Source organism: Neobacillus notoginsengisoli (assembly GCF_003515685.1).
Lineage (GTDB): Bacteria > Bacillota > Bacilli > Bacillales > Cytobacillaceae > Bacillus_D > Bacillus_D notoginsengisoli.
In genome coordinates this window covers 1-56,665 of sequence record NZ_QWEG01000017.1, presented here as the reverse complement: position 1 = coordinate 56,665, position 56,665 = coordinate 1, and the positions used below count along the sequence as shown (strand labels likewise).

The window sequence follows — 56,665 nt, the reverse complement described above, 5'->3', positions numbered from 1 at the left end:
AATCAGCACGACCGACAAAGGGGCCTATGTTGTCAAAATGGAACTAAGGGAAAGAGGAGTAGCCGATTCGCTTATTGAAGAAGCGCTTAAGCAGTATACTCCAGAAGAACAATTTGAAAAAGCGAAGGACCTTGCGGAAAAATATGCCCGAAAGTATGCATCAGAGTCTGAGCGGGTTCTTAAGCAAAAGCTCGATGCGATGCTGCGCAGGAAAGGCTACCAGACTGACGCGATCCAATTTGCCTTGAATGAAGCCGATTTTGGCCGGGAAGAAGATGATGAGCTTGAAGCGATTAAGGTGCAAGGCGAAAAAGCCCATCGAAAGCATGCAAAGCTGAGCGGATATGCATACGAAAGAAAAATGAAAGAAACGCTTTTCCGGAAAGGGTTTCCGATTGAGCTAATTGACCGCTATTTGGCTTCAATGGAAGAGGAATAGCTAACTTAAAGCAAAAATCATGACAATTTGTCATGATTTTTGGCTTTCTATGATGATTTCCTTTTCACCAAGTCTATTCACAATGATTTCGGCTATTTCCCGAGCGCTGCGGAGTCTTGACGGATCGCTGACAAGGCTGCTGTTTTCCCAGAATGGGGTATTCATTCCGCCCATATAGGCTGCCGTAAACGTGATCCCGTTTCCCTCGTATTCCTTTTGAAGGCTTTCCGTAAACCCGCGTACCGCAAATTTCGTGGCGGCGTACACAGACTCATTGACCTTGCCCCGGAGGCCGGCAGTCGAGATAATATTGACAACTTGGCCAGCCTGCCTTTTTTGCAAAAAGGGCAGAATGGCTTTCGTCATATAAATCGTCCCGAGTGTATTGATTTGGAACATTTCTTCAATTTCGGGATTATTCATTTCCATGAGTGGACCGAAATAACCGACCCCTGCATTATTTATAAGTCCAGCAACAGTCTTTCCTGCCAAAGCTTGGCCGAGTTTTTCAGGAAGTGCGGCAGAATCAGAAACATCGAGGACGAGCGTATCTGCTGAACCCCCGGCTGCTTCAATTTCTTTTTTAACAGCTGCTAATTTATCAAGAGTCCTGCCGGTTAACAGAATATCCCATCCCTTTTTTGCTAAGAGAAGAGCCATTTCCTGACCAAGACCCGAGCCTGCGCCTGTTATGACAAAAGTCTCCACAATTTTCCCTCCTACTATTTGTGCAGTATCCTTTATTAAGTCCTTTATATTTACTATACTAAAAATAGAAATAATAACAATAAGGTGGTTGCTTGATGGAGCGGGAAAAACGGTATAGCGCCATGTCGGAATATGAATTAAAACAGGAAATCGCTTCTTTAAAGGAAAAAGCGAGGAAAGCAGAGCAAATGGGCATGGTGAATGAATATGCTGTGCTTGAACGGAAAGCTGCAATGGCAAAAGCGTACTTGCTCGATCCGAATGCATTCAAGCCGGGAGAAATTTATGAAATTGACGGCGATCCGGGCGTCTTTTTCAAAATCGATTACTTAAATGGAGTTTTTGCCTGGGGATACCGACTCGGAAGTGCCGGGAAGGAAGAGGCATTGCCGATTTCCATGCTGAGTATCAGATAAGACCTGGCACCCTCAAGTTGTGGGCGCCAGGTGGGGATGATTTAAAACGATCTGATTTCGTCCGGATTTCTCTGTGAAGAAGCTTTCATGCGTTCCTGTGGATGGGTATTGATTGTTCCATCGGCCCTTTTAGATGCATATTCAGCTTTTGCCCGGGGTTCTCCTTCTATCTTATCGGTATGTTCGTATGGAAAGCCTTTTGCTTTATTCCTCATTTGCGATGCCTCCGTCCGTACGGGTTACTCGCAGCCAGTTTTGGCCTGCGTATCAATATTATTTGTCCAGCTTTACTCAATATGCAGAACAATTTTGCCAGGGGGTGAAAAGGATGAATGACTATCATGAGCGTTTGACGAAAATCTTGCTTGACAAAAATGATTATTTGTCTTATGGACAAGCCAGGACATGGGTAGAATTGCTTTGGGACGATTTTGAAACGACTTATGCAAAGGCCGGCAGGGAGTATCAGGGAAACGAAATGACGGAGAAAGTCATCCGTCAGTGGATTGAGAGTTATGGAAGCAGTCTCCATGAATTTGCCAATCAAAATCCGAAATATATGCACTACCTAAAGCAAGATAAGAACAAACTGCATTAATTTTATTCTAAAACAAAAAACGGCAGCCCGGTTGCGCGCGGGTTGCCGTTGGTTTTTGCCAAAAAGTTTTATCCCGGAAGAATGGTGAGTTTTTTCCTTAACTTCTCCTCGCTGAAAATCCAGCCGGTATAGGAATTCATAATATTTAAATCATTATCAAGATGGGCGACTGCGACAAATGGGTAATGCCCGTTGCTTCTATACCTAAGGTCAATGAACCTGACTTCGCTGTAATCCTCAAATTCCTTTACCTCCCATCGGTAAACAGGAGAGAAGGATAGGAATGCTGCAATATTCGTATCCTTTTTTGCGGCATGGATTATTGGAGTATCTGGAACAGGGACCCTGTTGAATTTATCCAGTATCCTGACTGTTGTGCCTTGGGCCCTGCCAACGAAAAATTCCTTTTCGTTCATGACCGCAACTTTCCAGCGGTTGAACCTCATCGTCGGCGCGACAACAATCTGTGTTGCGTCTGGAATCATGACCTTCACGGCCTTGATGACATCCCGTTTTGCCGAAAACCTGAGTAAATAGTAAATCACGAGTATCCCGTATACAACGAGGAATGTATAACCAGGATGAGCACCCATGATCCAAACAACGATTCCGGCAACATGGATGCCGAATATGAATGGATCGAACGTATTGATTACCCCGAGAGCCACCCATTTACAGGAGAACGGCCTAAGTGCCTGGGTTCCATAAGCATTGAAAATATCAACGAACACATGCAGGAATACGGCGATTTGGGTCCAGAGCCAAAGATGAAGCAGGCTCGCATCAGGATTAAAGAAAAAGATAATCCCGGTAATCAGCAACGGCCATAGGAATACTGCAGGAACAGAATGGGTAATCCCGCGGTGATTCCTTATATAGACTGCGTTGTTCCTTAGTTTCAATACTGTATCGATATCAGGTATTTGTGAACCGACGATTGTGGCGATCATTACACTGCTTGCTGTGGCCGTGTGCGGGGCAACAGCCGGATCAAGAGTGGCCAAGCCACCTAGGGCAATCCCCATCACGACATGTGTGCCAGTATCCAAGGTGCTGTTTCCTCCTTTTGGAATTGCAAGTTTCCCTTATCAAAGTATATTGCCAGTTCCTACTGGTCTTGGTTGAATATTATTATATTCCCACTTTACCACCTTTTTTAACATATAGGGGGCCTAAACTCAATTATGAACCAACCGGAAATTACAGGAAATATAAATATAGAGCAATTTCGTGAAGATTTAATCGCCTGGTTCCGCGCCGAACAGAGAGATTTGCCTTGGCGTGCCGACCAGGATCCCTATAAGATTTGGGTATCGGAAATCATGCTCCAGCAAACAAGGGTGGATACGGTTATTCCGTATTACCACCGCTTTTTGGAGTTGTTTCCAACAATCGATGCCCTCGCGGAGGCGGACGAAGACAAAGTCCTGAAAGCCTGGGAGGGTCTTGGCTATTACTCGCGTGCGAGGAATTTGCAGTCGGCCGTCCGGGAAGTGCGGGATAAATATAACGGCGTCGTTCCTGATTCACCAAAGGAAATTTCTAAATTAAAAGGGGTTGGTCCTTATACAGCCGGAGCTATTTTAAGTATTGCCTATGGCATCCCAGAGCCTGCTGTTGATGGGAATGTCATGAGAGTTTTATCGCGTATTTTACTCATACGCGAAGACATTGCCAAACCAGCTTCCCGGAAAATTTTTGAGGAAGCGGTCAGGCGGCTCATTTCCCATGAATCTCCTTCCGATTTCAATCAGGCGCTGATGGAACTCGGGGCGCTCATTTGCACACCAACTTCGCCTTCCTGCCTGCTGTGTCCAGTTCGAGAACATTGTATAGCCTTCCATGAAGGGGTGCAGGCACAACTTCCGGTCAAATCCAAAAAGAAAAAGCCAAAACAAGTCTTACTGGCAGCTGCTATAGTGGAAGACCAAGACGGAAGGATTTTAATACGCAGACGGCCCGCCGAAGGGCTTTTGGCCAACTTCTGGGAATTCCCTTCAATTGAAATTCAACGGCCTTATGCTAATGATCGTGAAGCATTAGAACGATTTTATCGAGAAGAGCTTGGGGTAAAAGTCGCAATCGATGAATCACTTGGACAGATCCAGCATATCTTTTCCCATCTGGACTGGAACGTTACCGTTTATGTTGCACAGCTTGCGAAACCCCTTGAGGATAAGGAAAATCTCCGTCTTGTTTCTTTGCCGGAGCTTGCCGGTTTTGCGCTTCCAGTTCCGCATCAGAAAATGTTGTCGCTCTATTCGGTTAAGATATAAAGGAAAGCCTATCGTCAAACGACGATAGGCTTTTTAAAATGGTCAGTCATAGTTGACTTTTGTGCCGTGTGTATAATCCGCTTCACCGCGGTTTAGGCCGCCGCGTTTTTCAATTTCTTCAACGATTTCCCGGTGGATAGCCTGGCCTTCCACATTTAAATACGGCATTACCTGCTGAAGTGAATGGTGAAAGAAAGCCAATTCGCTTTTTTCCCACTCACTCTTCGGCATCATCGTCAATTCGGTCATATCCCTGCCGACGTACATGGCAATTCTCCTTTCAGGAAATGCTTTGATTTTGCAAAAGCTTACGTTATCATGAGGTGCGCTAAGCTTTTCTCTTAGTTTTTGGATTCAATTGTCTTCTATACCCGGAAACGCTAAAATAAAAACAAACATAGCAGGAAAGGAATTTACGCCATGACACAGAAAGTAGCACTCATTACTGGAAGCAGCAGGGGAATAGGCAAGGCTGCCGCACTCCGCCTTGCAAAAGAAGGATATGACATCGCCATCAATTATGCGCGGAGCAAAAGTGCCGCGCTTGAAACAGCGGCTGAAATAGAAGCCCTGGGTCGTAAAGCAATCATTATTAGAGCAAACGTTGGAGACGTGGAAAAAATCCGCGCGATGTTTGCAAAGGTTGAAGAGGAATTCGGCCGCCTCGATGTTTTCATTAACAACGCAGCATCGGGGGTATTGAGGCCTGTAATGGAACTCGAGGAATCACACTGGGATTGGACAATGAACATCAACAGCAAAGCGCTTCTTTTTTGCGCCCAGGAAGCAGCCAGGCTGATGGAGAGGAATGGCGGCGGGAAGATTGTCAGCATCAGTTCAATTGGCTCGATCCGTTATTTGGAAAACTATACAACGGTCGGTGTATCAAAGGCCGCGCTTGAGGCGCTGACACGCTATCTGGCAGTCGAACTTGCTCCGAAGGGCATTGCTGTCAATGCCGTATCAGGGGGAGCCGTAGATACAGAGGCGCTAAAGCATTTCCCGAACAGGGAAGAGCTTTTAGCAGAAGCGAGACGGAAAACGCCTGCCGGCAGAATGGTAGAAATAGACGATCTAGTCAATTGCATCCTATTCCTTGTTTCCAATCAGTCCGGCATGATCTGCGGCCAAACGATTATTGTTGACGGGGGGATTTCCTTGCTCGTTTAAAACACGATAGAATTAAGTTTGCAAATGGGACGTCTGGTTCCATATCTCGTCTTCATGGGAATTTACATTCAATACGGGAATAGGAAACGCCTCTAAGCCCCAAATGGCTTGGGTAGCGGCCAAACGGTCATAGAGAAGCGGTCTCTAAGTCCAAAAAGCTCGCGATACGGCCAAACGGTCACAGAGAAGCTGCCTCTAGGCCCAAATTGGCTCGGCGACTGCCAAACGGTCACATAGAATAGATCCATTAACCATAAAAAGCAGGAAAAATATAAAAAGCCTTTTTAAATAAATTTCGGGATAGTCCCTCACCTTCATGGACAAATTAATAACCGTGGAGGTGATTACAATGGCAAAATTCAACCAACAAGCTGGCAGAACATCTTCTGGAACAAACATCCAGGAAGTAAGGCAGCAAAACGCACAAGCTGGCCAAGGCCAGTACGGCACTGAATTCGCGAGCGAAACGAACGCTCAAGAAGTAAGGCGCCAAAACCAGCAAGCTGCCCATGGCCAACAAGGTCAACAAGGCCAACAAGGCCAATACGGCACTGAATTCGGGAGCGAAACAAATGCTCAAGAAGTAAGACGCCAAAATCAACAAGCTGAAAGCCGTAAAAACCAAAACAGCTAAATGCATGCATAAGGCGCCCTTCTTAATGGAGGGTGCCTTTTTGCATGCAATAAACGAACTGGGAAATTCTTTCGACAAAACTTCTATAAAAGCCACATAACTAGTCAAAGGAAAAAGCGGTAAATTCAAGAATACATAGGGGAGCAGGTGAGAGCTCCTACAGCTTAAAAGGAGCACTCGCTAAAATTTTCAGAAGCAGGGCGGTGGCGCAATGAAAACTTTTAACGAGATGATCGCGGAACAGATGAAAACAATGGAAAAGCTACTTTTTTTACAATCGGAACTGGAACGCTGCCTCGAAATTCAGAAGCAGTTGCATAGCCTGCAACATGAAACAGGACAAGATATCATACAGGAAGAAATTATGGAAATGAAAAATGAACTGAGAGAAATCCAGCGTATTTTTGAAGAACAGACAGAAGAAGTCATTCGTTCCTACAAGGGTGGAAACGGGGATTATGAACCGCTTCTTCGTTAAATGCAACTGCAGGGATTGGGGGCCATTTTGTTAGTTAAAAGTGGCTCTTTTGTTTTAAAAATTATTGCTAACCGTTATAATAGGAGAAAACAGGAATAGCCTTTTGTTGCCTTTTGTCGTTTTTTTAGTTTATGATAGGTTGCAAAGCGTTCGGCAGATGAAAGTAGGGGAGATTCATGGGTTTACCCATCGAAGGAGAACCAATGCAGATACACAGCTACAAACACAATGGTCATATCCATCGTATATGGGACGAAACCACCATTTTGAAAGCCTCCCAACACCTAGTGATCGGCGGAAATGACAGAACGGTTGTCACTGAATCCGATGGGAGGACATGGGTGACGAGGGAGCCCGCTATTTGCTATTTCCATTCAGAATGCTGGTTCAACGTAATTGGAATGCTCCGTGAGGACGGTGTCCATTACTACTGCAATTTGAGTTCCCCGTTTATTTTTGATGGTTCGATTCTGAAATATATCGATTATGACCTTGATATAAAGGTATTTCCGGATATGACCTTTAATTTGCTCGATGAAGATGAATACGAGCGCCACCGCCGTGAAATGAACTATCCAGATGTCATTGACCAAATTCTTAAGCGGAATGTAGAGAAGCTGATGAGGTGGATCCGTCAGCGAAAAGGGCCATTTTCACCGGATTTCATTGATGCCTGGTATGAACGGTACCTGACCCACCGAAAGTAGGGACAGGCCCGTTCCTTTTTCATGCCCTGTTGACGTCGATCAACAGGTTTTTGTTTGAAAGGAGGAAGCAGAGTTGGACAGCATACGGAGATACCTCCATTTTGTAAAACCGTACAAATGGCAAATTGTCGGGACCATTTTTATTGGAATCCTTAAGTTTGCCATTCCTCTCATCATTCCCATCCTTATAAAGTACGTGGTGGATGATATTGTTGGAAACCCCGATCTTGCAAAAGCAGATAAGCTGGACAAGCTTTTTTGGATCATGGGCATCATGATGGTCATATTTGTCATCTTAAGGCCGCCGATCGAGTATTACCGGCAATATTTTGCCCAGTGGACTTCAAGCAAAATCCTGTATGATATCAGGGATAATCTATATAACCACATGCAGAAGTTAAGCTTCAAATATTATTCGAATACGAAAGCGGGCGAGGTTATCTCGAGAGTCATTAACGATGTCGAGCAGACGAAGGCATTCGTCATTTCTGGCCTTATGAATTTGTGGCTTGATGTCGCGACAATCTTGATTGCCATCGCTGTTATGTTCACAATGAACGTGAAGTTGACGCTCGTGTCGCTTGTTCTGTTCCCCCTCTATGCTTTTTCCGTCAAATACTTTTTTGGTAATCTGAGAACCCTGACGAGGAACCGCTCACAGGCGCTCGCGGAAGTCCAAAGTTACCTTCATGAACGGGTCCAGGGTATGGCTGTGATCAAAAGCTTTGCCATTGAGGAGCATGAACAGAAACAGTTTGACCGCACAAACAGAAATTTTTTGCAAAAAGCACTCGAGCATACGAGCTGGAACGCGAAAGCATTCGCGGTCGTCAATACGATTACTGATATTGCGCCGTTGATCGTCATCGGATATTCCGGTTATCTTGTGATAGAAAATCAGCTAACACTTGGAACGATGATCGCTTTCATTGCCTATATCGACAGGCTTTATAATCCGCTCCGCAGGCTCGTCAACTCATCGACGACGATTACCCAATCGTTCGCCTCGATGGACAGGGTGTTTGAGTTCGCTGACGAGAAGTATGATATTGTCGATGAGCCGAATGCAATGGACCTAAAAACCGTCAACGGGAAAATTGAGTTTAAAAATGTGAGTTTCGCTTACGAGGATGAAGAGGAACTAGTTTTAAAGAATATTAATCTGGAAGCGAATAAAGGAGAAACGATTGCGCTGGTCGGTATGAGCGGCGGAGGAAAGTCCTCGCTCGTCAGCCTGATTCCACGGTTTTACGATGTGAAGGAAGGGCAGATCCTTCTTGACGGCGTCGATATCCGCAACTTCAAGGTACAGATGCTGAGGGATAAAATTGGCGTTGTGTTCCAGGATAACATTTTGTTCAGCGATTCGGTCAGGTCAAATATTTTGCTCGGAAAGCCGGGGGCTTCCAATGAGGAAGTGGAAGCGGTGGCGCTGGCTGCCAATGCCCAAGAATTCATCGCCAACTTGCCGGAAGGGTATGAAACAAAGGTGGGCGAAAGGGGAGTCAAGCTTTCCGGCGGGCAAAAACAGCGAGTTGCCATTGCAAGGGTTTTCCTAAAAAATCCGCCCATTCTTATCCTCGATGAAGCAACGTCAGCACTCGACCTTGAGAGTGAGCATCAAATCCAGGAAGCGCTCGAGAAGCTGGCAAAAGACAGGACAACCTTCATCGTCGCCCACCGGCTGTCAACGATTACCCATGCCGATAAAATTGTCCTGATTGAGCACGGCAGGATCGTCGAAACAGGTACGCACGATGAATTGATGGAAAAACAGGGCAGCTATTATAAACTTTTCCAGGTCCAGCAGTTGGAACAGAAAACTGAAACAGATTCATAAGCTTACTAGAGGCCAAACTAAAAAATGCTTAGGGTTTTATGCCCTAAGCATTTTTCTGTATTAATCCTCTGTCTGTTCCTCGATTTGGACTTCATTATCTTCCTGATGATAGGAGAGGAAGCTTGTCACGAGCATTTCCAGATGTTCCACATACTCGCCGTAGGCAAGAATGGAAGAAAAAATTTGCATTGTATGGTAAAGGTGGTTGTCGTCCTCACCCTCATCTTCGTACTCATTTTGCCTTGAAATGAATAGATGGATGATTTCCTTTTTATCCAGGCATGGGACCGGGTGTTCAAGCGCGGATTCCGGCCGGACCTTTCCAATATATTTCAGCATTGTTTGTTCATGCTGGGTAATCAGGCAGTCAAGCTGCTCCTGAATGGCCGTCTGATATGTTTCGGGAAGGAGCCGATATTCATTCTCGTAACGATGGAGCCGGATAAGCGTTTCAAGTGCCCTGCGCGCCGTGGAAATCATCTGCCGGTAGATGACGAGTTTCCTTGCTTTTACAGCTTCGTCACGCTTAAAGTATCGCCTTTCCTCTCTGTACATCGTATAAAGCAAATCCATCTTCACTTTCGTATCATGAAGCCTTTCAATTTCGTTTTTCAGCAGGTTATGGTCGGATGCATTCCGGCTCGTCAGCCTGATCCAGCGGATAATATCATCGGTTGCGCCCGAAATTCTATAATAGAGCTTATTTTCATAGCGCGGCGGCAGGAAAACAAGATTGACGACGAAAGCTGAAAAGACCCCAAGCATAATCGTGCCGAACCGAATCGCGGCGAATTCAAGAAACTGGTCCCCCGGCGACTCCATAATTGAAACAAGTGTCACAAGAGAGAGGCCGATCGTATTTTCAAGCTTGAACCTGAGGTTCAGGGTGATGACAATAATCGCCGCGAGCCCAATGACGACAATATGGTTCCCGAGGAGCAGGACGAAGACAATGGCCGTCAATGCGCCAATCAGGTTTCCCTGCACCTGGTCGCGAATGGACTGGTACGACCTGTAAATCGTCGGCTGTATGGCAAAAATGGCCGCAATTCCGGCCATGACCGGCGAAGGGGCATGTAATAGATTACTTATGAATAGGGCTAGTACGATTGCAATGCCCGTTTTTACTATGCGCGCACCTAGCTTCATCGTTAAAATCCTTTCAAAATGAATCTCATTACGACAAGTATAGCCGAAAATGAAAAACTGTCCAGTATACTTTCAGCAAGGTTTACTTCCAATACTTAACAATATCCTTAAATCAATTTCTAAATCATTTTTGCAAAATATAAACCAGGACGACTCCGCCCTGGTTTATTAATGTTAGTCATTCATTAATTGATAAAACGCTTGATCGACTGCGTGGAGTGTTGCTTCAATGTCTTCTTCGCTGTGGGCAATCGTGAGGAACCACGCCTCATATTTGGAGGGAGCGAGATTGATGCCTTGGTGAAGCATTAGCTTAAAGAATCTGGCGAACATCTCACCGTCTGTATTTTCGGCTTGGTCGTAGTTGACTACCTTTTCTTTTGTAAAGTAAATCGTCAACGCACCTTTCAGCCGGTTAATTGTAATTGGAACGCCATGTAGTTCCGCGGCTTCAAGAATGCCGTTCTCCAGCATTTCGCCAAGCCGGTCAAGGTAGTCGTAAACGCCCTCTTGTTTCAGGACTTCAAGACAGGCAATCCCGGAAAGCATGGATGCCGGGTTGCCGGCCATCGTACCAGCCTGGTATGCAGGACCGAGCGGGGCAACCTTTTCCATGATTTCCTGTTTGCCGCCGTAAGCGCCAATCGGCAGCCCGCCGCCGATAATTTTGCCAAGCGCTGTTAAATCAGGCGTAATGCCAAGCATATCTTGGGCTCCACCGTACATAAAGCGAAAAGCCGTGATGACTTCATCAAAAATCAATAATGCGCCTGCCTCGTGGGTAAGCTCCTTTACTTGTTCAAGGAATCCCGGTTTCGGTTCAACGATGCCAAAATTGCCGACAATCGGCTCAATCATAACCGCTGCAACCTGGTCGCCCCACTTTTCGAGCGCTTCCTTTAACGGATCTACTTCATTGAATGGAACCGTAATGACTTCCTGGGCGATGCTTTTAGGTACCCCGGCTGAATCCGGTGTCCCAAGTGTTGAAGGACCGGAACCTGCTGCGACGAGCACGAGGTCGGAGTGGCCGTGGTAGCAGCCGGCGAACTTGATGATTTTGTCGCGGCCTGTATAAGCGCGGGCCACACGGATCGTCGTCATTACCGCCTCTGTGCCGGAGTTGACAAAGCGGACTTTGTCCATCCCAGGCATGGCTTCCTTCAGCATTTTTGCCAGAGTAATTTCGTGCGGGGTAGGCGTTCCGTACAGGACACCGGTTTCCGCCGCTTTTGTAATCGCCTTAGTGATATGAGGGTGCGCATGACCAGTAATGATTGGCCCGTAGGCAGCCAAATAATCGATATATTGATTTCCGTCGACATCCCAGAAATAGGCGCCGGCCGCTCGCTCCATTACAACTGGCGAGCCGCCGCCGACAGCTTTGTAGGAACGCGAAGGGCTGTTCACCCCGCCAACAATATGCTCCAGTGCTTCGCTATGTAATTTTTCGGAATTAGAAAAATTCATGGTAAAACCTCCTTAAATAAGTCCTTCCTAATAATAGCATGGTTTTCGGGTATATGTCGGCTTGCGGCACGACTTCCCGTCGGCAAAATTTAACCGTTTACCGGCCAATCGTTCGGACTCTTAGAGCCCTAATATTGGAAAGTGTCTTAATACAGAGGTGATTCGGACACTCGTAGCTCTAAAAACTTGTTAAGAGTCCGAATACAGGGTTGATTCGGACTCATGTAGCTTTAAAAACTTGTTCGGAGTCCGAATACAGTGTTGATTCGGACACTTGGAGCTTTAAAAACTTGTTCGGAGTCCGAATACAGTGTTGATTCGGACACTTGGAGCTCTAAAAACTCGTTCAGAGTCCGAATAAAGGGTTGATTCGGACACTCGGAGCTCTAAAAACTTGTTCGGAGTCCAATACAGTGTTGATTCGGACACTTGGAGCTCTAAAAACTTGTTCGGAGTCCGAATACAGTGATGATTCGGACACTCGGAGCTCTAAAAACTTGTTCGGAGTCCGAATACAGTGATGATTCGGACACTCGGAGCTCTAAAAACTCGTTAAGAGTCCGAATGAAGAGGTGATTCGGACACTCGTAGCTCTAAAAACTCGTTAAGAGTCCGAATACAGGGTTGATTCGGACACTCGGAGCTTTAAAAACTTGTTAAGAGTCCGAATACAGAAGTGACTCAGCTCTTAATCAGGCCCCTCAACGTAATACAAATGCAAGGTAGTTGTTTTACAAAAGGGGATTGGCTAAACTGTTTGGATAGAGTGCAGCTTTTTGGAGGACTGAAAATGGATTATACAAATGCGATTGAAGTAAGCGGCCTGCGCAAGGAATTCAAGTCTTACTCGAGCCGTTCAGGGCTATCGGGGGCCTTTCGGGACTTGTTTACAAGGAATTACAAAACGCTTCGTGCCGTTAATGATATTAATTTTACAGTTAAACAAGGTGAAATGGTTGGTTATATTGGCGAAAACGGTGCCGGAAAATCAACGACAATCAAGATGCTGACCGGAATTTTGACACCGACTTCCGGACAAATTGTAGTAAATGGAATGAATCCCCATAAACAGCGTGAGCGCTTTGTCCAGACGATTGGCGTTGTTTTTGGGCAGAGGTCCCAGCTTTGGTGGGATATCGCCGTCCAGGAGTCATTCCGTCTTTTGAAAAAGGTTTATAAGGTTTCAGACGCGGATTACAATTCGCATATGGACCACGTCATCCGGACGCTGGACATCGGCCCGCTTCTTGACAAGCCGGTACGGAAGCTGTCGCTTGGCCAGCGAATGCGCTGCGAGCTTGCCGCGGCACTCATCCACAATCCGCCGCTGCTATTTTTGGATGAGCCGACGATCGGGCTCGATGTACTCGTTAAATTAAGGATTCGGGAATTCCTAAAAGAAATTAATGAAAAGTACAACACGACCATCCTGCTGACAACGCATGATCTGTCCGATATCGAAGCGCTGTGTGAACGGGTTATCATGCTGGATGAGGGAAATATCATTTACGATGGTTCGCTGAATCATTTAAAGGAAAAATGGGGCGAGGGCAAGGAACTTCAGTTTGAATTGATGGAAAAAGCGGAACTTGCCACCCTCCAGCAGTTGACCAAGGGAATGCCGGTGAAATGGGAGATGGATGAAAAAGGGCAAATCTTCACCGCTCAGATGGAAGATATCGACGAAGTCATTTCCCAGGTAATTTCCAAGGTCGTCTCTGCTTTCAAAATAAGAGACATTAAAATCAATGAAATTTCAACTGAAGAAATTATCCGTAATATATATGAACGAGGTACGGCGTGATAGAGGAGGAGCCAGATGGAAAAGTATCTTGAAATGATCCGGATCCGGTTTCTGATGATGCTTGCTTACCGGACGAATTACTATACTGGAATACTAATATACAGCATTAATATTGGCGCCTATTACTTTCTCTGGAACGCCATATACAGCGGCAAGGATAGCATCCAAGGCATGGACGTCGGGCAGATGACGACCTATGTCGCGATTGCGTGGATGGCGAGGGCTTTTTATTTCAACAACCTTGACAGAGAAATGGCGATGGAAATTATGGAAGGAAAAGTCGCTGTCGAACTGATCCGGCCATACAGCTATCTCGGTATGAAAGTGATGCAAGGGCTTGGCGAAGGAATCTTCCGGCTGTTTTTCTTTTCGCTGCCAGGCATGGTTCTTGTTGCCTTTGTCTTTCCAATCCGGCTGTTTTACGACCCGGCAGTGTGGGGGCTTTTTGCGATATCAATCTTCTTCAGCTTTCTGATCAATACCCAAATAAATCTGCTGACAGGGATTACAACGTTCTTTTTATATAATAATACAGGGCTGATTCGCGCAAAGAGGGTCGTCATTGACCTGTTTTCAGGCCTTCTTTTGCCGATGAGTTTTTTCCCTGGCTGGGCACAGGACATTATGAAATTCCTGCCGTTTCAGGGGATCAGCTATTTTCCAAGCATGATTGTGACAAAGGGATTCACAACCAGCCAGGCGCTTGAAGCAATTGCCCAGCAGGCAGGTTGGGTCTTGCTTCTGCTTATCCCGATTTATTTCTTCTGGCAGCTCGCAAAAAAACAACTCGTTATTCAGGGGGGCTGACCGTGTTTTACGCTTCGATGTTTTTTCAATATGCCGGACAGTATATGAAAACGAGGCTTCAATACAGGGCGGACCTTGTAGTTGAATTGTTTTCTGATTTGCTGTCGCAGGCAGTCAATTTTATATTTATTTTGGTCGTTTTCGGCCACACATCTTTGTTGAATGGCTGGAGCAGGGATGAAATTATTTTTATCTACGGCTTTTTCCTTGTTCCTTATGCCTTGTTTTCGGCGTTCTTCAATATATGGGACTTTAACGAACGTTATATCGTCAAAGGGGAGCTTGACCGAATTCTGACAAGGCCGATCCATAGTTTGTTTCAAATCATCCTAGAACGCCTGGAGCTGGAAGGCTTGTTTGGAGCGATAACGGGAATCGCGATCATGGTTTATGCCGGGTCGAGGCTTGGAATTGAATTATCCTGGGCCGACCCGCTTCTCTTCCTTTTATTTGTGGCCGGCGGGGCGCTCATATACGGAGGCGTGTTCGTCATGCTTGCCTGTATCAGTTTCTGGGCGGATGCGAAAACCTCGATCATGCCGATGATGTACAATATCGGCAACTATGGCCGTTACCCGGTTGATATTTACAACAAAGTGATTCGTTTTGTGCTTACCTGGATTTTGCCGTTTGCCTTTGTCGGCGTGTATCCGGCTGCATGGTTTCTTAGGAAAGAAGAATGGTACGTCTATGCGTTTCTCACGCCGGTGATGGGCATCTTGTTTTTCGTCCTTTCTGTTTTTCTTTGGAATGAGGGAGTGAAAAAGTACAGGGGCGCGGGGAATTAAATTCAAGGATTTTTGGGTAAAAAGAAGCCTGCTGATTTCATAGAATCGGCAGGCGTTTTTGTTATGTTTATATAATTTTAAACAGGTGGCAGCTTTGTTAATTTTGCCGTAAAATGACAATCGTTACCCGGCGGTTTGCCTGGCGGTTTACGTCAGAATTGTTCGGGACGAGTGGGTGGTATTCTCCATAACCGGAAAATTGCAGCCGCTTCGGTTCGATGTTCTTTGACTCAAAATAGTAAAGGACGCTTGCTGCCCTCGCAGCTGAAAGTTCCCAGTTCGTCCTGAAAACCGTATTGGTGGCGGGAACATTATCGGTATGTCCTTCAATACTTACAGGATTCGGGACAGTCTTGATCAAACCGACAATCCCATCCAACGTCTTAAAAGATCTCTCTTTTAACTCGGCTCTGCCCGAATCGAACAGAATGAGATCCTTCAGGGAAACTTCGACGCCCTTTTTCGATTCTTGGAGTGACACCACTGCCTCCAATTTATTATCTCTGATATAATTTTCCAGCTTTACTCTTAAGCCGTCCAACTCGGAATCGTTTTGCTTTTTATCCTGCTTTTCTTCCTCGGAATTTTCAGCTGGAAGCTGGGGGCTAAGGCCTGCATTATTATCCGGAATCTTCGTTCCTGTCAGTTCCGACTTGAACGATTCCATGATGGACTGGTATTTGGCGGCATCAATTGTACTTGCCGCATATAAGACAATGAATAACGCTAGCAAAAGGGTGAGCAAGTCGGCGTATGGAATGAGCCATGTTTCATCGATATGCCCTTCATCGTGATTTTCAAACTTTCTTCTGCGCTTCCTCATGCCGACATTTCCTCAAGCATAGCGGCCTTATCAATGGTTTCATAAGCTTCACGCTCTGACATAGGGAGATGGACAGTCAGTTTTTTCTCAAGCGCCCCTGGCAAAATTCCCCCGTAAATCGCGAGCAGCCCTTCGATAATCAGGAGTTTTGACTCTTGTTCTCGCTTTGAAATCCTCTTAAGCTTGTTCGCAAGCGGGTGCCAGAGTACATACCCGGAGAATATCCCAAGCAATGTGGCAATAAACGCGGCAGCAATGGAATGGCCAATTTTTTCGATTTCCGATAAGGACCCGAGGGCGGCAATCAGTCCGACTACTGCACCAAGGACACCAAGCGTCGGAGCGTATGTGCCGGCCTGAGTGAAAATAAGCGCGCCAGCCTGGTGCCGCATTTGGATTTGTTCAACTTCTTCGAATAGCACATCTTCGATAAATTCAGCCTCGTAACCATCGATAATCATTTCAAGTCCTTTTTTGAAAAAAGGATCATCGGTGGATTCGGCTATTCCCTCCAGTGCTAGGAAGCCATCTTTCTTGGCAACCTCCGCGCAGGCTATCAATCTGGCAATCTGGCGTGGCTGGGGGAGAAGCTTCGGTTCGAAAAGAGCGATTTTCAGCAACTTCGGGAATTTTTTCATTTCCCGGAATGGGAAAGCGACAAAAAGTGCCGCGGCCGTTCCGCCGAAAATAACTAAATAAGCTGCCGGATTGTTAAGGGAAGCCATTGGGGCGCCCTTTAAAATCATCCCAAATCCGATTGCGAGCAATGCCAATATAATTCCAAAAATACTAGACATGAAATTCTCCTTTGGTTTATCTTTAGTTTAGCTTGATAATTGACATTGTAAATGACCAACCAAAATTCGACAATTGAATTTTTGAAAAATAATATTGCCGCCATCGGGAAAAGGAGGGCCAAATTGAGGATACAGCAACACCAAAGAATTGACCAGGAACGATTTGTTCAGGTTCGGGAACGTGGGAAAGATCAGGCCGTCTTTCAGCAGATTTTCCATGAAAAGCAAACCGGCCTCACCCAGGAGCGCCTTCAATCGCTGCTAAAGCAGCTCGACCAAAGTGGAGTCCGCCTCAGTGTGTCGAGGACGATGCGGGACTTAATGGAGTATAAGCAGACCATCCGGGATTTTTTGCAAGAAATTGTCCAAAATGGCTATTCGCTTGAGCAGCACAACTCTTTTCAGCAAAATGGACGGGATAAAAAGCTGATTTTGATCAAGCAGGTTGATACAAAACTTCTTGAACTATCTGATCGGGTTTTCGACAATCAGACAAGCTCGGTTGACATTCTTGATAAACTTGGTGAAATTAAAGGACTGCTAGTAAACTTGTACATGTAGTCGGGAGGAGAGAATAAAATGCTAAGAGGAATTGATTCCGCGGCATCGGGAATGATTGCGCTGCAGCGGAAACAGGATGCATTGACCAATAATCTGGCCAATGCGGAAACCGCTGGATTCAAGCAGGATTCAAGCCCGCTCAGGTCTTTTCCGGAAATGCTGCTCGAACAAATCCGCGGAAACCAGCAGGGGGCAAGGGCAAGGCTGGGAACGATCTCAATGGGGGTCTACAACCAGGAAATCCTGCCATTATTTATACAAGGCAGCCTAAAAGAAACGAATATGCCCTTTGATGTTGCACTCATGGATGAGGGACTCGTGCCAACGGTAATTGATGGCCGTCCTGTTAAACCTGCTGCATTTTTCGCTGTTCATACAAGAGAAGGTGAGTTTCAGTTAACAAGAAATGGGCAGTTTGCGGTTAATGAAAATGGCGAACTTGTCACGTCGACGGGAGATTTTGTTTTGGGTAAAAATGGAAACCGCATTGTCGGTCTCGATCCTGAACTGAAGGATATTTCAATTACCGCTGATGGTGAAATCATCCTAAACCCGGATAATCCGCAAAGCAGAGCGGCGGTCGGATCTATTGGTTTCGTGATTGTGCAAAATCCGTCACAACTCGTCAAGAGGGACAATGGACAATTCACGCTTGAAGGGGCTGGCCCGGCGATGATTGCCGATCAATTGCCAGCAGGATTGCTGATCCGGCACAAAATGATTGAGCAATCGAATGTCGACATGGGCCAGACAATTACCGAAATGATGGCGAACATCCGGCTTTACGAAGCGAATCAGAAAGTGCTTCAAACCTATGATAAATCGCTAGAGCAATTAAATTCGATTGGAAGGGTATAAAGACTATGAGCTCATCTTTATTTATTGCTTCAACGGGGATCAAGGCGTATCAGGGGAAGCTCGATACGATCGCTAACAATATTGCCAATGTGGAAACAGCGGGATATAAACGGCGTGAAGCCGCGTTTTCTGAAAATCTTGCCGCATCCATCGATAACCAGCCTAAGAGAGAAATGGAAATCGGCCGGCTTTCTCCTGCTGGAATTCGCGTAAGTTACGGCTCCAGAGTGGCAGCAACACCAATGGATCTGACCCAGGGCGCACCAAAGCAAACCGAACAGCCTTTTGACCTGATGATTGAAGGCCAAGGATATTTTCAAGTACGCCGATCAACTGGCACGGATACGGAAATTCTGTTTACAAGAAGCGGAGCATTTCAGAAAAGCCCAATTGGAACCGGCCGTTATCAGCTGGTGAATGCCCAAGGGGATGTTCTTCTAGGCAGAAATGGAACCCCTGTATTGTTGGATGAGGGAACCACTTTCAATGTAGCGGCGGACGGAACAATTACGGGTACGAACCAGCAAATCGGCCTGGTGGGCTTTACGAATCCGCAATTGCTGAAAAATGAAGGCGGGGTATACAGTCTCGTCGGCGGGAACACGTTTTTGCAAGCCGGCGATTCATACGAGATTAAGCAAGGCTATCTCGAAGGCTCAAATGTCAGTCTGAACGAGGAAATGACCGACATGATTAAGGCGCAGAGAGGATTCCAGGCCAATTCCCGGGCGCTCAGTTATGCTGACCAGATGATGGGAATAGCGAATGGAATTATCAGATCGTAACGGAAAACAGGCGGCGTTCGCCACCAGAAATGGTGCACGCCGTTTTATTATTGTGTTTTTTTGCAAAAAAGCCCTTTTCCCTCTAGACACCGAAAGTATTTTGGCCGATACATTAAGTGAGGAATAAGTTTGAAAGGAGCGGACGCAATGAAAATCAATCCAGTTAACCGAATCGATGCTGCCTATCAGGCTTATCGGAAAAATAACCAGACCAGCCGTCCGGACGAACCGAAGCAGGACAAGGTCGATACAGTGGAACTATCAAACGAAGCACAAATTCAACTTCAAAAAGATAAAGAATTGAAAATCCAGCAACTGAAAAGCCAAATAGAAAATGGCACATACAAAGTCGACAGCGAAAAGATTGCCGACAAATTGATTTCGTTGTGGAAATCCGGGGCCAAGCTGGATGAATAGGCTCCTGGAAGTATTGCAGCTATTGGCGGACCTGCACAAACAATTATTGGAGATTGCGAAGAAGAAGCAAGAAATTTTAATTTCAGGTGATATCAATCTCCTTCTCCCTCTGATTTCCGAGGAATCAAAGCTCCTGAAAAAAATCAAACAGGCTGAGGAAGAGCGGACGAGGGCCATCGGGGAAGATGTAAACCAGTCGTTTACGAGGCTGATTGAACAGCAGCCCGAGGGCGACCTGAAAGAAAAAATGAAATCAATTCTTGGGATTCTTCAACAGCGCTTTGAGGAGATAGGCCGGGTCAATCACCTGAACCAGCAGCTCCTCGAGCAATCGTTGACATATACACAATACATGATTAATCAAATCCTGCCAGCTTCTGAAGGCTCCGGCCTTTACAGCGCAGGGGCAAACCCGAAGGAAATGAATGAATCCGTTCGGCTGTTTGACGCAAAAGCATAGGGGAGAAGGACATGTATTCTACCTTTCATGGTTTGGAAATAGGGAAAAGGGCGATTCTTTCACAGCAAACAGCCCTCAGTGTAACAGGATATAATATTGCGAATGCAAATACAAAAGGATATACGAGACAGGAAGCTGTATTAAATGCGACACTTCCCCTCTCTTCGCCAGGTATGCAGAATGGGACAACACCCATGCAGAAGGGGACAGGAGTCGAGGTTTCCGAGTTCCGGAGAATCAGGGAAGGCTATCTGGATAAGCAATTTCACTCTCATAGCCAGGAAGCAGGTTATTGGGAGGCCAGGTCGACGAGCCTTTCAGAGCTCGAAAGTGTTTTTGACGGACTGTCAGAAACAGGAGTGAGCGCATCGATCCAAAAGTTTTGGCAGAGCCTTCAGGAACTTGCCAAAAAACCGGATAATCTGTCACTGCGCGCGGTGGCTGTAGCGTCCGGAAAAGATGTTGCTGATCAATTGAACAAAATTCACGCTGATATTGCGCAAATTGAAACAAGCATGTCTTACCAGTTGACAGCCAAGGCAAATGAAATTACTGTCACAGCCAATGAAATTGCTGCTCTAAACTTGAAAATTGCCCAAGTGACAGCCGGAGGAAACCAGGCGAATGACCTCATGGACCGCCGTGACCTGCTGCTCGATCAACTTTCAAGTCTAGTGAAGATTGAACCTTCACCAGGGAAAAATGGCCAGATGCATGTCACAATTGACGGAGTTCAATTGGTGAACGGCAAGGATTCAGCCGGATTTACGATTGACCCAGTGACCGGTGAAGCGAAAGTTGGCGATTCAACGATCAGCCTGACCGGCGGAGCACTAAAAGGCCTGCTCGATACACGAAATGAAACCATACCTGACTTGAGGGCGAAAATTGATGCAATGGCGACTGCGATTGCTGAAAGCATGAACGGAATACATAGTGCCGAAAATGCGAGGAGCCTTGAGTATTTTGAAATGAATACCCCGCCGGAAAAATTGCTCTTTTTCGTGGATAAAGATGATCCTAACCAGCCGCCGGCAAGCGCCGACCGGATGGTCATAAACCCGAAGTTGATGAATTTTCCGGCAAAACTTGCAGCTGCCGCATCTGATAGCATTGGGGACGGTACCAATGTGCTGGCAATGAGTGAAGCACTGCTTGGAAAAATGAATATTAACGGGACGAATGCTTCCCCGGCGGAATTTTTCAATTTGCTTGCCGGGCAGCTTGGAACAGAGCTTCGTACAGCGTTGGATTGGAGCGGGAATGCGGACGCGCTGCTTCAGCAAACCGATAATCAAAGACAATCGATATCCGGCGTTTCAACGGACGAGGAATTGACGAACATGGTTAAATACCAGCAGGCATATAACGCTGCAGCCCGTTATGTATCTGCCGTCAATGAACTGCTGAATACACTAATCAACGGAATGAAGTAATGTTTTGCGGGAAGGAGGCTGGCGATGAGGGTAACCAATCAGATGATCAGCCAACAATTTATGAGAAATCTTAACAAGAATTACCGTGCGGTTGAAACGCTCCAGGGACAAATATCGTCAGGTAAACTTTATGACAAAATTTCATCCAATCCAGGTTCCGCATTAAAAAGCATGAGTCATAAAACGGAGTTAATGCAGCTTGAACAATACCGGAAAAATGCCAATGACGGAATTGACTGGAGCCTGGCAATGGATGACGCACTGGATGATGTAACGGGAGTCCTTCAGCGTGTAAGAGAACTTACCGTTCAGGCAGGTAATGACACTTTTAGCCCTGTTGACAGAAAAAATATTGCGATAGAAGTCCGCTCGCTTCTTGAGCAGGCAGGCTCTATCGCAAATACAACTTTTGGCGGCGGCTACCTGTTTTCAGGAAAAGATAGTCACATTCAGCCTTATCAGGACGGCAGTCTTCAACCTGTCAGCGGGGAAGGAATGAAATGGGCAGTCGGCAAAGGAATGGCGATTCAGGTGCAAGTGAGTGCAGCATCAGTCTTCGGCCATTCAGTCGCTGGCAAAAATGTGTTTGAGACGCTTGAAGCGCTTTCTTCAGCTTTGGAAAACGGAGAAAACCCTGACGGTTTTTTGCCGGATATAGACAAGCAAATGGATCATGTTCTTGGTCAACGGGCGATGATCGGGACGAACCAAAATCTTTTTGAGCAGGCATCGAACAGATTGGATCAGGCTCACTTTTTGACAGAGAAAATGCTTGCCCAATTGGAAGGGACCGATATCGCAAAAGCTTTTACTGAATTAACTTTACAGGAAACGGCCATCAAAGCCTCGCTGTCCGCCGGAGCAAAAATCATGCAGCAAAGCCTTGCCGATTTCTTGCGCTAATAGTTAAGCTTGGGCTGTCCTAACGGTTTTATAGCTTCATAATCCCCATCTTGCTTAAAGCAGTGATGGGGATATCTTATTTTAAGAGACAATCGCACTGGGGGAGTGTGAAGGGCATGGCGAATACACAAATAATCATACTGGCCGCTTTAATTATTTTTATCAGTTGTTCAGCCATTTATTTTTATTCAAAAGAACAGAAAAAAGCCAAACAATCTAAAACGAAAAAGACAGAGAAAAAAGACAAGAGCAGAGAGCATTACCGTGTCCACGTCAGCATTGATGAATCGTTGATGGAAGTTAAAAAGATGGGTGCAGTGAACGTTGATGAAATCATTAAAGTGAAGGTGCTGGATGTAAGCACAGGAGGAGCTGGAGTTCTTTGCGATGAAGATTTTCCTTTAAAGGAAATGGTCTTCGTCCGAATTCATTTTTATTTAAACGAAGAGCTGTTTTCATTTAACGGCAGAATCGTCCGCAAAATTGAAAACCCGGAAAGGAAAAAAGTGATTTACGGCGTCCAGTTTTTAAATTTGTCACCAAGCGACGAAACAAAGCTCATTAAAGAAATAACAGCCATTCAGAATGAACGGAGAAAAATCGCGATAAAATAATTTTTTTACGAGTAACCCTCTACAATTTTAAAAACCATGTCGATACATAAAAGTACAGAGGGAAAATATTTCCTCAATAAAAGGAGGGTACATAAATGATTATCAACAATAACATTGGAGCTCTAAACACTCACCGCCAACTAACTCTTAACAGCGCGAACCAGGCGAAGAGCATGGAAAAGCTTTCTTCCGGTCTTCGTATCAACCGTGGTGCGGATGACGCAGCAGGTCTTTCAATCTCTGAAAAAATGCGCGCGCAAATTCGTGGGTTGGATCAAGCTCAAAGAAATGCACAAGATGGTATTTCTCTTATCCAAACTGCTGATGGAGCATTGAATGAATCTCATGCTGTTCTACAGCGCATGAGGGAACTTCTTGTTCAAGGTGGAAGTGATACATTAGACACTAATGATCTTGAAGCGATTGATGCAGAACTGACTGAACTTAATTCCCAATTGGATGATATAGCAAACCGAACAGATTTTAACGGTACAAAATTGTTGAATGGTGATTTTGCAGGTAAAACATTGCAGATTGGTGCAAATGCAACGGAAATAATGACAATTGATATCGCACAAAAGTTCTTGGCAGCAGATCTTGGGGTTGATGGAGTTAAGGCTGGAAGTACTACTTTTGATGCTGACATTGCATTGATCGATACAGCAATTGCTACAGTCTCTACAACACGCGCTACCCTTGGTGCTCAGCAAAACCGACTTGAATTCACATCTAATAACTTGGCTTCTACTTCCAATAACTTAGGAGCCGCTGAATCCCGTATCCGTGACGTTGACATGGCGAAGGAAGTTGTTGAAAACAGCAAGAACGGCATCCTTGCTCAAGCTGCTCAAGCAATGCTTGCTCAGGCTAACCAACAGCCACAAAGCGTACTTCAGTTGCTTCGTTAATCATAAAATTTTAAATGGCCATTGGGTTTCCAATGGCCGTTTTTTATACGCTTTATTACATAAAAATGGAATATTTTTAGTAACAAAGATTCATAACCTAACTAATTTCATGTGTTTACAGGAAAGGAAGTCCAAGTTTATGGGCAAAAAAAGGTCAAAAATATCAGCACTCCTATTATCACTAATTTTACTTTTCCAACTAGTTACCCCATTTGGAAAGGCCACTGCTTTTGCAAATACGAGTATGCTTCCGCCAAGCAACCTGGCGTATCAATCAATTACCCCTGACGACGGAAGATTGACATGGAACACAGTTTTCGGAGCGACAGGCTACAAAGTCTATGAAATAAAGGACGGGCAGATTGTACCTCTAGGAACAACAACTTCAACAAGCTACAGCTTGAACAACCTAGCCGAAGGTTCTTATCGTTATGTCGTTTCAACGCTAACCAGTGAAGGCGAGTCGGGTCCTTCCGCACCGGTAAGTATGGAGATTGTGTACCCGAATATGATAGCGCCGGATAATGTAACTTCAGCGATTCGGAATGGCAACGATATTACAATCAGTTGGGGCGCCTCCCAATATGCGACAAGCTATCATGTTTACCAAATTGCTGAAGATGGTGAGAAGACGCTGTTAACAACAACGTCGTCAAGAACGTATACGCTGGCAAAAGCTAAAGAAGGCTCGTATGTTTTTGCTGTTTCAGCATTCCATACCTTATATGGGGAGTCGCCAGCATCTACCCAGATAAATGTTGAACTAGGTTACCCGGAGATGGTTCCGCCTGCGAATCTTTCATTCTCCATTTCGAATGGGACTGACGTAACACTAAAATGGCAGGCTTCATCATTCGCGGTAAATTACAGAATTTATGAAGTTCTAGACGGACAAAAACAAATGGTGAATACCATTACCGGTACTTCCGTTACACTAAAAAATGTTTCCCCTGGTGAGCATAGCTATCTTGTGCATTCCTATAGCGACCGTTTCGGGGAATCAGCAGAAGGCAGCAAGGTAAAGTTTTCGACCAGCGAAATTGTTATGCTGGCGCCAGAAAATGTATCGTATAAAATTCAAAACTTAAACGATGCTTCCATCAGTTGGACATCGGCAGCCTTTGCAACAGCCTATAAAGTTTATCAAATCATTGATAGTGAAAGAGTTTTAAAAAGCACAGTGTCCGGAACATCCGTTGCTTTCACAAAGCTTGCGGCCGGCAGCTATCAGTATGAAGTGTATTCTTTTAGTGACAGATACGGAGAGTCGGAGAACGGGACACCTGTATCATTCACAATTGATGCGGTAGAAATTCAGCCTCCGTCAGAATTTACCTATAAAGTCCAAAACGGCAATGATATCGTACTGAATTGGACAATATCTCCCAATGCCGAAAATTACAACGTATATAAGATTGTCGATGGCAAAAGGACACTCTTGAGCAACTTAACCGGGACGACAACAACCTTGTCGAACCAGCCCGCGGGGGGATATGTTATACAAGTAACGGCAAACAGCAGCCGATTCGGTGAATCCGTTGAAGGAACAACCATTTCATTTGCATTGGATCAAGTTATTCTCAATAAGCCGCAAGACGTGGCTCATGAAGTCCGTAATGTAAATGATGTATATTTCACCTGGGCTTCGGTAGAGTTTGCCACGAACTACAGAATCTATCAAATTATCGATGGGCAAAAAGTGTTAAAATCAACTATTTCGGGTACTTCTGCGACACTTTCAAACCTGCCTGAAGGAAAGCTCGATTACAGGATTTATGCGTACAGTTCCCGTTTCGGGGAATCAGGTGAAGGGGCGTCCGCCACTGTTTCGATCGATTACCCTGAGATAGCGGCTCCAAAGAATCCGGTTCACACAATGACAAGCCCAACTTCTTTTACTTTAAGTTGGGATCTAGTCGAATATGCAATGAGCTATAAAGTCTACCAAATATCAAATGGGCAAAAAGTGCTGAAAAGTACTGTGGCCGGTAAAACTGTTTCTTACAGCAATATGGTTCCAGGACAATACAGCTATGAAGTTTATTCCTACTCGACAAGATTTGGAGAATCCAAGACCGGCACTTCTTTTGAAGTGACTGTTGATGCGCAGGCATTACCGGCGCCTGAGAATATATCGTTTTCCGTAAGAAACGGAAATGACTTGACTCTCCAATGGTCTTCTGTCCAATATGCAACCGGCTATAAAATTTACAAAGTTGCTGAAGGGGAAGAGACCTTAGTTCGAACCATTTCCGGGACATCCACCAGCTTTGCGAACATGCCTGAAGGGGATTTTACCTACCTCGTCAGTGCATTTTCCACCTTGCTCGGTGATTCACCGTATCGTGCAGAAGTGAAAGGGATGATTATTTATCCAGTAATGGATAAGCCATTGAATGCAACAGCATCGATCATAAACGGTAACGATATTACGCTAAAGTGGAATGCCGCAACCTATGCGAATTCGTATAGAATTTACCAAGTGGACAACGGTGATAAGTCTTTAATCAGGACCGTAACAGGTACGTCTGCCACACTTGCCAACCTGCCTGGGGGAGCGTATTCCTATATCATCCACTCATACAGCGACCGGTTCGGCGAGTCACCGGAAGGAAGCCAAGTTGAAATGAAGGTGATTTTCCCTGTCATGCAGGCGCCGGCGAATTTCACTCAAACGATTTCAAATGGAAATGATATTGTATTACGTTGGAATACCTCAGTCTATGCGAAGGAATATAATGTTTACCAAATAGTAAGTGGTGAGAAGGTTTTAATGCGGACGGTGACGGGAACCTCCACCACCTTCACAAATATGCCTGAGGGTGATTATCAGTATGTTGTCCATTCAGTCAGTGACCGATTTGGCGAATCACCGGAGGGCAGTTCCATAGAGTTTAACCTGACTTGGCCTGTTGTCCAGGCTCCGAAGCTGAATGGAACGGTGTTCGATGCGAATAACATCACCCTTTCTTGGCCGGCTGTTACGTGGGCAAATGAATACAGAGTCTATAAGGTAAAGGGCAATGACAAGGAGCTCATTTATAAAGGGCCTGCGTTAACTTATAAGGTTTATAACCTGACAGAGGAAACCCATTCATTTGAAGTGACGGCCTATAGCACCCGTTTTGGAGAATCACTTCCTTCAAACCGCTTCGAAAGAACAATTGTATACCCTGTCATGGAAGCACCTGCGGCATCACTGAAGCTAATCAGTGAAACTAGCGCCCGAATAACCTGGGATTTTGTCACTTATGCGAACGGCTATAATATTTACGAAATCATTGACGGAGAATCAGTTCTTGTTGCCGGCAAAATCAATAATCTTTCCTATACACTAGAAAACCTGACCTATGCGAATCATGAATACGTTGTCACTTCGTACAGCAATTCATTCGGGGAATCAAAGCCTTCAGAAATTTTGCTGGCAAAACTAATCGTTGACACAACGGCGCCAGAAACCACTTTTAATGGTCCCGAGGGCTGGTCAACGGAAAGTGTCATTGTGACTTTGCAGGCAACCGATAATGAAACGGGAGTAAAACATACTTACTACTCCTTGAATGATGGTCCGGTTAAAGAAGGTACACACATCTTAGTGACAATGGAAGGTTTCAATAAAATTACCTATTACTCAGTCGACAACGTCGGTAATACGGAACAGTTTAAGACCGTATTTGTAAAAATTGATAAAACGGCACCGGAAACAGGGATAAATACTATCCCGGACTATTCACAAAGGGTAACAATTGAGTTGTCCGGAATGGACGAACTGAGTAAAATCAACCAAACGTATTATTCCATAAACGGTTCTGAATTCATGCCTGGAACGTCCTTTACCGTAGTAGAAGAGGGAATGAACATCGTCTCGTATTTCTCGGTGGATCATGCTGGGAATAGGGAAGAAGTTAAAACTGTCGAAGTTAAAATTGACAAGACCGCCCCGGAGACAACGGCAATCCTTCCTTCTGGCTGGGTTAATGAGGACGTCAATGTGGCATTCTCCGCAACGGATGCCTACAGTAAAGATGTTAAGACCTATTATTCCATCGATGGTTCCGACTTTGTTGAGGCCAATTCTATTAAAATCAGCAAAGAAGGAATTACGAAAATCTCTTATTATTCTGTTGATGGAATTGGAAATACCGAACAAATAAAAACCGCTGAAGTCAAGATTGATAAGTCCGCTCCAGAAGCAGTGATTCCTGTTGAAACTGCATACGAACTTGGGACTGTTTTGACATTGGATTATCTCGCTTTTGATGGAATATCCGAGATTGCAGCAGAAGAAATGATTGTAAACGGAAAGATGTATTCCAAGGGAGACCAGCTGGCTCTTAATCAACCTGGAGCATACACGATCCAGCTTTCAGTAACTGATGCCGCAGGATGGACCACTGCCCTGGAAAAGACTTTTTCAGTTTATATTCCGGTTTCCGTTGAAGTCCTTCCAAAAGTGGTGACAGGGAATAAAGGTATTTTTACAGTGAAAGTTGATTTGCCGAAAGAATTCCAGGCTTATTCGTTTGATGTCCTTTCCGTCAGTTTAAACGGTGTTTTGGCTAAAACCGATAATAATGGATTGAAAAAACAAGCCGAAAAAGGCCACTTTAAATTTGAACGGGAAGACTTCAAATGGGAAAAGGGAGAAGTTAAAGTAGAATTGCAAGGTTATTTGGACAATAAGTATTTAGTCGTTGGCAAAACAACAATAAAAGTAAAATAAATGAACAGTCCCGGAAATCATTCTGGGGCTTTTTTGTCAAAAAATAAATTTAATTTCCTTTTCCCTCTCTCCTTTTCAAAACAATCTGCCGATACTACTATTTAAAAGACTTAGTGGAGGTGGATAAGTATGTATACATCTTCTGTTACGAGAATTACCGGACTTGCTTCAGGCCTTGATACGGAATCTGTTGTGAAAAAGTTAATGGATGTGGAAAGAATTCCGCTTAACCAGCTGAAGCAAAAGCAGCAGAAGCAGACTTGGCTGCTCGACACATACCGGCAGCTTAACACAGATATTTTAGCTTTCCGAAACACAACTTTGTTCAATATGAAACTTTCAGGGACATACAATACTTCGAATGTAACATCAAGCCTGTCCAATTCCATTTCCGGAAATACGACGGGCAGTGCCATTCAGGGAACTTACTCGGTTGCCGTTAAGCAACTAGCTGGTTCGGCATCCTTCACTGGCAATAATGTTCAGCTAGATAAAACGAAAACGCTTGGCGAGCAGGGAAAGCTTTCGCAGGATACGACGTTTTCCATTCAAGTAACCGATCCTGCCGATCCAAACAAAGTAAAAATAGCGTCAATCCAAATAGCCGCAACAGATAAAATAAGTGACGTTATTTCCAAGATTAATAGCGCGGTGGATGGGACAACACAGAAAAGCCTGGGACTTCAAGCTTTCTATGATGCTACGCTGCAGCAATTCACGATTAGAACCAAGGCGACCGGTGAAGCGGCAAAAATTGACCTAAGCGGCAATACCAGCCAGGAAAGCCTGGATTTATTAAATAACCTTGGTATTGACACTTCTAACCCGGTAGCGACAGGGAAAAACACTCATATTGTTTTTGACGGTAAAGACATTACGAATCTTTCAACGAATAATACAACCATAATGGGCATCAACTTCAGTTTTAAAAGCACAACAGGCGTGGATTCCAGCGGAAATCCAGTGGCAAGTACTGTTACCGTGACACGTGACATTGACGCAGAAGTTAATAACATCAAAGATTTGGTTGAAAAATATAATTCTATAATAGACCGACTAAACAAGCTGGTTACTGAACAGGTTTACCGCGATTACCAGCCGCTGCTTGAAGAGCAAAAAGCGGATATGTCGGAAAAGCAAATTGAAAAATGGGAAGAAAAAGCGAAAGGTGGTCTGTTGCGGAATGACAGCATCCTCACAGGGGTCCTAAATAAGATGCGGGGGATTATGAACTCTGTCGTAAGTACCGGAAGTTCCTATAACTCGCTTAGCTCAATCGGGATTGGTTCGAAAAGTTATCAGGATCGAGGCAAGCTGTATGTTGATGAAGCGAAGCTGCATGAGGCCATCCAAAATGACCCGGACGCAGTCCAGAAAATCTTTTCCCAAATCGGTGCTACAGACTCGGGGACAAATGGGCTTGTCAATCAGCTTTCCGATGAAATGCAGACAGCCATCACCCAATTAACGAAAAAAGCCGGACTCACTGGGAATGCCGAGCTTGACCAAAGCAACATTGGCCGGCTTCTGGCAAGGATCCAAAATGATATCAATCGGCAAACGGACAGGCTGTTCCGGAAAGAGGATCAATATTATAAACAATTCACCGAAATGGAAAAGGCAGTGGCAAAATTCAGTTCCCAAAGCTCATGGCTATATCAGCAATCCGGAGGTTTCTAAACAAAAAAGGGCCGGTCCTATGCAAGGCCGGTTCCCTCCGTCAGGCTGGCAAACTGGCGATTAACGCCAGTTACCCAATGATTATTCAAATTGGTTGGATCATTCCCCGCACCAATGGGGGCGTACTTGGCCCCGATTTGGGAGATTGTCAGTTTTCCTTCATCCAAATAATTTTTGCGAAGGTTCCTTGCCATATCGAAGATGCTGTCCCGGACGGAAGAATAGGTTTTTAATCCACTCTTACCCATCATGCCAGCGACATTGAATTTGTAACGGGCGGCATTGGAGCTTCCATTTCCGGTTTCATGAATCGATATTGCGGCAAGCAAAGCCGGATTGATGGAATATTGTTTACCAGCTTCAACGAAATGCTCGCCAGTTCCTTGAAGGGCGCCTTTCAAGTACCGGTTCAGAGAACTCGCATCAATGCCTCCGCTCGTTAATCCAGTACTTATGCCAGCCGCTTCAGAAAGAGGAGGCAGGGATATATTTGAAAGTTTTACCGTTCCCAAGTTGGCTAAAGTGGGATGTTCAAGAGCGGGGTGATTCACAAATCGGTTATTATTTTCTGCCTGCAGGAGTGCTTGTTCCAGGAGTAGCTGAAAGGAACTGCCGGAAAAGCCAAGTGGGCCAAGGCTTCTGTTTTGACTCAAAAAGGCAGTGTCCATAAGCGTTTTGTATAAAAGCCAGTTGCTAGATAAAGGCCCAACATTCATAATATTCACTCCTTATGTAATCTGCTCTTATTTTATCTTGTTTTTTTGCAAAAGCAACAGCTGTTTATAAATTATCATAAGGCTCGGAATTCAATCAAACTACTAATTTCAAATAAAAGGTGGAGAACTATGATACAGCTTTCAATGTTGGAGCATGTTCATAAAGGTGCACCAGGTAAAACACAGGATATCGAGAAAAGCAACAACTCTTCCTTCGAGTCCATCATGCAGCTCTTGAATGTTCAGGAAGATGGGGAAGAAAAAGAGCAAGACCAAGACCAACTAACTAGCTCATTTGACATGTTACAACAGCCTTTAGCAATCAATCATTTACAGCCAGAAATAGTAACGACGGAAGGAAAGGGTGTTTTCAACCAGAAAATTCCTGAAAACGGGCTACTTACAATTTTGCAAAAAGGCGCGCCTCCTAACACAGAATTGGACAAACTGCCTGATTTGGATTTTTTGAGAGAAATCAATTCCAGTCAAGTGAAACCAAAAAATATAAACCAAGACGAGATTTTAGCTTTAAGGAATAAACTTAACGCTCTATTAGTTGAAAACGGACAAAAGACTGAAGGACAAAACTCGTTTACTGCTGAAGTTCGAAGAAATGAAATGATTATGGAAGTTAACATTGCGAAAAAAGGATTGTCAAATGCTGAAGTCCCGACTCAAAGCATAGCGGGATCTGCGGTGGAAGTTGAACTAGCAGGAAAAAGTGAAAATCAGTTCACAGGCCGAATTCAATCAGATGAATTGGCAGTCGAACAAAAACCAATGAAAGTCGAGGCCGAGTTGGGAGAGGTTAACCCCAAAATAGGTGAACAGGTTATGCATCATGACAAAGGCACTACCATCCGAGCGGACCATTTTGAAAGAGACATAAAACATTTTATTCAAACAACAATCCACAGCCAGGCAGCAGCAGGACACAAGGCTGCTTCAAAGCCGGTAATCAATGTGCAAAACCTTGTTAACGGTACAGAGGCTGTCATCAAGCTTTCCCCTGAGCATTTAGGCAATGTGGAAGTAAAATTACATATCCATGAAGGACATGTAAAAGCTGAATTCCTGGCCAGTACTACCCACGGAAAAGAACTGCTTGAAACTCAGCTCAATACACTGCGGGCCGCACTGGAAAGCCAGGGTTTGCAGGTTGGCAAAATTGAAATTTCCCAGCAGCAGAACTCAAGTTTCTTGGGGGGCTTTTCGCAAAAGGGAGACACGCCCGGGCGGCAAAGCCAGCAGGAATCGCGGAAACGCGGTGAAGACCGGTTAATCAAAAGTGATGGCCAGCAACCAAAGTATATGTCAGGCGACGAGTGGGTTTCGCAAATTAATACGACCGCCTAAGGAGGGAAAAGCTTGACTACCATTCAATCTATTCAATCTAATCCAAATGCCTCAAAAAGCATCGAACCAAAACAGGAGCTCGGCAAAGAAGCATTCCTGAAAATTTTAGTCACCCAATTGCAGCATCAGGATCCGACACAGCCGCAAAATGACGGTGAATTCATCGGGCAAATGGCGCAGCTAAGCGTTCTTGAACAGTTATCCAACTTGAACAAGTCGTTGACGGCTTATCTGGAATCGAGCAATAACATCAGCCAGCATTCTTATGCGATTGGCAATAAGGTAACCTGGATCAATCCGGAAACAAATGCACAAGAAAGCGGGATTGTTTCGGGAGTTCACTATAAAAATAATCTGGTATATTACAAAGTCGGGGAATATGAACTTTTGCCAAGTGAAATCACTTCCATGGAAATGGACAAAAAATAGGAGGAAACAATTATGCTTCGTTCATTAAACTCAGGAGTTTCAGGCCTTAAAGCATTTCAAACGAAATTGGATGTAATCGGAAATAATATCGCTAACGTAAATACAGCTGGATTTAAAAAGAGCCGGACAGTTTTTGAAGATATATTCAGCCAGACAGTAAAAGATGCTTCTGCTCCTTCAGGAACTGCCCCTAATAACGTAGGCGGAACAAATCCAATCCAGGTGGGCCTTGGCACAAGGGTCGGCAGTATTGATACGGTATTTACCCCGGGCAGCCCAACAACAACCAACATAGGAACAGATTTGTATATTGATGGCGATGGGTTTTTCCAGGTGCGAAACTCCTCGGGACAAGTATTATTGACAAGAGCGGGAAATTTCAGGGTAGATGAGAATAGGCAGCTAGTTAATCAAAATGGCATGCCGGTGCTGGATAGCAGGGGGAATGATATTACAATCCCAACCGGCTACATTTCCTTTTCAATCAGCCAGGATGGAACAATTGTAGGGGTCGATTCTAATGGTGATACAGTAACCGCGACTCCTCCTGTTCAAATTAGCGTAGTCGCTGTCGACAATCCTGCCGGCTTGAAAAAAATGGGCGGCTCCCTTTACTCGCTGACAGCTAATTCACAACTGTCGGCTGCTCCAAGCACTGCCCAAATCATCGCCGGTACACTTGAAATGTCGAATGTCGATTTGTCCGAAGAAATGACCGACATGATTACCGCCCAGCGCGGATTCCAGGCAAATGCAAAAATTATTACCGTATCAGACTCTGTTTTAGAAGAACTTGTAAACTTAAAACGTTAATAAAAAATGGGGAAAAGGATGGATATCAAAAATGGTATCCATCCTTTTTCGGGATTTTTTCTGCTATTTATGACGAATATTACATATAATTCGACTCATTTCTCTGTTTTATGTCCGTTTTTACAAAAATTACGTTGAAATAAATTTCCCGTAATGATATATTTCTCTTGAATTGGAAAAAAAACTCGATAAAGGCAAACTTGGGGAAATCCAGGGACGCAAAGCTATAGGGGCTAAATTGTGAATAACAATAAGCCAGCCAGTTGCCGAAATAAGTGTTAGTCCTTAAAAAGGGCAAGACTTTTCTTCGGAATGGTCTTGTCCTTTTTAATTTTTTGAAAAAATGGGAATAAAGGGAATATTTTGCAAAATATAAGGAGCGAAGGGTGATTGTGTGGAATACAAATTGTCCCAGAAGCCGAGTGCAGGTGGAGCGGCGGCTGTTAAAATATATGACTTTAAAAAGGCGCTTCGCCTGTCAATGGAACAAGTAAGGGTCCTATCGAGAATCCATGAGAACTTTGCCTATCAGCTCGCGTCTTTTATTTCCGCTGAATTACGCTCAATTGTACAGGTGGAAGTAGGGTCAGTAGAACAGATGCTTTATGAGGAATTCATTAATGAATTGCCCGATACAACCATTTTAAGTGTTTTCGAAGCGAGTGAGCAGGAAATCAGGATGGTTTTGGATATGAACCCTGACATGGCTTATGGCATGATTGACCGCCTGCTGGGCGGCAAGGGTTCGGTGAAGAAATGGGAGCGGACTACTTTAACGCCAATCGAAACTAACGTATTGAAGCATTTACTGGAAGGGGTCGTCAAAACTCTTCAGAATGCTTGGGCCGATATGATTAACCTTCAGCTCAGGGTGCTTAATCTCGAAACGAATCCGCAGTTTTTGCAGCTGGCCATCCCGACTGAAACAGTTATTATCGTTACCTTTAACATTACGATCGGCAAAGTGGAAGATACGATGCGGCTATGTATTCCATACATCTTATTGGAGCCTTTTATCCCGAAGCTTTCTTCGCATAACTGGTATGGCCACGGTAAATGGGTGAAGAACAAGGATGAAAGCGATTATCTGCAGGAGAAAATCGAACATCTGGCTGTGCCTCTTATTGTCGAACTGGGAAGGGCGACTATTTCGGTAGAAGAGCTGCTTGGCCTGGCTGAAAATGATGTGATTCAACTGAATCAGCTGGTAGACGAGCCGCTGCATGTAAAGGTTAACAATGAAACGAAGTTTTTAGCACACCCGGGGACACGCAAGTCACGGGTGGCTGCCAAAATCGAGAAGGTGATAGAAGGAGATACGGAATATGACGGAACAGGGGAAACTTACACAAGATGAACTTGATGCGCTTCTGGGAGAAAGGGATGGGGAAGCTTTTCAGTTTACGGAACTTGAGCCAAATAAGGTTGGCCATCATACTGCCGAGGATATGAATTTGGACCTCCTGCTCGATATTCCATTGGAAATCGTTGTGGAACTTGGGAGGACAAAGAAAAAAATAAGTGAAGTGCTTGAACTGACAAGTGGTTCAATCGTGGAACTCGATAAAATGGCTGGTGAACCGGTTGACGTCTACATAAACAATAAGCTCATTGCAATCGGCGAAGTAGTTGTCATCGATGAGCACTTCGGCGTCAGGATCAAGGAAATCATTCAATCCCCGGTAAAATGAACGTTTGGCGGTGAGAAAGGTGCTCGAAGAAAAAAATGCCATGCTCAGGAAGTTTGGAAAGCTATCGGAAAAACTGCTCGATGCACTTAAAAATGGCAGTGATGATGAAGTACCTATGCTACTGGAGCAACGGGAATTTTGCATTTCGGCTATCAATAAACTACAAGAGGCTTCAGGAACACTTTTAACAAACAGTGAAACAACCAAACTGTTGAATGAACTCGTCAACAAAGAAGAAGAGTTGGAGAAACGGTTCAGTAAGACACTCCAGAAAATGTCCAGAAGCATCCATGCGGTCCGGAATGAACAATACGTGGCAAGGCAATACGATGAATGGAACCCTGTTTCATCAGGTTACTTTTATGACCAAAGGAAATGAAAGGAGGCAAAATGCATGCTGAATCCAAATGAGGTTTACCAAAGAAATCAAGTAACAACGGCAAGGCCCGAAGAGCTAACATTGATGCTTTACAATGGCGGGATAAAATTTCTTTACCAGGCAAAAGCCGCGATTGGCAAAAACGATTTTTCCAAAGCAAATACATTAATCATTAGGACCCAGGATATTCTATCGGAACTGATGGTGACAATGAATATGGATTATGAAATATCGAACTCCCTCCTCACATTATATGACTACATGAAACGCCGCCTAATTGAAGCCAATATCACCAAAGACCCTGAAATTCTAACTGAAATAGAAGGAATGTTAAAAGAAATAAGAACGGCCTGGTCTGAAGCGATGAAAGCAGCAAAAACACAATCCTAAATAAACGATTTATAAAAACTTAAAAATGGCAGGTGAAGGTTTTGAATGTTATTGGACTAATGTCTGGTGCGCTCGACGCTTCCGCATTGCGGCAAAAATCGATTTCAAACAACATAGCCAATGTGGATACAGCAAATTATCGGGCCGCGAAGGTCGTTTTTGAAGAACTGCTGCAAAAAGAGATTAACAGTACATTTACCGGCACGCGGACGAATGCAAAACATATCGCAATTGGGGCGGAGGGTGGAATTCCCTCAGCAAGGCTGAAGCAAGAAACCTCCGTCTTTAAGAACAGCGGCAATGGAGTCGATATCGACTTTGAAATGTCCCAGCTGAGCCAGAATGCCATCTGGTATCAGTCACTGACTTACGGGATAAACGAAGAGTTCAATTTAATTAAGAATGCAATAAGGGGAAGGGGATAAGGTAAATGTCGATTTTTCACTCACTCTCAATTAGCGGTTCGGCATTAACTGCCCAACGTTTAAGACTTGATGTTATTTCCTCAAACATTGCAAACGCGAATACAACAAGGGGTCAATATGTAAACGGCGAGTGGGTTCCCTACCGGAGGAAAATGGTTGAAATGGTGCCTGGGAATGCACCGTCCTTCGCAAGCTATTTACAAAAAGAACTGACAGGAGTGCGTGCAACAAGAGTCATCGAGGATCAAACTCCTTTTAAAGCAGTCTATGATCCCACGAATCCGGACAGCGACGAACAAGGGTATGTCCACATGCCAAATGTCGATATAACAAAAGAGATGGTTGATATGATGTCGGCTTCCAGGGCGTATGAAGCAAATGTTACCGCATTTAACGCCGGAAAAGCCATGCTTGTGAAAGCACTTGAAATAGGCAGATAAGGAGAAAAGTGATGAATATTTCCAATATACAACCGATCAATTCCAGTTTTCCAACTATTCAAAAGCCGCATAGTGCTGGAGAATCAACGTCCTTTGGTACTTTGCTGAACCAGCATATCCAGGATGCAAACGGGGCAGTCAAAAATTTCGAAATGAAGGCTGGTGCCCTTGCCAGAGGAGAGGCCATCAATCTCCATGATGTGACCATTGCAGCCCAAAAGGCGAATATTGCTGTTTCCCTGACTGCCCAAGTCCGTGATAAGGCGATTGAAGCCTATCAGGAAATAATGAGAATGCAAATTTAATGATGAAAAAAAGTAGGTTAGTGGAGCGGCCATGAATCAGCAATTACGGCAATATAAGCAACGGTATCAAGAATATTGGAATTCGGTCAGCCAAAAACGGAAGGTTGTATTTATCGCGGCCTTTTTATCTATTATCACAATTTTGTCTCTATCAATTTATTTTTTAACAAAAACAGATTATGTGCCGCTTTACAGCAATGAGATGGGTCCTAAGGAAATCGGTGACATCAAGGCGGCATTGGATAAAGAAGGCTACACGAAATACAAGCTAGATCACAATGGAACAAAAATTCTTGTTCCACAAGAAGACGCAGCGGACCTTGTTGTGTCCATGGCTGCAAAAGGCATGCCAAAAACGGGATCCATCAGTTTTTTTGATATGACAAAAGACCTACAGTTCGGGGCCACGGACCGTCAGCTTGACGCAATGGAACGCGAGGCGCTACAAGGGGAAGTTTCCAATTTGCTGCGGCATGTTGATGGTGTCAAAAACGCCGCTGTTGTTATTTCCACACCTGAAGAAAGCCTGTTCATTAGGGAAGACCAGAAAAAACCGTCATCAGCGTCAGTTGTCATTGAAATGGAGCCGGGCTATCAGCTCGAACAACAACAAATTGAAACACTATACCATCTCGTTTCAAAAAGCGTCCCGAATTTGGACAAAGAAAACATTGTCATGACAGACCAGGATGGGCGTGGTCTGACAATTCAAAACGAAACCGCCGGTGCACTAAATAACTATGAAATGCAGCGGAAGATTCAAAAGGATATCGAAACTGATATTCAAGCAGACCTTCAGCAGTTGCTAGGCACAATCATTGGACAAAATAAAGTACTGATCCAAACGTATGTAAGATTGAACTTCGACCAAGTAAAGACACAAGAAAATCTCGTCCAATCCGCTGATCCATCAGCTAAGGAAGGCATCGCGGTCAGCGTTGAAGAAATATCGAAAAAGTACAGCGGAAGAGATGCTGTATCCGAAACAACCGGTACAGGACAGACGGATATTCCCGGCTACGCCTCTCCGAACGGAGAACAGGAAAATACATCTGAAGAACTTGAAAAACGGGTTAATTATGAAGTGAACCGGATCTCCAATGAAATCGTGCAAAGCCCATACAAGATTGAAGATATCACGATCAATGTCGGGGTTGAACCTCCAGACCCCGCCAACCCAGAATCATTGACGTTGGTTACCCAGCAAAGCATCCAACAGATTCTTTCAAACGTAGTCAGGACTGCATTAAGTGATAATTCAATCCTGTCTGAAGATGATATATCTTCAAGAATCACTGTTTTTGCAAGGGAATTCAGCGGGAAAGCGGAATTACCTCAAGCAGAGGAAAAAGGCTTTGGTTTCCCATTATGGGCACTCTATGTCCTTGCTGCCGCTGCTGTTTTGGCAGTCCTCCTTTCTATATACCTCGTGAAACGGAGGAATAAACATGAATTTGAAGAAAATGATCCATTTTCTGAAGTTCAAACGGCACAGCTTGAGGTGGCGGGTACAGTTGAGGATGAAAAAGTTGTTATTAAAAAGCAAGTTGAGGAAATGGCCAAAGAGCAGCCTGAGGAATTTGTCGGCCTTCTGCGGAATTGGCTTTCCAGGGACTAAAGGGGCGATTTGATGGAAAAGTACACGAACACTCAGAAGGCTGCCATCTTACTGCTTTCGGTAGGCCCGGACGCATCTGCCGGGATTATGAAACATCTCGATGAAAAAGAGATTGAAATTATTACGAAAGAAATAACTAGCTTACGAAAAGTCACTTCAAATGTGAAGAACGATATTATGAAGGAATTCCATAAACTGGCGGTTGATGCGAATCTGGTATCTTACGGAGGAATCGATATTGCCAGGGATCTTCTGAAGAGGACGTTTGGACCAGATAAAGCAGCGGGCTTCCTAAAGAGAATGGACAATGGATCTGCTGATAAGCCGTTCAAATTTATCCAGCAGGTCGAGCAAATTCAAATTTTTAACCTGCTCCAATACGAAAATGCGCAGACGATTGCGCTTGTCCTGTCGTACCTGGATTCGGAAAAGGCTGCTGCGACCCTGGCTGCCTTCCCGCCTGAACAGCAGATCGAAATCGCCATGAAAATTGCCATGATGGATACTGCTTCACCAATAATTGTTCAGCAGGTGGAACAGGTCTTGGAGGAAAAACTTACAATGACCAGCTCACAGAGCCATGATGCGCAAAGCGGCATTGATTCAATTGTCAGCATTCTCAGCAGTGTCGACAGGGGGACTGAAAAGAATATCCTCGATACATTGCAGGAAGAAGAACCGGAGCTTGCAAATGAAATTAAGCAAAGAATGTTTGTATTTGATGATATTGCTTATCTTGATAACCGGTCTATTCAGCGAATACTTATGGATGTGCAAAATCAGGATCTTCCGCTAGCTCTTCGCACAGCATCACAAGGGGTCAAGGATGTAATCTTCCGAAATATTTCAAAGCGTCGTGAAGAGAGCCTGCAGGAAGAGATGTCTTCAACTGAACCTGTCCGCCTGAAGGATGTTGAAGACGCACAGGGCCGGATTGTTTCTATAGTCCGTAAGCTTGAGGAGGAAGGTTCTATCATCATTTCACGAAATGGGGCAAAGGACCTTGTCATCTAGGCTCGTAAAATCGTTCAATGTTGAAATTAGAAACAACCCGAAGGTAGTTGGCATTCCGGCCGTGGAGCCGAAAGAGGAAGAAAATCAGGCCGCTGCTGAAAAAGAATATGGTTGTGATATTGAACTAGAATTGCAAAAACAATTAGAAGAGTACCGAAATGAATTCGAAGAGTGGAAAAAACGGGAAGAGGAGCTTTTTCTCGTCCAACTCGAGGAAGAGAAGCGGAAGGGCTATCAGGAAGGCTATCAGCTTGGCGTTGAAGATGGAAAAAATGATGGAAAACGGCAGTATGTCTCCGAATTGCAAAAAGCAGCGGAAATACTGGAGCAGGCTTTTCAGCAAAAAGCGGAAATCATTGAGGAAGCTGAGCCATTTGTTCTTGAATTAACGATTGAGATTGCCAGAAAGGTTTTGCAGCAGGAGTTAAAAACAAATCCCGAAGCCCTCATCAATTTGATTAAGGGAACGTTGGCGGATGTTTATGAAACAGAGACCGTTTCAATCGGAGTGGCTCCTGAGGATTTCTCTTATGTACAAAAACAGCGGAAGCAACTGCTGGCTCCAGAAAACGGACAGATTGAAGTGAAGGTTTTCCCAGATTATTCAATAGACGAAGGAGGCTGCATCATCCGAACTTCTTCAGGCAGTATTGATGCGAGGATTGATATGCAGCTGGGCGAAATTAAAAAAGCCCTGCTTTCCTTTCAGAAGGAGGTAACCGGTGAGTAAATTGAATGTTAAAGCCTATCGGGATGTCCTTGAAACCGTTAATCCGATTAAAATGAACGGCAAGGTAACCCAGGTCATTGGATTGACGATTGAGTCACAGGGACCCGATGTGAAATTGGGTGATATTTGCCATATCCTTTCACCGCAACAGCAAAAACCGATCAAAGCTGAAGTGGTAGGATTCCGGAACCATAAAGTTCTGCTTATGCCTCTCGATGTCTTGCATTCAATTGCTCCCGGCTGTGATGTCGTTTCCACTGGGAAGCCATTATCCGTCAAGGTCGGGATGGATTTACTCGGAAAAGTGCTTGATGGACTCGGAAATCCCATGGATGGGAGCGCGTTTCCAGCAGGCCTTTTAGAAACAGGAGCGGATAACCTTCCTCCAAACCCGCTGACGAGGCCGAGGATTGTGTCCCCGCTGAGTGTCGGGATACGGTCAATCGATGGGTTATTGACAGTTGGCAAAGGCCAGAGGGTAGGGGTTTTTGCCGGTAGTGGGGTTGGAAAAAGCACCCTCCTCGGCATGATTGCCCGGAATACAGAAGCAGACGTGAATGTCATCGGTCTGATAGGAGAACGGGGCAGGGAGGTCCTTGACTTTATCCAGCGTGATCTCGGACAGGAAGGATTAAAGAATTCGGTCGTGATTGTAGCAACATCCGACCAGCCTGCCTTAATCCGGATCAAAGGAGCTATGGTCGCAACAGCCATTGCGGAGTTTTTCCGTGATCAGGGGATGAACGTCAACCTTATGCTTGATTCTGTTACCCGATTTGCAATGGCCCAGAGGGAAATTGGGCTGGCGATTGGTGAGCCCCCAACGACTAAGGGCTATACTCCTTCCGTTTTTGCGATGCTTCCCCGCCTTCTCGAGCGGGCCGGAACAAACGAAAACGGCAGCATTACAGCGTTTTATACGGTTTTAGTAGATGGGGACGACATGAATGAGCCTATCGCGGACTCAGTTAGAGGAATTTTGGACGGGCATATTGTCCTTGACCGGAAAATAGCCCAAAAAGGCATTTATCCGGCTATCGATATACTCGCCAGTGTGAGCCGGGTTATGAAGGATATTGCAGACAAGGAACATATACAAGCGGCGGAAATGCTGAAAAAGCATATGAGTGTTTACCGAAAGGCGGAAGATCTCATTCAAATCGGCGCTTATAAGCGCGGGACGGACCGTGATATTGATAAGGCAATGGATGTTAAAGGATGGATTGACGAGTTTATTAAACAAGGAACCGATGAATCTTCTTCATTGGATTTAACCATCAGCCAACTACTAAATCAATTTGGAGAGAATGAAATATGACCTTTCAATTCGCTTACGAAAACATTCTATCTTTGAAAGAAAAAGAGAAAGATTTGACTTTATCTGAGGTGGGGCGGCTGACAATTAAAAAAGAAGGAATCCAGAAAGAATTGAATTCCCTCAGGCAAAATAGGCTCGATTGCGCTGCTCAGTGGGAACAGCAGAATAATGTTACTTTCATCTCGCACATTCTACAACGTAATGAGTACCTCGGTTTTTTGGATAAGAAAATCGCTAGTTTCGAAAAGAAACTGGCGGAGGTTGACAGGGAAATTGCAGTCAAAAAAGATGAGCTCCTCTCCAAGCAAAAAGAGGCAAAAACATGGACCTCTTTGCGTGAGAAATCACTAAATTCCTATTTGGAGCAGCAAAAAAAAGTGGAACAAGACGTGCTGGATGAGATTGCGTCTATCCGCCATTTTCATCAAAACGCTATGATATAGCAAGTACACGGAACCGGGAGCAAAAATTTTCACGAAAGGGTGGAAATGTGAATGAAAGAGAAAAAGCCAGGCAATTTTGGAGCTGTTCAGTCAGTCCAGTTTTCCCCATTTTCCGAACAGGCTTCCATTTCTCCGGGGAACAATGAGATCAATATGCTGACAGATGTAACTCTTCAAGTCGAATTCGAACTGGGAAGGGCTGTAAAAACAGTAAGGGAACTACTCGAACTGAAAAAAGGTTCAGTCATCGGCCTAAATAAACTGGCCGGGGAATATGTTGATGTCCTCGTAAACCAGCAGCAAATTGCCACAGGTGAGGTCGTCGTCATGGATGACAAATTTGCAGTACGAGTTACAGAAGTGATTTCCGACCGGGACAAGGAGAAAAAAATCAGGTGAGAGGTACAATCTTGTGAGTTGTAGAAATATAATCATTTTACTGGCTTCGAGCCTGATCCTATTGCTAGTGCCGCTGACAGTAACGGCGGCCTCCGAAAGTAATGTTTATGAAAAGTACGAAAAGAATACTGAACATGAAAACAATGAAACTGTTGAAATAAATAAGCCAGGAAGCACGTCGATTTTGCCCTATGCCCTGAAATTTATCAGTTCCTTCCTATTAATAATAGCGCTTCTCTACTTTGTCTTAAAATTTCTATCCAAGCGCGGCAATTTAGCCGGCAGAGGTGGTGCCTTCCATGGCATCGGTGGCCACCCATTAGGAAACAACCGGTCTGTCCAGCTCCTGATGATAGGCGATACCCTCTACATCTTGGGTGTTGGTGCTTCTATTCAGCTGATTAGAATGATTCCGCCTGGCGAAGAGCAGTCAAGGCTTTTGGAATCGGCGGCGATCAAGCCGGATGAAGCCGTCCTAGATTGGGGCTCCAAGCTGAAGCAAACCTCATACGAAAAGTGGAAAGAGCTTCTCGTCAAACAGCTGAAAGAGGGAAACCCTAGATCTGGACAGGAGAATGAACACAAATGAGGAAGCGGATTGATTTAAAAAAGGTTGCCATAATCATCCCTATGATATTTTTGCTCATCCAAGAGTCAGCTTCCGCCCAAATGTCCATTCCTGGGATTAGCTTGGACATTGGCGGAACAGGAAATCTGGAAGACACGGCATTGTCAATTAGGTTATTACTCTTGCTGACCGTTCTTTCTGTCGCGCCAGGGCTCTTGCTGCTCATGACTTCATTTACTAGAATTGCAATCGTACTTTCCTTCGTCCGGACCGCAATTGGGACCCAGACAATGCCCCCGGCTCAGGTGATCATGGGGCTTAGTATGATTTTTACATTTTTTATCATGGGCCCTACGTTTCAAGAAATGAATAAAGATGCTCTCCAGCCATTTCTTGCGGGGGAAATTGCCCAGGAAGAGGCGTTTGATAAAGCAAGCGGGCCGATTAAAGTATTTATGGCAAAACAGACAAGGGAAAGTGATTTGAAACTTTTTCTGGATTACAGGGAGCCTGTAGAAATAAACGGAATCAAGGACATTCCTCTGACAGCCCTCGTTCCCGCCTTTGCCATTAGTGAACTCAAAACAGCTTTCCAAATGGGATTCTTAATTTTTGTTCCTTTTATCATAATCGATATGATTGTTGCCAGTGTGCTGATGGCAATGGGAATGATGATGGTTCCGCCTTCACTTATTTCCCTGCCATTTAAAATCCTTCTATTTATACTTGTTGATGGATGGCATTTAGTCGTGAAATCGTTGTTTGTAAGTTTTTCATAAGGAGAAATCGTATGACACCCGACAGTATTATGGGGCTTGCCCAAAGTTCAATCTATTTAACGTTAATGGTCCTTGCACCTGTTCTCGGAATTGCCCTTGTCATTGGACTGACCGTCAGTATCTTTCAGGCGATAACCCAGATTCAGGAACAGACTTTGGCTTTTACGCCCAAAATTATCGCCGTCTTTGTAAGCCTTTTGTTTTTTGGACCGTGGATGCTAACGCAAATGGTCGATTTCACTCGAAATATTCTGTCCAACCTGACAAGTTATATAGGATAAACCAGAATGGATATACTTGCATTCTTGCCTTATTGGCTTCTCGTATTTGTCCGGCTGGCCAGTTTCTTTTTGGCGGCACCTGTCTGGAAGGACAAGCAGGTACCGGGCCATTTCAAGATCGGCTTTGCTTTTTTTACAACTGTACTCGTCTCGGGTGTCATTGAGCCTGTACCTATCGCAGAAATGGACTCCATTTATACGTTATTGATTTTAAAAGAAACGATAGTTGGCCTAAGTCTCGGTTTTTTTGCTTCGGTATTAATCTATGCTATCCAGCTTGGCGGAAGCTTCGTCGACATGCAAAGCGGACTGGCGATGTCGACAATGTTCAATCCCCAGACAGGAGTTCAGGAGCATATTACAGGGCGCTTTTATTATGCCATGGCAATTTTACTTTTTCTAGCCGTGGATGGCCATCATATCCTCCTGCAAGGGGCGATTGCGAGTTTTCAATGGATTCCGCCCGAAATGTGGCTTCCCAGTGAGGCTTCGGAAAATATGGCGAAACTGTCGCTCTCTATTTTGAAAAACATGTTTTGGATTGCGGTTTTAATCGCAGCTCCGATGTTAGGTACCATTTTTATGGTCGATATAGCGCTTGGCATGCTTTCAAAAATGGTTCCGCAAATGAACCTGTTTGTTGTTGGAATCCCAATTAAGCTATTTGCTCATTATATTGTGTTATTTGTGACAATGCCTGTTTTCTTTTATGTAGTCGGAATGCTAATCCGTGTCATGACCCAATCTACCGGACAGCTCTTGAAAATGATCGGAACTTAAAGGATGAATGACCATGCTTGTTAGATTGGACCTGCAGCTATTTGCTGAAAAAACTGAAAAGGCTACACCAAGAAAAAAGCAAGATGCCCGCAAAAAGGGACAGGTGGCCAAAAGTACCGATTTATCAAATGCAGTCGTTCTCTTGGGCTCTTTTTCCTTCCTGGCTATTTATGGGGAATATGCGGGTGGGAGGCTGCTTCAAATGTTTAAAGTAAGCCTGTCTAATTCTCTTTTATATCATCTGACAGAGGAATCAGTTGTATTGTTATTTAAAAATATTTTGTTCAATGCCGTACTGATTGCCGCCCCAATCATCGTTATTGCCTGGCTGGCGGCCATTGTTTCTACAATATCACAAGTTGGATTCCTCGTTGCTCCGGAATCCATCAAAATGGATTTGAAAAAAATCGATCCTATTTCAGGAGCGAAAAGGATCTTTTCGATGAGAAGTATTGTCGAGTTGCTTAAATCGATTCTAAAGGTTTTACTCATCACGACTGTAGCGGGGATATTTCTTTGGAAGCAAAAAGGAATTCTGTTGAAACTGCCCCAGATGGAGCCTCTGTCTATTGTGGGGTTGCTAGCTTCCCTTACCGTCAAAATGGGGATGGTTATCTCCGCGGCCTATCTTGTACTTGCAGTCGGTGACCTCTTTTACCAACGATATGACCATGCAAAAAAACTGAAAATGTCCAAGCAGGATATTAAGGATGAACATAAAAAAACTGAGGGCGACCCGCTGGTTAAGCAAAAAATCAAAGAAAAACAAAGGCAGGTTGCAAGCTTCAGAATGATGCAGGATATTCCGAAAGCACAAGTGATTATCACAAATCCGACTCACTTTGCAGTCGCGATTGCCTATGAGGCGGGAAAAATGAGTGTCCCTACCGTCGTTGCCAAAGGGGCGGACTTCCTTGCTTTGAAAATCAGGGAAGTCGCGAAGGAGCATCGGGTTGTCATTATGGAAAACAAACCTCTTGCCCGTGCCCTGTATGCAGGCGTTGAGGTGGGGGAGGAAATTCCCGAAGAACTATTTAAAGCTGTAGCCGAGGTGCTCGCTTACGTCTATCGTGTTAAAGGAACTTTAAGCAAGTAGAGGGTGAAGGAATGTCAATGAAAAATATGGGTGTCCTGGTGGCTGTCATACTGATTGTGGTCATGATGGTCATCCCGATACCAACTTTTATGCTTGATATATTGCTCATATTAAATCTTTCAATGGCCATTATGATTCTGTTAATTACAATGAACATGAAAGAGGCGCTCGACTTTTCAATCTTTCCTTCTGTCGTATTGCTGACAACTTTATTCCGGCTTGCCTTGAGTGTTTCCACTACCCGCTCAATCCTTTCTCACGCAGATGGAGGAAAGGTCATCGAAGCATTTGGCAGCTTTGTAATCGGCGGGAACGCCGTCGTCGGATTTATCGTTTTCCTGATCCTCGTCATTATTCAGTTTATTGTCATTACAAAGGGTTCGGAGCGTGTGGCCGAAGTTGCTGCCCGTTTTACGCTTGATGCAATGCCGGGAAAGCAGATGAGTATTGATGCAGACTTGAATACCGGGATGATTAATGACCAGGAGGCCCGCGCCCGCCGTAAAAAGGTCGAGCAGGAAGCGGATTTTTACGGCTCCATGGACGGTGCGAGCAAATTCGTCAAAGGAGATGCGATTGCCAGCATCATTATTTTGATCATTAACATTACAGCCGGTTTTGCAATTGGAATGACAACTCATGGAATGGCTTTAACGGAAGCGGTAAGCACATTTACGCTTTTGTCTGTCGGGGACGGGCTTGTCAGCCAAATACCGGCACTGTTAATTTCAACCGCGACAGGTATTGTGGTGACAAGGGCGGCGTCTGAGGGAAGTCTTGGTGATGACCTAACAAATCAAATGTTTTCCTATCCACATCTTCTCTACATAGTGGCGGGGGTTATTGCACTGTTCGGACTGTTTACACCAATCGGTATCTTCCTGACATGGGGGATAGCAGGATTGTTGGCTTTCGCAGGGTATCAAATCCAGAAAAAGCAGACAATAGGCGAATCTGTTGATGAAAATAATCAGGCCGAACAGGAACTTGAAGAAGTAAGGAAGCCAGAAAATGTCTTTCATTTGCTTCGGGAAGATCCGATTGAGTTTGAATTCGGCATCGGACTCATTATGCTTGCTGATGTAAACCAAGGTGGGGATTTGCTTGACAGGGTCGTTGCGATTCGCAGGCAGATTGCCATGGAACTTGGACTCGTTGTTCCTGTTATCCGCATTCGGGACAATATCCAGCTTCAACATAATGAATATGTCATTAAAATAAAAGGCAATCCTGTCGCGGGTGGAGAAATTATGCTCGATCACTTCTTGATGCTCAACCCAGTTGATGAGGAACATGGCATTGGCGGGGTTGAAACGACCGAGCCTACATTCGGGCTCCCTGCACTATGGATTACTGAGGGCCAAAAAGAAGAAGCGGAGCTATTCGGTTATACCGTTATTGATCCATCTTCAGTAATCAGCACCCACTTGTCGGAAACGATTAAGAAATATGCCCATGAAGTATTGGGGAGAGAAGAGACGAGCCATCTGATCAACCACTTGAAAGAAACCCATCCTTCCCTTGTGGAAGAACTGATTCCAAATGTTTTAAGCTTGGGCGATATCCAGAAGGTGCTACAAAAGTTATTAAAGGAGAATGTTTCGATCAGAAGCCTCTCGGTCATTTTTGAAGCGCTTGCCGAATATGCGGCATACACAAAAAATACCGATATCCTGACTGAGTATGTCCGGCAATCACTATCCCGCCAATTGACCTCTCAGCACGTAGAAAACGGGATAATACACGCCATCCAGGTGGGTGCGGGCATTGAGAAGAAATTGGCGGAATCGATACAGCGTTCCGAGCAGGGAGATATTCTCGCCATCGATCCAGAATCGGCGAATCAATTGATTCATTCCTTTACACAATCCATCCAGGAAATGGCCGAGATGGGAGTCCGTCCTGTCATTTTGTCATCCTCCGGAATCAGGATGTATGTAAGGCAGCTGCTAGAACGGGCATTCAGCGATATCCCGATTCTTTCTTATAATGAGCTCGAACCGAATGTCGAAGTAAAGAGTGTTGGAGTGGTTAAAGTATGATGATTAAAACCTATGTCGTCGATCATTTGCCGGATGTGTATCCAATGATCTTTCGTGATTTGGGCCCTGAAGCGTTTATCTTGAATTCCAAGGACATTCGGACTGGCGGTTTCCTTGGACTATTCGGAAAAAAACAAGTCGAAGTAGTGGCTGCAGCAGACCTATCCAAAGAGCTGCCTGTCAAAAGCACTCCGGCCAACGGTAAGGCAGAGGATACAGCAACAGCTTCTCCGGAACCCGATGTCTTGAAAGAGTTATCCGAGGTAAAAAGCCTGATTCACTCACTTATGAAAACAAGGGATGCACCAGCTATACATCCTCCACGGAATAACGGGCTGGACAAATGGGTCCTGCATCTTGAAGAACATGAGGTCGACAAGGAAGTCATTCAGTATATTGTCAAGAAGGCGGAAATGCGGACAGCTGGAATGGGTGACAGGGAACTGGAAAGCCTCCTAGTATCCATCGTTGCAGAACTGTTCGAAGAAGGCATCTGCAGGGAAAAAGATGAAAATCCCGACAATGAGGGAAGCCCGTTATTAATTACTCTTGTTGGCCCTACTGGGGTAGGGAAAACAACAACGATTGCCAAGCTTGCAGCTGCCCGTGTCTTTCAACACAAACAGAAAGTGGGACTGCTTACAGCGGATACCTTCCGGATTGCCGCTGTAGAACAAATGTTAACCTATGCGGACATTTTAAATATTCCGCTGGAAGTTGTCATGAAGGCTGATGAATTGGTAAATGCCATAACCGCTTTAAAGGGGCGTCAGGTGATTTTCATGGATACAGCTGGACGCAACTATTTGGAACAAGAATATATAGAAGAAATTAATCACTTTTTACGGTACGACTCCCTTCAGGAAAACTACCTTGTCCTAAGCATGGCATCGCGTTGGAAGGACATGAAGAAGATTGTCGAACAAATGAAAACTATTCCAATCGACAAACTCATTTTGACAAAATGGGATGAAACGACCTGTTTCGGGGCAGCCCTTAATATGGTCTATCACTACCCTTACCCTTTATCCTATCTTTGCACTGGGCAAGAAGTTCCGCAGGATATTATACATGCTGACGCTGAATATATGGCGAAAAAGCTTCTAGGAGTCGATAAACATGCTGAACGACCAGGCATACCAGTTAAGGCAATTGTCTGAATCCCTGGCGGGGCGCGGACGACCTTTTACCCGTGTTGTGACTGTCGCAAGCGGAAAGGGCGGCGTCGGAAAATCAAACTTTACATTAAATTTTGCGCTCAGCCTTATGGAACTTGGGCAAAAGGTTGTTGTCATTGATCTTGATATAGGCATGGCCAATCTAGATATCTTAATGGGTACGGCCCCGAGGCATCACCTTTTTGACATGGTCAGGCTCCGTAAAAACATTTGGGAAGTTCTTGAAAAAGGTCCGCGCGGCCTTGAATATCTGGCTGGAGGGTCCGGATTCCAACAGCTCTGTAAGTTGGAGGAAGAAGAAAGAGATTATTTTTTCCGGGAGTTAGAGAAGCTGCAGGGGTATGCGGATATTGTCCTGATTGATACGGGAGCTGGCATGACGCTTGAATCGCAGCGCTGCCACCTATCAGCGGATGATATCATCCTATTGACAACACCAGAACCAACCTCAATGGCAGACGCGTATTCCGTCGTCAAAATTTTGCATAACCAAAAAGAAACAATTTCTTTTCATTTGCTAATTAACAGGGTTGGCCACTACCGTGAAGGAATGGAAGCCGCCGGTAAATTTAAAATGGCCGTCCAGTCCTTCCTGAATAGGGATATAAAAATATTTGGCGCCATTCCGGATGATTCAGCTGTCACACGTTCTGTTTTGAAACAGGTTCCTTTTTATACCGCTAATCCACGATCCCCCGCTTCATTGATGATGAAAAAGTTGGCTGTCAGATTTAGTGACGGTACAGCCGTCAACCACGAAAAAGGCGGAATGAAAGGGTTTATCAGCAGCCTAACGAAAATGCTCAGGTCATAAATGAATGTCGTAAAATTGCCTAAGCCATTGGACAGGATAATCAGGATTGATGGAAAGGGGGAGTTCATTTGAATTGGAATGCTGAAAAAGAATTGGATGAATATATTCCTTTGGTCCGTCTGGTTGTAACCCAGATGAAAAAAAGATTGTCCGATAAAGCGGATGAGAGTGAGTTGTTCTCGTTCGGCATGACAGGACTTTGGGATGCAGGCCTGAAATTTAATCCCGGCCAGGGAGTCAAATTTGAAACGTATGCCGTACAAAGAATCCGCGGGGAGATACTTGATGGTCTTCGACAGACGGACCATGTTTCGCGCACCTTGCGTACGAAGGAAAAGAAAATACGCAAGGCGGTAGAAGAATTGGAACAAGTGTATTTGCGCCGCCCCACAACTTCAGAAGTCAGCACGCACCTTGGTATGAGCAAAGCGGAGTATGAACAAACCCAAATGCAGCTATCCTTTATCAATCAGGATTCACTAAATGAACCTTTGGACCAGGAGGAAGCTTCACCGGTTAAACAAATTGAAGATACAAATACACTTAGGCAGGATGAATGGCTCGAAACGAAGGAACGAAAAAAGGCACTTGCCTCATTCATTGATGCATTGCCTGAAAGGGAAAAATTAACCCTTGCTTTGGTTTATTACGAAAATCTTACCCTTACGGATGTAAGTGTTGTCCTGGGGGTACATAAATCAAGGGCTTCCCAGCTTCATCAGCAGGCGCTTAAGCGCTTGCGTAAGCAAATGGAGCAGCAGGGCTTTGAATGGTAGGTTCCAGAATCGGAAGGACCGCCTGTTCCCGCTATTGCGGTGACAGGCTTTATTGTTTTATCATACCCGAATACTGCTCTAAACAAGGACAAGTCGGCATAGGATTAAGTGAAACTGCCATCAGTAGGGTGCCTTTCCCTACTGATGGTTAGTCCCGCTCTACTGCCGTTAATATCTCCGCTAGAGCGGGGATTATGCGGCAGTACGAAGCCGATTGGTTCAACTAAGCCGCTGAAACGCACAGCGGCAAGTTTCACTGTAACTGACCAATCGGACCTTAAGGGACAGTTGCCTTCAAAGGAGGCTTACTGTCCCTTAAGGTGGGGTAGATTGGCTGAAGAATTTCGGGGTGGTGGGTCAATTGTATTATGTATTGTTGATTGGCACCGGTATTTGCCTGTTTATGAGCCTTAGAACGCTGTTTGTTCCGAACAGAAACAGAGGGAGTCTTATCTCATTCGAGAATTTTCTTTACCTGGGAATGGTTTATTTCACTGTTTTGACCGGCTTTGGGATGGTCTATTTGTTGCTTGGGTTATATGCGGAACCCGTTCTCGCCGAAGCTGGGAGGCCAGGCGGCACCGCCTTTTTGCAAAAGGCAGAAACGGCTGTCTATTTTAGCGCGATGACTTTATTTTCAGTCGGTCACGGTGATGTCGTACCGCTTGGTGCAGGCAGATGGCTGGCGCTTCTGGAAGCGCTTGTCGGCTATACGATTCCGGCTGCCTTTGTGGCGAGGGCTGTCATGGATAGGGAATAATCACCGCATCTTTTCGAACCGGCTAGTTTAAGCCGGAAAAGTTGTACTGTTCCAATAGATTGGGTAGTCTAAAGGCAGGTACAATTCGAGAATGGAGTGGTGGAAATGACTGTTCAAACAGGAGCGATGGCGCCGGATTTCAGCCTGCCATCGGTTGATGGAAAGCAAGTAAAACTATCTGATTTCAAGGGAAAAAATGTTGTCCTTTATTTTTATCCAAAGGACATGACGCCTGGCTGCACAACGCAGGCATGCGATTTCCGCGATCAGCATCAAAGCTTTGAAGATGTGAATGCAGTTGTCATCGGAGTCAGTCCGGATCCAGTGGAAAGGCATAAGAAGTTCATTGAAAAATACGACCTCCCCTTCCTTCTATTGGCTGATACGGAGCACGAGGCTGCCGAGGCTTACGGGGTTTGGAAGCTTAAAAAAAATTTCGGCAAGGAATATATGGGTATTGAAAGAAGTACATTTGTCATTGATAAGGAAGGAAGAATTGCGAAAGAGTGGCGCGGTGTGAGAGTAAAAGGGCATGTGGAAGAAGCACTCGAATTTGTCAGGGCAAACGCCTGATGCCTATTTTTAATAGATAAGGCTGATGTCCATGCAATCATAGATCGCGGGAATACCTTATAGTAGGGCATACCTCCTCAGATTAAAAGCCTTTAAGGCCGGGAAACCGGCCTTCTTTTTTTTTGTTGCGGAAGTCTGAAAATTTCAAGAAAATGATCACGGGTGGTATGATTTAAGAAAAAAACAGGGGTGCCTTAATGAAAATATTATTTACCTTCATACCATCGGAAAAGCTCCAGAACGAAATACAAGCCGAATTTCCAGAGCATGAGTTTCATTTTTGCAAAATGAAGTCCGCCGGAAGTCTGGCGGAGGAAGCTGAGATTTACGTTACATATGGGGAAGATTTGGACAATAGCTATATTGAGAAAGCAAAAAATCTAAAGTGGATCATGGTCATGTCAGCCGGCATGGACAGGATGCCTTTTGAAGAGTGCGCCAAAAGAGATATCTTGGTCACGAATGTCAGGGGCATACACAAAATCCCAATGGCTGAATTTACGCTTGGCACCATGCTGCAGCATGTGAAACAATATCCTCTTTTACAGAGGAAGGAGCAGCAGGAGGATTGGGATAGAAAGGTAAAAGTTGAGGAGTTGGCTGGAAAAAATTTGCTCGTTCTTGGTATAGGGGCAATCGGCGGAGAAACCGCCCGGCTGGCGAAGGCTTTCAGGATGACTGTTACAGGTATCAATCGCAGCGGAAAGCAGCATGAGTATGCGGACCAGACAGATACTTTCGCGAATATCAGCGCATGGCTGCCGCAGGCTGATTTCGTTTTATCTGTTTTGCCAAGTACTTATGAAACGCGTTATTTGCTTGAAGTAGGGCATTTTAAATTGATGAAGGATTCTGCTGTTTTCATCAATATTGGCAGAGGCGATCTTGTGAAAGAGGAAGTTCTTCTAAAGGTAATGGAAGAGCGGATGATCGCGCATGCCTATCTGGATGTTTTTAAAACAGAACCACTGCCAAAAGGGCATCCTTTCTGGAAAATGGACAATGTAACGGTAACGCCGCCCCTTTCCAGTATTACGAGGCAATATTTGCCACGTTCATTTGAGATATTTAAACATAACCTTCGAGCATATGTTAATAAGGAAGAAAACTTTATCAATGGGATTGATTTATCCAGGGGGTATTAAAAATGAAAATCTATACGAAATCGGGGGATAAAGGCACAACGTCGCTTATTTATGGTAGCCGGGTTGCCAAGGATGATGCGAAGGTTGAAGCGTATGGAACGTGTGATGAAACCAATTCAGCGATTGGACTCGCACTTTCACTTTTGCAAAATGAATTTTTTGCCGGAAAAGAAAAAGTCAGCAATGTATATCATAAAATCCAGACGCAGCTTTTCCACGTTGGCGCTGAGCTGGCGACCCCTGAAGGGAAAGAGGTAAAATGGACACTGAAACAGTCTGACATTGAGGAAATGGAAAAGCAGATTGATGACTGGGATTCAAGCCTGCCATCCTTAACAAACTTCATTCTTCCGGGGGGTCATCCCGCGGGGGCGGCCTTTCATGTTGCCAGGACTGTGGCGAGAAGGGCAGAAAGGGCCGCTGTTTCCCTTGGTGAGTCGGTAAACCCACTCGTACTAGCTTATTTAAACCGATTATCCGACCTCCTGTTTGTGACTGCAAGGTATCTAAATGCAAAACTTGGGGCTGAGGAGAAGACCCTTCATCAAGAATGAGAATCCTTTATAGAATGCGCATGTATTGACAAAACCAGTACTTTAGAGATAAACTATTTATAACAATTACAATATAAGAATTTATGTATAGAAGAGAGGTGCATGACGGTGCCACAACAATTGAAAGATGCATTGAATGTGTTAAAGGAAACAGGTGTGAGAATGACACCTCAACGCCATGCAATACTGGAATATTTAATTCAATCCATGTCGCACCCGACTGCAGATGATATTTACAAAGCGCTTGAAGGAAAATTCCCGAACATGAGCGTTGCAACAGTTTATAACAACCTTCGTGTTTTTAAAGAAGTAGGTTTGGTCAAAGAACTGACCTATGGAGACGCTTCAAGCAGGTTTGATTTTAAAACGTCTGACCATTACCATATTATCTGTGAAAAGTGCAATAAAATAGTCGACTTTTTCTACCCGGGGCTAGATGAGGTTGAACACCTCGCATCCCACGTAACCGGTTTTAAAGTAGCCCACCATAGAATGGAAATCTATGGAGAGTGCCCGGAATGTAATTCGAACGAAGCTCACTGATGGTTTTGGGAGAATCTAAAATTGTCTTGTCAAAAAAACGCCTGGTAAATTTCCAGGCGTTTTTTGGTGTGTATTATTTTCTATTATATGATTCATCGAAATCTTTACCTTCAAGACTCGGATCGAGTGTAAGCGGTTCTCGGCAATACATGCACATATCAACTCGGCCGAGCATCTTTGTGTGCCTGCCGCAGCCAGGACAGACTACTTGAACGGTCTTAGTGGAAAGCATGCCAATCCAGAAGTATACGACTGTGCTGGCAATAATGAATAAAAAACCGACCAGCATAAAGATGGTCATCAATAAAGGTGAAGTCCGGAAAAATATGCCGCCATACATAACGATAAATCCGATGAAAATAAGGCTAAGCGCAAATGTACGGATTTTATTAATTTTGCTTGAATACTTACCCATGCAATTCCCTCCCGATTTCTAACTATATCATACCACGGCATAGGGGGAAACGTAGCGTATGATTTGGAATGAAGAAAAAATTGCTTGTATTAATAGGAAGGAAAAAATGAAATTATTGTCGAAACTATATTTAAGAAGTGAGTTTCTTTGGAGGCAATATTGAGTTTTCACTTCATACCCGCTAATTTTATATAAGTAGAAAAGCGATTCATGCCAAGCCAGCTATTGGGACGAGACATGAAAATGCAATGTATAGATGGAGGAAAGATGATGGAAGATATCCTTCGGCCAGTTTATCAGGAGAGGGCCAGCCAGGAAAATACACTTGGAGTTTTAGTTATTGAGAAAAAAGAAAAAAACAGCCCAACGACTGATTTTTTTGATGCAATTCTGCTTGTAATCGTACATGATGCGGATGAACATCTAACAATAAAACATTATTCGTATGACTGCAAAAAAGCCGCTCTGCACACCATAACGGAGTCAATGCTCCGTGAATGGATGCTTCTTGGAACAAATAAAAAAATATTTGAATGGCTATATAGTGGGAAAGTCGTTTTTGACAGGAATGAATATATTAAGAAGCTCCTTATTGAATTCAGGGATTTTCCGTTTTACGGCCGTAAAATAAAAATGGGAATTGAATTTGCGAAATTAATCCGCCGCTACCTGGATGGAAAGGCCTTTTTTGAAAATGGACAATATCTTGATGCATTCAATTATGTTGTTCACTCGTTGCATCATCTTGCGCGACTGGCGGTGATCGAAAATGGGTTTCATCCTGAATTGACAGTCTGGAATCAGGTAAAGCAAATTGATCCGGAGCTTTTCAAACTGTATGAGGAACTTGTAACAAGTGAAGAGGGTTTGGAGAAAAGGCTTGAGTTGCTTTTTCTAGCCAGTGAATTTCTTATCCACTCAAGGACAAAAGTTGGCGCTGCCCACCTGCTCAATTTATTAAAAAATAAAGAAGCCTGGACGATTGGTGAACTAATGAAAGAAGAAGAACTTAAACATTATTCAGTTGACCTGAGTGTATTGCTTGAATACCTTGCTGAAAAGAATCTAATTGAAGCGTTCCAGGTTGAAACCAAAAGCTCAGGGTTATTCCATAGGTACTATCGGATTGGGAACGCCATTTAAATATTATTATTTCAAAAAAACAAAAAAGGTATTGACCTATAGTAAAAAACTTGTTATATTAGTATCCGTCGCTACGAATTGAACTTAAACGTCTTTCGGAAGCGACGGGTTAAAAAAGTATTGACACAACATGAAACTTCGTGTTATAGTATAAAAGTCGCCTCTTACGGCGGTGTGAAGTTTCGAGTTAAGTAATACAACAAGATTATTGCTCTTTGAAAACTAAACAAACAAGCGTCAACAAACAATAATATAGTGATTTTCGGATCACTAGCCAACGTAACTTTATGAGCTAAACTCATACTCTTTCTTGGAGAGTTTGATCCTGGCTCAGGACGAACGCTGGCGGCGTGCCTAATACATGCAAGTCGAGCGAAAGTTTCAAAAGCTTGCTTTTGAAACTTTAGCGGCGGACGGGTGAGTAACACGTGGGCAACCTGCCTGTAAGACTGGGATAACTCCGGGAAACCGGGGCTAATACCGGATAATCCTTTTCCCTGCAT

At 44.5% G+C, this 56,665-nt stretch carries 65 protein-coding genes, 1 rRNA gene and 1 riboswitch (1 of these 67 cut by a window edge); of the genes, 56 read left to right on the top strand and 10 right to left on the bottom strand.

Going from position 1 to position 56,665, the window contains the following annotated elements; all coding sequences use genetic code 11:
* A protein-coding gene (gene recX / locus D1B31_RS20755; protein ID WP_338036498.1) for a recombination regulator RecX crosses the window boundary here: on the top strand, positions 1-439 show its 3' portion. 380 nt of this gene lie to the left of the window's left edge; the window shows 439 of its 819 coding nt (coding positions 381-819); the start codon falls outside the window, past its left edge; it ends in the stop codon at positions 437-439.
* A gap of 30 nt (positions 440-469) precedes the next feature.
* On the opposite strand, the gene D1B31_RS20750 is transcribed toward recX, so the two are convergent.
* Entirely contained in the window at positions 470-1,147 is a 678-nt protein-coding gene (locus tag D1B31_RS20750) for an SDR family NAD(P)-dependent oxidoreductase (protein ID WP_118924048.1), read from the bottom strand.
* A gap of 95 nt (positions 1,148-1,242) precedes the next feature.
* Between D1B31_RS20750 and D1B31_RS20745 the strand changes: the two genes are divergently transcribed.
* Complete coding sequence (locus D1B31_RS20745) at positions 1,243-1,563, top strand: YfhH family protein (RefSeq protein ID WP_118924046.1); 321 nt, start codon at positions 1,243-1,245, stop codon at positions 1,561-1,563.
* A gap of 41 nt (positions 1,564-1,604) precedes the next feature.
* Here the strand turns inward: D1B31_RS20745 and D1B31_RS20740 are convergent, their stop codons facing one another.
* Positions 1,605-1,778, bottom strand: a complete 174-nt coding sequence (locus D1B31_RS20740) for a small, acid-soluble spore protein K (RefSeq protein WP_118924044.1) — start codon at positions 1,776-1,778, stop codon at positions 1,605-1,607.
* A gap of 113 nt (positions 1,779-1,891) precedes the next feature.
* Between D1B31_RS20740 and D1B31_RS20735 the strand changes: the two genes are divergently transcribed.
* Positions 1,892-2,161 carry a YfhJ family protein gene (locus D1B31_RS20735; RefSeq protein ID WP_118924042.1) on the top strand — a complete coding sequence of 90 codons (270 nt, stop codon included), beginning with the start codon at positions 1,892-1,894 and terminating at the stop codon, positions 2,159-2,161.
* 68 nt (positions 2,162-2,229) lie between these two features.
* Here D1B31_RS20735 and D1B31_RS20730 read toward each other — a convergent pair whose 3' ends face one another.
* Entirely contained in the window at positions 2,230-3,210 is a 981-nt protein-coding gene (locus D1B31_RS20730; RefSeq protein ID WP_118924040.1) for a metal-dependent hydrolase, read from the bottom strand.
* A gap of 135 nt (positions 3,211-3,345) precedes the next feature.
* Here D1B31_RS20730 and mutY point away from each other — a divergent pair, with 135 nt between their 5' ends.
* Positions 3,346-4,437, top strand: a complete 1,092-nt coding sequence (mutY, locus tag D1B31_RS20725) for an A/G-specific adenine glycosylase (protein WP_118924038.1) — start codon at positions 3,346-3,348, stop codon at positions 4,435-4,437.
* A gap of 42 nt (positions 4,438-4,479) precedes the next feature.
* Here the strand turns inward: mutY and D1B31_RS20720 are convergent, their stop codons facing one another.
* A complete protein-coding gene (locus D1B31_RS20720) occupies positions 4,480-4,704 on the bottom strand; it encodes a hypothetical protein (protein WP_118924036.1) in 225 nt (74 codons plus the stop codon).
* A gap of 153 nt (positions 4,705-4,857) precedes the next feature.
* On the opposite strand from D1B31_RS20720, the gene fabL reads away from it, so the two are divergent.
* The 5 genes from fabL (at position 4,858) to D1B31_RS20695 (ending at position 9,266) form a co-directional block, all read left to right on the top strand.
* Positions 4,858-5,607, top strand: coding sequence for an enoyl-[acyl-carrier-protein] reductase FabL (gene fabL / locus D1B31_RS20715; RefSeq protein WP_118924034.1), 750 nt, complete (start codon positions 4,858-4,860; stop codon positions 5,605-5,607).
* Between the two features lie 349 nt (positions 5,608-5,956).
* The gene (locus D1B31_RS20710; protein ID WP_118924032.1) at positions 5,957-6,241 is read left to right on the top strand and encodes a gamma-type small acid-soluble spore protein; all 285 of its coding nucleotides are present in this window, start codon (positions 5,957-5,959) and stop codon (positions 6,239-6,241) included.
* Positions 6,242-6,452: 211 nt separating this feature from the next.
* Complete coding sequence (locus tag D1B31_RS20705; RefSeq protein ID WP_118924030.1) at positions 6,453-6,719, top strand: YgaB family protein; 267 nt, start codon at positions 6,453-6,455, stop codon at positions 6,717-6,719.
* Positions 6,720-6,895: 176 nt separating this feature from the next.
* The gene (ntdP, locus tag D1B31_RS20700; protein WP_118924028.1) at positions 6,896-7,426 is read left to right on the top strand and encodes a nucleoside tri-diphosphate phosphatase; all 531 of its coding nucleotides are present in this window, start codon (positions 6,896-6,898) and stop codon (positions 7,424-7,426) included.
* A 73-nt stretch (positions 7,427-7,499) separates the two neighbouring features.
* The gene (locus tag D1B31_RS20695) at positions 7,500-9,266 is read left to right on the top strand and encodes an ABC transporter ATP-binding protein (RefSeq protein WP_118924026.1); all 1,767 of its coding nucleotides are present in this window, start codon (positions 7,500-7,502) and stop codon (positions 9,264-9,266) included.
* Positions 9,267-9,326: 60 nt separating this feature from the next.
* Here the strand turns inward: D1B31_RS20695 and D1B31_RS20690 are convergent, their stop codons facing one another.
* Positions 9,327-10,415, bottom strand: a complete 1,089-nt coding sequence (locus tag D1B31_RS20690; protein WP_118924024.1) for an FUSC family protein — start codon at positions 10,413-10,415, stop codon at positions 9,327-9,329.
* Positions 10,416-10,589: 174 nt separating this feature from the next.
* Positions 10,590-11,885: a glutamate-1-semialdehyde 2,1-aminomutase gene (locus D1B31_RS20685; RefSeq protein ID WP_118924021.1), complete on the bottom strand. Its 1,296-nt coding sequence runs from the start codon at positions 11,883-11,885 to the stop codon at positions 10,590-10,592.
* Positions 11,886-12,675: 790 nt separating this feature from the next.
* Between D1B31_RS20685 and D1B31_RS20680 the strand changes: the two genes are divergently transcribed.
* The 3 genes from D1B31_RS20680 to D1B31_RS20670 are packed head-to-tail and all read left to right on the top strand — an operon-like array spanning position 12,676 to position 15,284.
* Positions 12,676-13,689 carry an ABC transporter ATP-binding protein gene (locus D1B31_RS20680; protein ID WP_118924019.1) on the top strand — a complete coding sequence of 338 codons (1,014 nt, stop codon included), beginning with the start codon at positions 12,676-12,678 and terminating at the stop codon, positions 13,687-13,689.
* 15 nt (positions 13,690-13,704) lie between these two features.
* The gene (locus D1B31_RS20675; protein ID WP_118924017.1) at positions 13,705-14,496 is read left to right on the top strand and encodes an ABC transporter permease; all 792 of its coding nucleotides are present in this window, start codon (positions 13,705-13,707) and stop codon (positions 14,494-14,496) included.
* A 2-nt stretch (positions 14,497-14,498) separates the two neighbouring features.
* On the top strand, positions 14,499-15,284 hold the full coding sequence (locus D1B31_RS20670) for an ABC transporter permease (protein WP_118924015.1): 786 nt from the start codon (positions 14,499-14,501) through the stop codon (positions 15,282-15,284).
* A 97-nt stretch (positions 15,285-15,381) separates the two neighbouring features.
* Here the strand turns inward: D1B31_RS20670 and D1B31_RS20665 are convergent, their stop codons facing one another.
* Both D1B31_RS20665 and D1B31_RS20660 read right to left on the bottom strand, forming a co-directional pair.
* Positions 15,382-16,107, bottom strand: coding sequence for a flagellar motor protein MotB (locus tag D1B31_RS20665; RefSeq protein ID WP_118924013.1), 726 nt, complete (start codon positions 16,105-16,107; stop codon positions 15,382-15,384).
* Entirely contained in the window at positions 16,104-16,904 is an 801-nt protein-coding gene (locus tag D1B31_RS20660) for a MotA/TolQ/ExbB proton channel family protein (protein WP_118924011.1), read from the bottom strand. Before D1B31_RS20660 ends, D1B31_RS20665 begins: the two co-directional genes overlap by 4 nt.
* Positions 16,905-17,027: 123 nt before the next feature.
* Here D1B31_RS20660 and D1B31_RS20655 point away from each other — a divergent pair, with 123 nt between their 5' ends.
* The 12 genes from D1B31_RS20655 (at position 17,028) to fliD (ending at position 30,249) form a co-directional block, all read left to right on the top strand.
* Positions 17,028-17,465 carry a YaaR family protein gene (locus D1B31_RS20655; protein WP_158587634.1) on the top strand — a complete coding sequence of 146 codons (438 nt, stop codon included), beginning with the start codon at positions 17,028-17,030 and terminating at the stop codon, positions 17,463-17,465.
* Positions 17,466-17,483: 18 nt separating this feature from the next.
* Positions 17,484-18,323, top strand: a complete 840-nt coding sequence (locus D1B31_RS20650; RefSeq protein ID WP_118924006.1) for a flagellar hook-basal body protein — start codon at positions 17,484-17,486, stop codon at positions 18,321-18,323.
* 5 nt (positions 18,324-18,328) lie between these two features.
* Positions 18,329-19,108, top strand: coding sequence for a flagellar hook-basal body protein (locus D1B31_RS20645; RefSeq protein ID WP_118924004.1), 780 nt, complete (start codon positions 18,329-18,331; stop codon positions 19,106-19,108).
* A complete protein-coding gene (locus D1B31_RS24475) occupies positions 19,089-19,235 on the top strand; it encodes a hypothetical protein (RefSeq protein ID WP_158587633.1) in 147 nt (48 codons plus the stop codon). Before D1B31_RS20645 ends, D1B31_RS24475 begins: the two co-directional genes overlap by 20 nt.
* 20 nt (positions 19,236-19,255) lie before the next feature.
* On the top strand, positions 19,256-19,525 hold the full coding sequence (gene flgM, locus D1B31_RS20640; protein WP_118924002.1) for a flagellar biosynthesis anti-sigma factor FlgM: 270 nt from the start codon (positions 19,256-19,258) through the stop codon (positions 19,523-19,525).
* A complete protein-coding gene (locus D1B31_RS20635; protein WP_118924000.1) occupies positions 19,518-19,985 on the top strand; it encodes a flagellar protein FlgN in 468 nt (155 codons plus the stop codon). The genes flgM and D1B31_RS20635 overlap by 8 nt, the downstream gene beginning before the upstream one ends.
* Before the next feature lie 11 nt (positions 19,986-19,996).
* The gene (gene flgK / locus D1B31_RS20630) at positions 19,997-21,421 is read left to right on the top strand and encodes a flagellar hook-associated protein FlgK (RefSeq protein WP_118923998.1); all 1,425 of its coding nucleotides are present in this window, start codon (positions 19,997-19,999) and stop codon (positions 21,419-21,421) included.
* Positions 21,422-21,445: 24 nt separating this feature from the next.
* Positions 21,446-22,324, top strand: a complete 879-nt coding sequence (flgL, locus tag D1B31_RS20625) for a flagellar hook-associated protein FlgL (RefSeq protein ID WP_118923996.1) — start codon at positions 21,446-21,448, stop codon at positions 22,322-22,324.
* 116 nt (positions 22,325-22,440) lie between these two features.
* Positions 22,441-22,938 (top strand): flagellar brake protein, encoded by a 498-nt coding sequence (locus D1B31_RS20620; protein WP_158587632.1) that lies wholly within the window; start codon positions 22,441-22,443, stop codon positions 22,936-22,938.
* Positions 22,939-23,033: 95 nt separating this feature from the next.
* Complete coding sequence (locus tag D1B31_RS20615) at positions 23,034-23,846, top strand: flagellin N-terminal helical domain-containing protein (protein WP_118923992.1); 813 nt, start codon at positions 23,034-23,036, stop codon at positions 23,844-23,846.
* A 139-nt stretch (positions 23,847-23,985) separates the two neighbouring features.
* Entirely contained in the window at positions 23,986-28,569 is a 4,584-nt protein-coding gene (locus tag D1B31_RS20610) for an OmpL47-type beta-barrel domain-containing protein (RefSeq protein WP_118923990.1), read from the top strand.
* Between the two features lie 129 nt (positions 28,570-28,698).
* Entirely contained in the window at positions 28,699-30,249 is a 1,551-nt protein-coding gene (gene fliD / locus D1B31_RS20605) for a flagellar filament capping protein FliD (protein WP_118923988.1), read from the top strand.
* A gap of 17 nt (positions 30,250-30,266) precedes the next feature.
* On the opposite strand, the gene D1B31_RS20600 is transcribed toward fliD, so the two are convergent.
* Complete coding sequence (locus D1B31_RS20600; RefSeq protein WP_118923986.1) at positions 30,267-30,965, bottom strand: glucosaminidase domain-containing protein; 699 nt, start codon at positions 30,963-30,965, stop codon at positions 30,267-30,269.
* A 129-nt stretch (positions 30,966-31,094) separates the two neighbouring features.
* Here D1B31_RS20600 and D1B31_RS20595 point away from each other — a divergent pair, with 129 nt between their 5' ends.
* The 30 genes from D1B31_RS20595 to perR all read left to right on the top strand — a co-directional run bounded on the left by D1B31_RS20595 (position 31,095) and on the right by perR (position 54,604).
* Positions 31,095-32,321, top strand: coding sequence for a flagellar hook-length control protein FliK (locus tag D1B31_RS20595; protein WP_118923984.1), 1,227 nt, complete (start codon positions 31,095-31,097; stop codon positions 32,319-32,321).
* Positions 32,322-32,333: 12 nt separating this feature from the next.
* The gene (locus D1B31_RS20590; RefSeq protein WP_118923982.1) at positions 32,334-32,750 is read left to right on the top strand and encodes a flagellar hook capping FlgD N-terminal domain-containing protein; all 417 of its coding nucleotides are present in this window, start codon (positions 32,334-32,336) and stop codon (positions 32,748-32,750) included.
* 12 nt (positions 32,751-32,762) lie between these two features.
* Positions 32,763-33,563: a flagellar basal-body rod protein FlgF gene (gene flgF / locus D1B31_RS20585; protein WP_118923980.1), complete on the top strand. Its 801-nt coding sequence runs from the start codon at positions 32,763-32,765 to the stop codon at positions 33,561-33,563.
* A gap of 183 nt (positions 33,564-33,746) precedes the next feature.
* Positions 33,747-33,834, top strand: a riboswitch (cyclic di-GMP riboswitch).
* 123 nt (positions 33,835-33,957) lie between these two features.
* Positions 33,958-34,920, top strand: coding sequence for a flagellar motor switch protein FliM (gene fliM / locus D1B31_RS20580; protein ID WP_118923978.1), 963 nt, complete (start codon positions 33,958-33,960; stop codon positions 34,918-34,920).
* Complete coding sequence (gene fliN, locus D1B31_RS20575; protein WP_118923976.1) at positions 34,889-35,254, top strand: flagellar motor switch protein FliN; 366 nt, start codon at positions 34,889-34,891, stop codon at positions 35,252-35,254. Before fliM ends, fliN (D1B31_RS20575) begins: the two co-directional genes overlap by 32 nt.
* A gap of 10 nt (positions 35,255-35,264) precedes the next feature.
* On the top strand, positions 35,265-35,633 hold the full coding sequence (gene fliT / locus D1B31_RS20570; protein WP_158587631.1) for a flagellar protein FliT: 369 nt from the start codon (positions 35,265-35,267) through the stop codon (positions 35,631-35,633).
* A gap of 15 nt (positions 35,634-35,648) precedes the next feature.
* Positions 35,649-36,023 carry a flagellar export chaperone FliS gene (fliS, locus tag D1B31_RS20565; RefSeq protein ID WP_118923972.1) on the top strand — a complete coding sequence of 125 codons (375 nt, stop codon included), beginning with the start codon at positions 35,649-35,651 and terminating at the stop codon, positions 36,021-36,023.
* 32 nt (positions 36,024-36,055) lie between these two features.
* Positions 36,056-36,448, top strand: coding sequence for a flagellar basal body rod protein FlgB (gene flgB, locus D1B31_RS20560; RefSeq protein WP_240035367.1), 393 nt, complete (start codon positions 36,056-36,058; stop codon positions 36,446-36,448).
* A gap of 5 nt (positions 36,449-36,453) precedes the next feature.
* Positions 36,454-36,888 carry a flagellar basal body rod protein FlgC gene (flgC, locus tag D1B31_RS20555; RefSeq protein ID WP_118923970.1) on the top strand — a complete coding sequence of 145 codons (435 nt, stop codon included), beginning with the start codon at positions 36,454-36,456 and terminating at the stop codon, positions 36,886-36,888.
* An 11-nt stretch (positions 36,889-36,899) separates the two neighbouring features.
* Entirely contained in the window at positions 36,900-37,193 is a 294-nt protein-coding gene (gene fliE / locus D1B31_RS20550; RefSeq protein ID WP_118923968.1) for a flagellar hook-basal body complex protein FliE, read from the top strand.
* Between the two features lie 31 nt (positions 37,194-37,224).
* Complete coding sequence (gene fliF / locus D1B31_RS20545) at positions 37,225-38,811, top strand: flagellar basal-body MS-ring/collar protein FliF (RefSeq protein ID WP_118923966.1); 1,587 nt, start codon at positions 37,225-37,227, stop codon at positions 38,809-38,811.
* Between the two features lie 12 nt (positions 38,812-38,823).
* Positions 38,824-39,825 carry a flagellar motor switch protein FliG gene (fliG, locus tag D1B31_RS20540; RefSeq protein WP_118923964.1) on the top strand — a complete coding sequence of 334 codons (1,002 nt, stop codon included), beginning with the start codon at positions 38,824-38,826 and terminating at the stop codon, positions 39,823-39,825.
* Complete coding sequence (locus tag D1B31_RS20535; RefSeq protein WP_118923962.1) at positions 39,800-40,555, top strand: FliH/SctL family protein; 756 nt, start codon at positions 39,800-39,802, stop codon at positions 40,553-40,555. The genes fliG and D1B31_RS20535 overlap by 26 nt, the downstream gene beginning before the upstream one ends.
* Positions 40,548-41,873 carry a flagellar protein export ATPase FliI gene (gene fliI, locus D1B31_RS20530; protein ID WP_118923960.1) on the top strand — a complete coding sequence of 442 codons (1,326 nt, stop codon included), beginning with the start codon at positions 40,548-40,550 and terminating at the stop codon, positions 41,871-41,873. Before D1B31_RS20535 ends, fliI begins: the two co-directional genes overlap by 8 nt.
* On the top strand, positions 41,870-42,316 hold the full coding sequence (gene fliJ, locus D1B31_RS20525; RefSeq protein WP_118923958.1) for a flagellar export protein FliJ: 447 nt from the start codon (positions 41,870-41,872) through the stop codon (positions 42,314-42,316). The genes fliI and fliJ overlap by 4 nt, the downstream gene beginning before the upstream one ends.
* Before the next feature lie 51 nt (positions 42,317-42,367).
* Positions 42,368-42,715 (top strand): flagellar motor switch protein FliN, encoded by a 348-nt coding sequence (gene fliN, locus D1B31_RS20520; protein ID WP_118923956.1) that lies wholly within the window; start codon positions 42,368-42,370, stop codon positions 42,713-42,715.
* Between the two features lie 13 nt (positions 42,716-42,728).
* Positions 42,729-43,304, top strand: a complete 576-nt coding sequence (locus tag D1B31_RS20515) for a flagellar biosynthetic protein FliO (protein ID WP_118923954.1) — start codon at positions 42,729-42,731, stop codon at positions 43,302-43,304.
* Entirely contained in the window at positions 43,301-44,062 is a 762-nt protein-coding gene (gene fliP, locus D1B31_RS20510; RefSeq protein ID WP_118923952.1) for a flagellar type III secretion system pore protein FliP, read from the top strand. The genes D1B31_RS20515 and fliP overlap by 4 nt, the downstream gene beginning before the upstream one ends.
* An 11-nt stretch (positions 44,063-44,073) precedes the next feature.
* Complete coding sequence (gene fliQ, locus D1B31_RS20505; protein ID WP_118923950.1) at positions 44,074-44,343, top strand: flagellar biosynthesis protein FliQ; 270 nt, start codon at positions 44,074-44,076, stop codon at positions 44,341-44,343.
* A 6-nt stretch (positions 44,344-44,349) separates the two neighbouring features.
* Positions 44,350-45,123, top strand: coding sequence for a flagellar biosynthetic protein FliR (gene fliR / locus D1B31_RS20500; RefSeq protein WP_118923948.1), 774 nt, complete (start codon positions 44,350-44,352; stop codon positions 45,121-45,123).
* A 7-nt stretch (positions 45,124-45,130) separates the two neighbouring features.
* A complete protein-coding gene (flhB, locus tag D1B31_RS20495) occupies positions 45,131-46,219 on the top strand; it encodes a flagellar biosynthesis protein FlhB (RefSeq protein ID WP_118923946.1) in 1,089 nt (362 codons plus the stop codon).
* A gap of 11 nt (positions 46,220-46,230) precedes the next feature.
* Entirely contained in the window at positions 46,231-48,261 is a 2,031-nt protein-coding gene (gene flhA, locus D1B31_RS20490; protein ID WP_118923944.1) for a flagellar biosynthesis protein FlhA, read from the top strand.
* Positions 48,258-49,421 carry a flagellar biosynthesis GTPase FlhF gene (gene flhF / locus D1B31_RS20485; protein WP_118923942.1) on the top strand — a complete coding sequence of 388 codons (1,164 nt, stop codon included), beginning with the start codon at positions 48,258-48,260 and terminating at the stop codon, positions 49,419-49,421. The genes flhA and flhF overlap by 4 nt, the downstream gene beginning before the upstream one ends.
* Complete coding sequence (locus tag D1B31_RS20480; protein ID WP_118923940.1) at positions 49,381-50,253, top strand: MinD/ParA family protein; 873 nt, start codon at positions 49,381-49,383, stop codon at positions 50,251-50,253. Before flhF ends, D1B31_RS20480 begins: the two co-directional genes overlap by 41 nt.
* 68 nt (positions 50,254-50,321) lie before the next feature.
* Positions 50,322-51,029: a FliA/WhiG family RNA polymerase sigma factor gene (locus tag D1B31_RS20475; protein WP_118923938.1), complete on the top strand. Its 708-nt coding sequence runs from the start codon at positions 50,322-50,324 to the stop codon at positions 51,027-51,029.
* A 352-nt stretch (positions 51,030-51,381) separates the two neighbouring features.
* Positions 51,382-51,789, top strand: coding sequence for an ion channel (locus tag D1B31_RS20470; protein ID WP_338036499.1), 408 nt, complete (start codon positions 51,382-51,384; stop codon positions 51,787-51,789).
* Positions 51,790-51,894: 105 nt separating this feature from the next.
* Complete coding sequence (gene bcp, locus D1B31_RS20465) at positions 51,895-52,362, top strand: thioredoxin-dependent thiol peroxidase (protein ID WP_118923936.1); 468 nt, start codon at positions 51,895-51,897, stop codon at positions 52,360-52,362.
* A gap of 197 nt (positions 52,363-52,559) precedes the next feature.
* A complete protein-coding gene (locus D1B31_RS20460) occupies positions 52,560-53,507 on the top strand; it encodes a D-2-hydroxyacid dehydrogenase (RefSeq protein ID WP_118923934.1) in 948 nt (315 codons plus the stop codon).
* A gap of 2 nt (positions 53,508-53,509) precedes the next feature.
* Positions 53,510-54,061, top strand: a complete 552-nt coding sequence (locus D1B31_RS20455) for a cob(I)yrinic acid a,c-diamide adenosyltransferase (protein ID WP_118923932.1) — start codon at positions 53,510-53,512, stop codon at positions 54,059-54,061.
* Between the two features lie 102 nt (positions 54,062-54,163).
* Positions 54,164-54,604 (top strand): peroxide-responsive transcriptional repressor PerR, encoded by a 441-nt coding sequence (gene perR, locus D1B31_RS20450; protein WP_118923930.1) that lies wholly within the window; start codon positions 54,164-54,166, stop codon positions 54,602-54,604.
* 73 nt (positions 54,605-54,677) lie between these two features.
* On the opposite strand, the gene D1B31_RS20445 is transcribed toward perR, so the two are convergent.
* Entirely contained in the window at positions 54,678-55,019 is a 342-nt protein-coding gene (locus D1B31_RS20445; RefSeq protein WP_118923928.1) for a YgzB family protein, read from the bottom strand.
* Between the two features lie 270 nt (positions 55,020-55,289).
* Here D1B31_RS20445 and D1B31_RS20440 point away from each other — a divergent pair, with 270 nt between their 5' ends.
* The gene (locus D1B31_RS20440) at positions 55,290-56,162 is read left to right on the top strand and encodes a nucleotidyltransferase-like protein (protein WP_118923926.1); all 873 of its coding nucleotides are present in this window, start codon (positions 55,290-55,292) and stop codon (positions 56,160-56,162) included.
* A 307-nt stretch (positions 56,163-56,469) separates the two neighbouring features.
* Positions 56,470-56,665 (top strand): 16S ribosomal RNA (locus D1B31_RS20435); the annotation flags it as partial.

Excerpts from the sequence above, each read along its gene's own strand:
- D1B31_RS20645 (WP_118924004.1), top strand. The coding sequence starts at position 18,329 with ATGAGCTCATCTTTATTTATTGCTTCAACGGGGATCAAGGCGTATCAG.
- D1B31_RS20480 (WP_118923940.1), top strand. The coding sequence starts at position 49,381 with ATGCTGAACGACCAGGCATACCAGTTAAGGCAATTGTCTGAATCCCTG.
- D1B31_RS20650 (WP_118924006.1), top strand. The coding sequence starts at position 17,484 with ATGCTAAGAGGAATTGATTCCGCGGCATCGGGAATGATTGCGCTGCAG.
- fliQ (WP_118923950.1), top strand. The coding sequence starts at position 44,074 with ATGACACCCGACAGTATTATGGGGCTTGCCCAAAGTTCAATCTATTTA.
- flgC (WP_118923970.1), top strand. The coding sequence starts at position 36,454 with ATGTCGATTTTTCACTCACTCTCAATTAGCGGTTCGGCATTAACTGCC.
- fliR (WP_118923948.1), top strand. The coding sequence starts at position 44,350 with ATGGATATACTTGCATTCTTGCCTTATTGGCTTCTCGTATTTGTCCGG.
- D1B31_RS20460 (WP_118923934.1), top strand. The coding sequence starts at position 52,560 with ATGAAAATATTATTTACCTTCATACCATCGGAAAAGCTCCAGAACGAA.
- perR (WP_118923930.1), top strand. The coding sequence starts at position 54,164 with ATGACGGTGCCACAACAATTGAAAGATGCATTGAATGTGTTAAAGGAA.
- fliD (WP_118923988.1), top strand. The coding sequence starts at position 28,699 with ATGTATACATCTTCTGTTACGAGAATTACCGGACTTGCTTCAGGCCTT.
- flgM (WP_118924002.1), top strand. The coding sequence starts at position 19,256 with ATGAAAATCAATCCAGTTAACCGAATCGATGCTGCCTATCAGGCTTAT.
- D1B31_RS20635 (WP_118924000.1), top strand. The coding sequence starts at position 19,518 with ATGAATAGGCTCCTGGAAGTATTGCAGCTATTGGCGGACCTGCACAAA.
- mutY (WP_118924038.1), top strand. The coding sequence starts at position 3,346 with ATGAACCAACCGGAAATTACAGGAAATATAAATATAGAGCAATTTCGT.
- D1B31_RS20615 (WP_118923992.1), top strand. The coding sequence starts at position 23,034 with ATGATTATCAACAATAACATTGGAGCTCTAAACACTCACCGCCAACTA.
- D1B31_RS20440 (WP_118923926.1), top strand. The coding sequence starts at position 55,290 with ATGGAAGATATCCTTCGGCCAGTTTATCAGGAGAGGGCCAGCCAGGAA.
- fliN (WP_118923976.1), top strand. The coding sequence starts at position 34,889 with ATGACGGAACAGGGGAAACTTACACAAGATGAACTTGATGCGCTTCTG.
- D1B31_RS20710 (WP_118924032.1), top strand. The coding sequence starts at position 5,957 with ATGGCAAAATTCAACCAACAAGCTGGCAGAACATCTTCTGGAACAAAC.
- D1B31_RS20740 (WP_118924044.1), bottom strand. The coding sequence starts at position 1,778 with ATGAGGAATAAAGCAAAAGGCTTTCCATACGAACATACCGATAAGATA.
- D1B31_RS20595 (WP_118923984.1), top strand. The coding sequence starts at position 31,095 with ATGATACAGCTTTCAATGTTGGAGCATGTTCATAAAGGTGCACCAGGT.
- D1B31_RS20620 (WP_158587632.1), top strand. The coding sequence starts at position 22,441 with ATGGCGAATACACAAATAATCATACTGGCCGCTTTAATTATTTTTATC.
- D1B31_RS20720 (WP_118924036.1), bottom strand. The coding sequence starts at position 4,704 with ATGTACGTCGGCAGGGATATGACCGAATTGACGATGATGCCGAAGAGT.
- fliG (WP_118923964.1), top strand. The coding sequence starts at position 38,824 with ATGGAAAAGTACACGAACACTCAGAAGGCTGCCATCTTACTGCTTTCG.
- D1B31_RS20535 (WP_118923962.1), top strand. The coding sequence starts at position 39,800 with ATGGGGCAAAGGACCTTGTCATCTAGGCTCGTAAAATCGTTCAATGTT.
- D1B31_RS20705 (WP_118924030.1), top strand. The coding sequence starts at position 6,453 with ATGAAAACTTTTAACGAGATGATCGCGGAACAGATGAAAACAATGGAA.
- D1B31_RS20680 (WP_118924019.1), top strand. The coding sequence starts at position 12,676 with ATGGATTATACAAATGCGATTGAAGTAAGCGGCCTGCGCAAGGAATTC.
- D1B31_RS20445 (WP_118923928.1), bottom strand. The coding sequence starts at position 55,019 with ATGGGTAAGTATTCAAGCAAAATTAATAAAATCCGTACATTTGCGCTT.
- flhA (WP_118923944.1), top strand. The coding sequence starts at position 46,231 with ATGTCAATGAAAAATATGGGTGTCCTGGTGGCTGTCATACTGATTGTG.
- fliN (WP_118923956.1), top strand. The coding sequence starts at position 42,368 with ATGAAAGAGAAAAAGCCAGGCAATTTTGGAGCTGTTCAGTCAGTCCAG.
- fliF (WP_118923966.1), top strand. The coding sequence starts at position 37,225 with ATGAATCAGCAATTACGGCAATATAAGCAACGGTATCAAGAATATTGG.
- fliE (WP_118923968.1), top strand. The coding sequence starts at position 36,900 with ATGAATATTTCCAATATACAACCGATCAATTCCAGTTTTCCAACTATT.
- flgF (WP_118923980.1), top strand. The coding sequence starts at position 32,763 with ATGCTTCGTTCATTAAACTCAGGAGTTTCAGGCCTTAAAGCATTTCAA.
- flgL (WP_118923996.1), top strand. The coding sequence starts at position 21,446 with ATGAGGGTAACCAATCAGATGATCAGCCAACAATTTATGAGAAATCTT.
- D1B31_RS20675 (WP_118924017.1), top strand. The coding sequence starts at position 13,705 with ATGGAAAAGTATCTTGAAATGATCCGGATCCGGTTTCTGATGATGCTT.
- D1B31_RS20455 (WP_118923932.1), top strand. The coding sequence starts at position 53,510 with ATGAAAATCTATACGAAATCGGGGGATAAAGGCACAACGTCGCTTATT.
- D1B31_RS20735 (WP_118924042.1), top strand. The coding sequence starts at position 1,892 with ATGAATGACTATCATGAGCGTTTGACGAAAATCTTGCTTGACAAAAAT.
- D1B31_RS20745 (WP_118924046.1), top strand. The coding sequence starts at position 1,243 with ATGGAGCGGGAAAAACGGTATAGCGCCATGTCGGAATATGAATTAAAA.
- ntdP (WP_118924028.1), top strand. The coding sequence starts at position 6,896 with ATGGGTTTACCCATCGAAGGAGAACCAATGCAGATACACAGCTACAAA.
- D1B31_RS24475 (WP_158587633.1), top strand. The coding sequence starts at position 19,089 with ATGGAATTATCAGATCGTAACGGAAAACAGGCGGCGTTCGCCACCAGA.
- fabL (WP_118924034.1), top strand. The coding sequence starts at position 4,858 with ATGACACAGAAAGTAGCACTCATTACTGGAAGCAGCAGGGGAATAGGC.
- D1B31_RS20690 (WP_118924024.1), bottom strand. The coding sequence starts at position 10,415 with ATGAAGCTAGGTGCGCGCATAGTAAAAACGGGCATTGCAATCGTACTA.
- D1B31_RS20610 (WP_118923990.1), top strand. The coding sequence starts at position 23,986 with ATGGGCAAAAAAAGGTCAAAAATATCAGCACTCCTATTATCACTAATT.
- D1B31_RS20665 (WP_118924013.1), bottom strand. The coding sequence starts at position 16,107 with ATGAGGAAGCGCAGAAGAAAGTTTGAAAATCACGATGAAGGGCATATC.
- bcp (WP_118923936.1), top strand. The coding sequence starts at position 51,895 with ATGACTGTTCAAACAGGAGCGATGGCGCCGGATTTCAGCCTGCCATCG.
- fliS (WP_118923972.1), top strand. The coding sequence starts at position 35,649 with ATGCTGAATCCAAATGAGGTTTACCAAAGAAATCAAGTAACAACGGCA.
- flhB (WP_118923946.1), top strand. The coding sequence starts at position 45,131 with ATGACCATGCTTGTTAGATTGGACCTGCAGCTATTTGCTGAAAAAACT.
- D1B31_RS20660 (WP_118924011.1), bottom strand. The coding sequence starts at position 16,904 with ATGTCTAGTATTTTTGGAATTATATTGGCATTGCTCGCAATCGGATTT.
- fliJ (WP_118923958.1), top strand. The coding sequence starts at position 41,870 with ATGACCTTTCAATTCGCTTACGAAAACATTCTATCTTTGAAAGAAAAA.
- D1B31_RS20685 (WP_118924021.1), bottom strand. The coding sequence starts at position 11,885 with ATGAATTTTTCTAATTCCGAAAAATTACATAGCGAAGCACTGGAGCAT.
- flgK (WP_118923998.1), top strand. The coding sequence starts at position 19,997 with ATGTATTCTACCTTTCATGGTTTGGAAATAGGGAAAAGGGCGATTCTT.
- flhF (WP_118923942.1), top strand. The coding sequence starts at position 48,258 with ATGATGATTAAAACCTATGTCGTCGATCATTTGCCGGATGTGTATCCA.
- D1B31_RS20600 (WP_118923986.1), bottom strand. The coding sequence starts at position 30,965 with ATGAATGTTGGGCCTTTATCTAGCAACTGGCTTTTATACAAAACGCTT.
- fliP (WP_118923952.1), top strand. The coding sequence starts at position 43,301 with ATGAGGAAGCGGATTGATTTAAAAAAGGTTGCCATAATCATCCCTATG.